Annotated in this window: 44 protein-coding genes, 1 tRNA gene, 2 rRNA genes, 1 other RNA gene and 2 pseudogenes; 6 read left to right on the top strand and 44 right to left on the bottom strand. The window is 39.7% G+C overall.

From position 1 onward, the window contains the following. The coding region (locus HMPREF1116_RS04605) for an IS3 family transposase (RefSeq protein ID WP_000322651.1) at positions 1–603 on the top strand (603 nt) is incomplete at its 5' end. Between the two features lie 55 nt (positions 604–658). Here the strand turns inward: HMPREF1116_RS04605 and purB are convergent. From purB to HMPREF1116_RS04485, 27 genes and pseudogenes are all read right to left on the bottom strand, one after another. Next, the gene (gene purB, locus HMPREF1116_RS04600; protein WP_000610750.1) at positions 659–1,957 is read right to left on the bottom strand and encodes an adenylosuccinate lyase; all 1,299 of its coding nucleotides are present in this window, start codon (positions 1,955–1,957) and stop codon (positions 659–661) included. Positions 1,958–2,012: 55 nt separating this feature from the next. Then, the gene (locus tag HMPREF1116_RS04595) at positions 2,013–2,240 is read right to left on the bottom strand and encodes a hypothetical protein (protein ID WP_000615431.1); all 228 of its coding nucleotides are present in this window, start codon (positions 2,238–2,240) and stop codon (positions 2,013–2,015) included. Between the two features lie 9 nt (positions 2,241–2,249). Further along, positions 2,250–3,200, bottom strand: coding sequence for a ketopantoate reductase family protein (locus tag HMPREF1116_RS04590; RefSeq protein ID WP_000684301.1), 951 nt, complete (start codon positions 3,198–3,200; stop codon positions 2,250–2,252). Beyond that, positions 3,201–4,292, bottom strand: a complete 1,092-nt coding sequence (purK, locus tag HMPREF1116_RS04585) for a 5-(carboxyamino)imidazole ribonucleotide synthase (protein ID WP_000099032.1) — start codon at positions 4,290–4,292, stop codon at positions 3,201–3,203. Continuing rightward, the gene (gene purE, locus HMPREF1116_RS04580; protein ID WP_000805603.1) at positions 4,279–4,767 is read right to left on the bottom strand and encodes a 5-(carboxyamino)imidazole ribonucleotide mutase; all 489 of its coding nucleotides are present in this window, start codon (positions 4,765–4,767) and stop codon (positions 4,279–4,281) included. Before purE ends, purK begins: the two co-directional genes overlap by 14 nt. Before the next feature lie 235 nt (positions 4,768–5,002). Next, positions 5,003–6,268, bottom strand: coding sequence for a phosphoribosylamine--glycine ligase (gene purD, locus HMPREF1116_RS04575; protein WP_000772235.1), 1,266 nt, complete (start codon positions 6,266–6,268; stop codon positions 5,003–5,005). A gap of 122 nt (positions 6,269–6,390) precedes the next feature. Then, positions 6,391–6,486: pseudogene (locus tag HMPREF1116_RS12220) on the bottom strand (IMP cyclohydrolase); the annotation flags it as partial. Between the two features lie 28 nt (positions 6,487–6,514). Further along, on the bottom strand, positions 6,515–7,441 hold the full coding sequence (locus HMPREF1116_RS04570; RefSeq protein ID WP_007554725.1) for a reverse transcriptase domain-containing protein: 927 nt from the start codon (positions 7,439–7,441) through the stop codon (positions 6,515–6,517). After that, a complete protein-coding gene (locus HMPREF1116_RS04565; RefSeq protein WP_000049672.1) occupies positions 7,435–8,484 on the bottom strand; it encodes a retron St85 family effector protein in 1,050 nt (349 codons plus the stop codon). The genes HMPREF1116_RS04570 and HMPREF1116_RS04565 overlap by 7 nt, the downstream gene beginning before the upstream one ends. Before the next feature lie 278 nt (positions 8,485–8,762). Further along, positions 8,763–9,497 (bottom strand): hypothetical protein, encoded by a 735-nt coding sequence (locus HMPREF1116_RS04560; RefSeq protein ID WP_001009220.1) that lies wholly within the window; start codon positions 9,495–9,497, stop codon positions 8,763–8,765. 100 nt (positions 9,498–9,597) lie between these two features. Next, a complete protein-coding gene (gene purH / locus HMPREF1116_RS04555; RefSeq protein WP_000166537.1) occupies positions 9,598–11,145 on the bottom strand; it encodes a bifunctional phosphoribosylaminoimidazolecarboxamide formyltransferase/IMP cyclohydrolase in 1,548 nt (515 codons plus the stop codon). A gap of 13 nt (positions 11,146–11,158) precedes the next feature. Next, positions 11,159–12,148, bottom strand: a complete 990-nt coding sequence (locus HMPREF1116_RS04550) for a hypothetical protein (protein WP_000345940.1) — start codon at positions 12,146–12,148, stop codon at positions 11,159–11,161. Between the two features lie 3 nt (positions 12,149–12,151). Next, positions 12,152–12,706: a phosphoribosylglycinamide formyltransferase gene (purN, locus tag HMPREF1116_RS04545; RefSeq protein WP_000166637.1), complete on the bottom strand. Its 555-nt coding sequence runs from the start codon at positions 12,704–12,706 to the stop codon at positions 12,152–12,154. Further along, positions 12,706–13,728 (bottom strand): phosphoribosylformylglycinamidine cyclo-ligase, encoded by a 1,023-nt coding sequence (purM, locus tag HMPREF1116_RS04540; RefSeq protein WP_000182562.1) that lies wholly within the window; start codon positions 13,726–13,728, stop codon positions 12,706–12,708. The genes purN and purM overlap by 1 nt, the downstream gene beginning before the upstream one ends. Positions 13,729–13,764: 36 nt before the next feature. After that, on the bottom strand, positions 13,765–15,207 hold the full coding sequence (gene purF / locus HMPREF1116_RS04535) for an amidophosphoribosyltransferase (protein ID WP_000220668.1): 1,443 nt from the start codon (positions 15,205–15,207) through the stop codon (positions 13,765–13,767). 12 nt (positions 15,208–15,219) lie between these two features. Next, a complete protein-coding gene (locus HMPREF1116_RS04530; protein ID WP_000361239.1) occupies positions 15,220–18,945 on the bottom strand; it encodes a phosphoribosylformylglycinamidine synthase in 3,726 nt (1,241 codons plus the stop codon). 63 nt (positions 18,946–19,008) lie between these two features. Next, positions 19,009–19,716, bottom strand: a complete 708-nt coding sequence (gene purC / locus HMPREF1116_RS04525; RefSeq protein WP_000093644.1) for a phosphoribosylaminoimidazolesuccinocarboxamide synthase — start codon at positions 19,714–19,716, stop codon at positions 19,009–19,011. 168 nt (positions 19,717–19,884) lie between these two features. After that, positions 19,885–21,225 carry a bacteriocin secretion accessory protein gene (locus tag HMPREF1116_RS04520; protein ID WP_001190313.1) on the bottom strand — a complete coding sequence of 447 codons (1,341 nt, stop codon included), beginning with the start codon at positions 21,223–21,225 and terminating at the stop codon, positions 19,885–19,887. Between the two features lie 12 nt (positions 21,226–21,237). Then, positions 21,238–23,391 (bottom strand): peptide cleavage/export ABC transporter ComA, encoded by a 2,154-nt coding sequence (gene comA, locus HMPREF1116_RS04515; RefSeq protein WP_000672671.1) that lies wholly within the window; start codon positions 23,389–23,391, stop codon positions 21,238–21,240. A gap of 223 nt (positions 23,392–23,614) precedes the next feature. Beyond that, positions 23,615–23,770, bottom strand: a complete 156-nt coding sequence (locus tag HMPREF1116_RS12215) for a hypothetical protein (RefSeq protein WP_000735877.1) — start codon at positions 23,768–23,770, stop codon at positions 23,615–23,617. 208 nt (positions 23,771–23,978) lie between these two features. Further along, positions 23,979–24,155, bottom strand: coding sequence for a hypothetical protein (locus HMPREF1116_RS12210; RefSeq protein ID WP_000793176.1), 177 nt, complete (start codon positions 24,153–24,155; stop codon positions 23,979–23,981). 12 nt (positions 24,156–24,167) lie between these two features. After that, the gene (locus tag HMPREF1116_RS04510; protein ID WP_001052545.1) at positions 24,168–24,317 is read right to left on the bottom strand and encodes a class IIb bacteriocin, lactobin A/cerein 7B family; all 150 of its coding nucleotides are present in this window, start codon (positions 24,315–24,317) and stop codon (positions 24,168–24,170) included. A 17-nt stretch (positions 24,318–24,334) separates the two neighbouring features. After that, positions 24,335–24,478 carry a class IIb bacteriocin, lactobin A/cerein 7B family gene (locus tag HMPREF1116_RS04505; protein WP_000180810.1) on the bottom strand — a complete coding sequence of 48 codons (144 nt, stop codon included), beginning with the start codon at positions 24,476–24,478 and terminating at the stop codon, positions 24,335–24,337. 457 nt (positions 24,479–24,935) lie between these two features. Beyond that, the gene (locus tag HMPREF1116_RS04500) at positions 24,936–25,172 is read right to left on the bottom strand and encodes an acyl carrier protein (protein WP_000130002.1); all 237 of its coding nucleotides are present in this window, start codon (positions 25,170–25,172) and stop codon (positions 24,936–24,938) included. Positions 25,173–25,177: 5 nt separating this feature from the next. Next, positions 25,178–26,170, bottom strand: coding sequence for a phosphate acyltransferase PlsX (gene plsX / locus HMPREF1116_RS04495; RefSeq protein ID WP_000717474.1), 993 nt, complete (start codon positions 26,168–26,170; stop codon positions 25,178–25,180). Further along, positions 26,167–26,937 carry a DNA repair protein RecO gene (gene recO, locus HMPREF1116_RS04490; RefSeq protein ID WP_000616168.1) on the bottom strand — a complete coding sequence of 257 codons (771 nt, stop codon included), beginning with the start codon at positions 26,935–26,937 and terminating at the stop codon, positions 26,167–26,169. Before recO ends, plsX begins: the two co-directional genes overlap by 4 nt. Further along, entirely contained in the window at positions 26,934–28,103 is a 1,170-nt protein-coding gene (locus tag HMPREF1116_RS04485; protein WP_000366368.1) for a pyridoxal phosphate-dependent aminotransferase, read from the bottom strand. Before HMPREF1116_RS04485 ends, recO begins: the two co-directional genes overlap by 4 nt. 690 nt (positions 28,104–28,793) lie before the next feature. On the opposite strand from HMPREF1116_RS04485, the gene relB reads away from it, so the two are divergent. The 3 genes from relB (at position 28,794) to HMPREF1116_RS04465 (ending at position 30,896) form a co-directional block, all read left to right on the top strand. Further along, entirely contained in the window at positions 28,794–29,078 is a 285-nt protein-coding gene (gene relB, locus HMPREF1116_RS04475) for a type II toxin-antitoxin system RelB/ParD family antitoxin (RefSeq protein WP_000213598.1), read from the top strand. Beyond that, positions 29,068–29,421 carry a type II toxin-antitoxin system RelE/ParE family toxin gene (locus HMPREF1116_RS04470; RefSeq protein ID WP_000323661.1) on the top strand — a complete coding sequence of 118 codons (354 nt, stop codon included), beginning with the start codon at positions 29,068–29,070 and terminating at the stop codon, positions 29,419–29,421. The genes relB and HMPREF1116_RS04470 overlap by 11 nt, the downstream gene beginning before the upstream one ends. A 464-nt stretch (positions 29,422–29,885) precedes the next feature. Beyond that, positions 29,886–30,896 carry a YeiH family protein gene (locus HMPREF1116_RS04465; protein ID WP_000009184.1) on the top strand — a complete coding sequence of 337 codons (1,011 nt, stop codon included), beginning with the start codon at positions 29,886–29,888 and terminating at the stop codon, positions 30,894–30,896. A gap of 134 nt (positions 30,897–31,030) precedes the next feature. On the opposite strand, the gene HMPREF1116_RS04460 is transcribed toward HMPREF1116_RS04465, so the two are convergent. From HMPREF1116_RS04460 to tadA, 12 genes are all read right to left on the bottom strand, one after another. Continuing rightward, positions 31,031–31,468 carry a CoA-binding protein gene (locus HMPREF1116_RS04460; RefSeq protein ID WP_000191085.1) on the bottom strand — a complete coding sequence of 146 codons (438 nt, stop codon included), beginning with the start codon at positions 31,466–31,468 and terminating at the stop codon, positions 31,031–31,033. A gap of 142 nt (positions 31,469–31,610) precedes the next feature. Then, positions 31,611–32,450: a class B sortase, LPKTxAVK-specific gene (gene srtB / locus HMPREF1116_RS04455; protein ID WP_000091241.1), complete on the bottom strand. Its 840-nt coding sequence runs from the start codon at positions 32,448–32,450 to the stop codon at positions 31,611–31,613. A gap of 74 nt (positions 32,451–32,524) precedes the next feature. Beyond that, positions 32,525–33,169, bottom strand: a complete 645-nt coding sequence (gene abpA, locus HMPREF1116_RS04450; protein WP_000756778.1) for an amylase-binding adhesin AbpA — start codon at positions 33,167–33,169, stop codon at positions 32,525–32,527. A 300-nt stretch (positions 33,170–33,469) separates the two neighbouring features. Further along, positions 33,470–34,438: a ribose-phosphate diphosphokinase gene (locus HMPREF1116_RS04445; protein WP_000010179.1), complete on the bottom strand. Its 969-nt coding sequence runs from the start codon at positions 34,436–34,438 to the stop codon at positions 33,470–33,472. Positions 34,439–34,654: 216 nt separating this feature from the next. Continuing rightward, positions 34,655–35,149 (bottom strand): beta-class carbonic anhydrase, encoded by a 495-nt coding sequence (locus tag HMPREF1116_RS04440; protein WP_025171246.1) that lies wholly within the window; start codon positions 35,147–35,149, stop codon positions 34,655–34,657. A 148-nt stretch (positions 35,150–35,297) separates the two neighbouring features. Further along, the gene (locus tag HMPREF1116_RS04435; RefSeq protein ID WP_000672723.1) at positions 35,298–35,993 is read right to left on the bottom strand and encodes a TIGR00266 family protein; all 696 of its coding nucleotides are present in this window, start codon (positions 35,991–35,993) and stop codon (positions 35,298–35,300) included. Positions 35,994–36,064: 71 nt separating this feature from the next. After that, positions 36,065–37,429: a DNA repair protein RadA gene (gene radA / locus HMPREF1116_RS04430; RefSeq protein ID WP_196793437.1), complete on the bottom strand. Its 1,365-nt coding sequence runs from the start codon at positions 37,427–37,429 to the stop codon at positions 36,065–36,067. Positions 37,430–37,470: 41 nt separating this feature from the next. Then, entirely contained in the window at positions 37,471–37,962 is a 492-nt protein-coding gene (locus tag HMPREF1116_RS04425) for a hypothetical protein (protein WP_000120552.1), read from the bottom strand. Positions 37,963–37,978: 16 nt separating this feature from the next. Further along, positions 37,979–38,536, bottom strand: a complete 558-nt coding sequence (locus HMPREF1116_RS04420) for a histidine phosphatase family protein (RefSeq protein ID WP_007554720.1) — start codon at positions 38,534–38,536, stop codon at positions 37,979–37,981. Continuing rightward, entirely contained in the window at positions 38,496–38,939 is a 444-nt protein-coding gene (locus tag HMPREF1116_RS04415) for a dUTP diphosphatase (protein WP_000701995.1), read from the bottom strand. Before HMPREF1116_RS04415 ends, HMPREF1116_RS04420 begins: the two co-directional genes overlap by 41 nt. A gap of 211 nt (positions 38,940–39,150) precedes the next feature. Continuing rightward, positions 39,151–39,248, bottom strand: an RNA gene (ffs, locus tag HMPREF1116_RS11785) — signal recognition particle sRNA small type. Between the two features lie 32 nt (positions 39,249–39,280). Then, positions 39,281–39,748 (bottom strand): tRNA adenosine(34) deaminase TadA, encoded by a 468-nt coding sequence (tadA, locus tag HMPREF1116_RS04410; RefSeq protein WP_000386760.1) that lies wholly within the window; start codon positions 39,746–39,748, stop codon positions 39,281–39,283. Between the two features lie 303 nt (positions 39,749–40,051). On the opposite strand from tadA, the gene HMPREF1116_RS04405 reads away from it, so the two are divergent. Beyond that, entirely contained in the window at positions 40,052–40,594 is a 543-nt protein-coding gene (locus tag HMPREF1116_RS04405) for a hypothetical protein (protein WP_000763023.1), read from the top strand. Between the two features lie 485 nt (positions 40,595–41,079). Here HMPREF1116_RS04405 and HMPREF1116_RS04400 read toward each other — a convergent pair whose 3' ends face one another. After that, positions 41,080–42,366: an adenylosuccinate synthase gene (locus HMPREF1116_RS04400; protein WP_025171244.1), complete on the bottom strand. Its 1,287-nt coding sequence runs from the start codon at positions 42,364–42,366 to the stop codon at positions 41,080–41,082. Positions 42,367–42,597: 231 nt separating this feature from the next. Further along, positions 42,598–42,834, bottom strand: coding sequence for a sigma(X)-activator ComW (comW, locus tag HMPREF1116_RS04395; protein WP_000572528.1), 237 nt, complete (start codon positions 42,832–42,834; stop codon positions 42,598–42,600). A gap of 307 nt (positions 42,835–43,141) precedes the next feature. Between comW and HMPREF1116_RS04390 the strand changes: the two are divergent. Beyond that, positions 43,142–44,051, top strand: a pseudogene (locus HMPREF1116_RS04390) (IS30 family transposase). A gap of 190 nt (positions 44,052–44,241) precedes the next feature. Here HMPREF1116_RS04390 and HMPREF1116_RS04385 read toward each other — a convergent pair. From HMPREF1116_RS04385 to HMPREF1116_RS0102040, 3 genes are all read right to left on the bottom strand, one after another. Next, positions 44,242–44,315, bottom strand: a tRNA-Asn gene (locus tag HMPREF1116_RS04385). Between the two features lie 5 nt (positions 44,316–44,320). After that, positions 44,321–44,436 (bottom strand): 5S ribosomal RNA (gene rrf / locus HMPREF1116_RS04380). Between the two features lie 77 nt (positions 44,437–44,513). Further along, positions 44,514–45,104 (bottom strand): 23S ribosomal RNA (locus HMPREF1116_RS0102040); the annotation flags it as partial.

Here is a 45,104-nt window from a genome sequence, read left to right as displayed (position 1 = left end):
GTCCTTGGTTTAAGTGCTCGAATTCGTCGTAAACGGAAGTATTCTTCTTACCAAGGAGAGATTGGTAAGAAAGCAGATAACCTTATTCAACGCCAATTTGAAGCAGCCAAACCAATGGAAAAGTGCTACACAGATGTGACAGAATTTGCCATTCCAGCAAGTACTCAAAAGCTTTACTTATCACCAGTTTTAGATGGCTTTAATAGCGAAATTATCGCCTATAATCTTTCAACTTCACCAAACTTAGAACAAGTGAAAGCTATGTTAAACCAGGCCTTCAGTGAGGAACATTACACAAATACTATTCTCCATAGTGATCAAGGATGGCAATATCAACACGATTTTTATCACAGGTTTTTAGAGAGTAAGGGAATTCGAGCATCTATGTCACGTAAGGGTAACAGTCCAGACAACGGTATTATGGAGTCCTTCTTTGGGATTCTGAAATCGGAAATGTTTTACGGTTATGAGAAGTCGTTTCAGTCGCTTAAGCAATTGGAACAAGCGATTGTAGACTATATTGATTACTACAACAACAAACGAATTAAGGTAAAACTAAAAGGACTCAGTCCTGTGCAATACAGAACTAAATCCTTTGGATAAATTAATTGTCTAACTTTTTGGGGTCAGTTCAAAGTCTCGCTTTTTTGTTTTATTGTTAGTCACCCAAACCGATGCGTTCGAAGATGTCATCCACACGTTTGGTATAGTAAGTTGGGTTAAAAATTTCGTCGATTTCTTCTTGAGTGAGGCGTGAAGTCACTTCTGGATCAGCTTCAAGAAGTGGTTTAAAGTCTACTTGGTTATCCCATGATTGGGCAGTCTTTGGTTGAACAAGGTCGTAAGCTTGCTCACGCGTCATACCTTTTTCAATCAAAGCAAGCATGGCACGTTGGCTGAAGATCAAACCAAATGTAGAGTTCATGTTGCGGATCATGTTTTCTGGAAAGACTGTCAAGTTCTTAACGATGTTTCCGAAACGGTTGAGCATGTAGTCAATCAAAATGGTTGTGTCTGGTGCGATGATACGCTCAGCTGATGAATGAGAGATATCACGTTCGTGCCAGAGTGACACATTTTCATAAGCTGTTACCATGTGACCACGGATAACACGTGCAAGACCAGTCATATTTTCAGAACCGATAGGGTTGCGTTTGTGAGGCATTGCTGAAGATCCTTTTTGACCTTTGGCAAAGAACTCTTCCACTTCACGTTGTTCTGATTTTTGAAGACCACGAATTTCAGTCGCCATACGCTCGATAGAAGTTGCGATGCTCGCAAGAACTGCAAAGTACTCAGCGTGAAGGTCACGAGGAAGAACCTGTGTAGAGATTTCTTGGGCACGGATACCCAATTTGTCGCAGACGTATTTTTCAACAAATGGTGGGATGTTAGCAAAGTTACCGACCGCACCAGAAATCTTACCAGCTTCCACACCAGCAGCCGCATGCTCGAAACGCTCGATGTTGCGCTTCATTTCGCTGTACCAAGTTGCCAATTTAAGACCAAAAGTTGTAGGCTCAGCGTGAACACCGTGGGTACGCCCCATCATGATGGTGAACTTGTGCTCTTTCGCTTTGTCAGCAATGATGTTGAGGAAGTTTTCAAGGTCCTTGCGGATGATGTCGTTGGCTTGTTTGTAGAGGTAACCGTAGGCAGTATCCACCACGTCGGTAGAAGTCAACCCATAGTGAACCCACTTGCGCTCTTCACCAAGAGTCTCAGAAACCGCACGCGTGAAAGCCACCACATCGTGGCGAGTCTCTTGCTCGATTTCCAAGATACGGTCGATGTCAAAGTCCGCTTTTTCACGAATCAAAGCTACATCTTCCTTAGGGATTTCCCCTAACTCAGCCCATGCTTCGTCAGCTAAGATTTCCACCTCAAGCCAAGCACGGTATTTATTTTCTTCAGTCCAAATGTTCGCCATCTCAGGGCGAGAGTAACGGTTGATCATTGTTTTATTTTCCTTTCTTTTGATGTTTCACATCAGTTAGCAAGCGGCAATCACTTTATTCAAATTCTTCTTTCCCAATCCACACAGATGGATAGTGATCGAGTGTATTCAAATCCGTATCTAACGGTATATCATAGATGGCTAAATAGTTTTCAGGATATTGAGCAAGCAACTCTTCATACTTAGCTTTCACCTTTTCGTGATCACTACTAGCATACAAGACTTCGACGACTGCTCCAGTCTTCTCTTTTTCGACAAATGCGTTGACAATGAGTTGTATCATAAAAAACTCCTAAATCGAAATGCCCTTCATATTTGCTTCCAGAATAGGCATCTTCACACCTAACACCTGACCGGTCTGATAAACACTTTGACAACAATAGAAGATGTCCTGTTTATCATTGTGCAAAGTCATAATTTTTCGGGTCAGCTCATTTTTCGCAAACATGACTTTCATGGCCTTGCCGGCTATCCAAGCGGGAATTTTGTATGGCAATAGTTCTGCTTGGTAAAGCTTCAAATTCACGCCACGCGCTTCTACGACTTTCAAAGCTTCTCGAATGGCCTTGATGGCCAATGATAATTCCGATGAACTATTCATCAAGTTCAAAGCCAGTTCTTCTGGATTTTCCAAATTTCCTGAGCGAGCAGCTGTCGAAGTGACACCTGCGTTAATCGCCATGTGAATCCAAATCCACTCGACCATATCATGAGGCACTTCCCACTTCAAATCTGCAGAAACTAGTAAAGCCGTCAGATCAGCATAGTTAGAAATGTGTGCTTTTTGCTCACCTTCTAGCATTAAATGGTCGAACAAGACACCATCCAAATGGTTCTCCTGTATATGACCACCCGCTGTCGGAAAGGCCAAAATATAGTCGTAATCCCCTGCCCACTCTTGGACCTCTTTTCGATTATCCCAGAAATTACAAAAGAAAACAAGGGTGCCTTTGATATTGTTTTTTCGCAAGGTTTCCACAGCTTCTTTGACAAGTCCATGACGCACACTGAGAAAAATAAAATCATATTCCGAATGAGCTTCTGCCACATGAACCTCATAAGTATCATGATTGTTCTCACCTTTGGAATGATAGCGACCATCTAGCAGATCAACTGACAACTCCTTCGGTGCATTGTTTTTCTTACTATCTCTCAGTACGTGTTCCACTTGATGGCCTGCTTTTTGAAAGGCGTAGGCATAAGTGGTCCCGATCACTCCGAGTCCTAGAATCGCTATTTTCACTTAAAAATCAATCCCTTTCCCAAATTCCTCTACCTCATCCGGTTCATCACTAAACAAAGTCACGTGTCCCATCTTGCGGTTGTGCTTCGCTTCTATTTTACCATATAAGTGGAGGTGAGCGCTTGGATTTTCTGTCACATATGTTTCAGCAGCCTCGACATGCTGGCCGAGAACATTGAGCATGACTGCTGGTGCATGTAGTTTGATGTCTGGCAATGGTGCTCCCAGAACGCCCAAGATATGAGTGTCAAACTGAGAAAAGTCGCAGGCTTCAATCGAGTAGTGGCCTGAGTTGTGTGGACGTGGTGCAATTTCATTGACAATGATGTCGTCAGCAGTCGCAAACATTTCCACGCAAAGAGTTCCGGAAAGGTTCAGTTGTTCAGCAATTCGCACTGCCATAGCTTTGGCTTTGTCTGCTAGACTTTCAGAAATGCGAGCTGGCACAATGGTTTTTGAAAGAATGTTGTTGCGATGAATATTTTCCTGAACTGGGAAAACTGTCACATCCTTTCCATTTCCTGACACGATGACAGAAATCTCAAGGTCAAAGTTGACAAATTCTTCCAAGACACAGTCTGCTGAATCAGCTAGTGCATAGGCTTCTTCCAAGTCTGCTTCCGAACGAATGACCTTCTGACCATGGCCATCGTAACCACCAGTCGCCGTCTTGAGGACATAGTTTTTCGATAGATCGATAACTGCCAAGTCTTGACTTGAGGTCACAACCTTGTAAGGTGCAACGGTGACTTTGGCCTTGTTTGAGAGAAAGTCCTTTTCAAAAATGCGATTTTGGGAGATGCGAAGCAGGTTTGTCCCTTGAGGGAGTTGCCCATCCTTGATAACAGCATCCAAACCGTCGGCATCCACATTTTCAAATTCGTAAGTGAGAACATCACAGCGATCTGCCAACTGACGTAGAGCATCCACATCGTTGTAAGGAGCCACGATAATTTCCGCCACACGGGAGGCTGGGCAATCAGCTGCTGGATCTAACGCGATAACCTTGTGACCCATGTAGATAGCAGAAATGGCCATCATCTGACCAAGCTGACCGCCACCAATAATTCCGATTGTTTTAGATGAGCTCATTTGTAGACTCCTCTGCGATTTTTCCTTGTTCTTCAGCAAAATTAGCAAGTGCAGTCGCGATGGTTTCGTCTTCTACTGAGAGGAGACGGAGGGCAAAGAGGGCAGCGTTAGTAGCACCCGCTTCACCGATAGCCATAGTTGCGACAGGTACGCCACCCGGCATCTGAACGATAGAGTAGAGAGAATCCACACCGCTAAGCGCACGTGATTTGACGGGCACACCAATGACTGGAAGTGTAGTCTTAGCAGCGACCATCCCTGGCAAGTGAGCTGCACCACCCGCACCTGCGATGATGACCTTGATGCCACGGCTACGTGCTTCTTCCGCATGTTTGAACATGAGGTCTGGTGTACGGTGTGCGGAAACAACTTTCTTTTCGTAGGCTACACCGAAGCGGTCTAGGACTTCTGCTGTTTTTTGCATGGTTGCCCAGTCGGACTTTGAGCCCATGATGATGGAAATTACTGGTTTCATTTCTTCTCCTTTTTTAATAATCGTCTATTGTAGTGCGGACGTAAGCGACCGCCTGTGGCGTTCCATTACTAAAACTGGAGCCCAAGTCTCCAGTTTTCCGCTCCTAGTAGCTCTGCTACTAGGAGTTCCACTACTGCGACGATTATCCTATACTAGCTCGCTAACGCTCGCAAATTAAACGACCATTATCTTACTTTGGCTCGCTTTCGCTCGCCATTGTCAAATATAGTATCTGTTAATCTTTTAACGCTTTGCTTCCAATGTCATTTCGGTAGAACAAGCCTTCTGTGTTTTGTTTGTTGAGTTGGTTATAGATGATATTTTGGCCGTCTTTGACGGTGTCTGCTGTGGCGACCAGCATATAGACACGTCCGCCGTTTGAGAGGAGGTCTTGGCTATTTTCAGCGAATTTAGCACCGGCATAGTAAGTGATAATATTGCCCTCTGTCTTGGCTGGAAGCTTGACACCCTTCTCATAAGCGAGTGGGTATCCGTTTGAGGCTACAACCACGCCTAGTGTCACACCCTTGTCCGTCCAAGTGATGGCTGGCTCTTTGCCTTCCAAAATATCAGTGATGTTTTGCGCAAAGTCAGATGTCAAACGAGGTAGGATGATTTGTGTTTCAGGATCGCCAAAGCGTGAGTTGAACTCGATGACTTTAGGGCCATCAGCTGTCAAGATAAGCCCCGCGTAAAGGACTCCAAGATACGGACGACCTTCTTTGATCATACCTTCAAGGACTGGCTTGACAATAGTGTCAACCGCTGTGTCAACCACACTCTGTGGCAAGTGAGGAACTGGCGCATAGGCCCCCATCCCACCAGTGTTAGGGCCTTTGTCGCCATCGTAGGCACGCTTGTGGTCCTGTGCCGTTGGCATAATGCAGAACTTATCCCCATTGACAAAGGCAAAGAGAGAGAACTCTTCCCCGTCAAGAAATTCCTCAATGACCACACGCGCACCTGAATCACCGAATTTATTGTCCAAGAGCATCTCATGAGCAGCTTCGACAGCTTGCTCAACTGTCTCAGCAACAACGACACCTTTCCCAAGGGCCAAGCCGTCTGCCTTGACGACGATTGGAGCGCCTTTTTCTTCGATGTAGGCCTTGGCTTCTTCGAAATCTGAAAAGGTCCCATAAGCTGCTGTCGGAACGTCGTATTTGACCATGATTTCCTTAGCAAAATCCTTAGACCACTCAAGCTCAGCCGCAGCCTTGGTCGGACCAAAGGCTTTGAGTCCTGCCGCATTGAAATCATCTACAATCCCAGCTGCAAGGGCATCATCTGGGCCGATAAAGGTCCAAGCAATATCGTTAGCTTTTGCGAAGTCAATCAACTTAGAATGTTCGGAAATAGAGATATTTACCAAATCAAGTCCATCTAAGGTCATCCCGTCATTCCCAGGAGCCACGAAAACTTGCTCAACGTCTTTAGACTCCAACAACTTTTTGGCAATCGCATGCTCACGGCCACCTGAGCCGACAACTAATAGTTTCATCTCTCAACCTCTTTTGCGAATTATTTACTAATATTATACCATAAACGTTCGTTTTAATCTTGTTTCGTTTCGCTTTTAAAGTAAAAAAAAGGAAAGAAACTGTTTTCTTCCCTTTTATTTTCTTAATGTCTAAAATGTCTCACGCCTGTAAAGATCATTGTCAAACCATGTTTATCAGCCGCTTCGATTGACTCTTGGTCACGTACTGAGCCAAGAGGATGATATTTTTTGTATGATAAAATTTAACTATAAAACTGAAAATAATTCATTAATGCTAGATATATTTTTTTCATTAAGTATCCTTCTCATGCATGGACTTAACATATTCTCGATACCTTCTTTTTCTATGGATAAAACAAATGAGTATCTCCCTTTTATTTGTTTAACTAAACTTTCATCTCTCTCTATATTATCTAAAGTTTGAATAGCATCCCATAGTAATTCTTTCTTAAATTTCCTTCCAACTGTTAAGCGTCGATAATTTTCTTGTTTATTTACGATGTACACACCTGTTACTTTTACATTGCCCGACTGTAATAAATTTGTTAATTTAGTTTTTTTATTATTAAGTTTAAGACTATATCTTTTTAATAAAGCACTTACTATTTTCTCTATTCTAATTTTTATATCTGAATAATCATTTTCGTCTGAAATACATCGAAAAGAGATCGTAATATCATCAGCATATCGTGTATAAATTACATTATCTAATCCTTGTCTCTTTAATCTACAATACAAAGTAGTATCAAATTTTTTTAAATAAATGTTTGATAATAACGGAGATGTTACAAAACCTAACGGTAGTCCTTGCAACCCTTGACTGGCTTTTTTTATAATTTCATAAGACTGACTTTTACTTATATTATAACCATTATATTTCACTTCCTTATATAAAAAATTAATTAACTTACGATGATTAATAGACGGAAAAAAGTTCTTGATATCGAATTGAATAAAGATGTCATTATACATATGCGCTTTAGCATTGTCAAAAATAGAAATTCCTTCTCTATAACCTTTAGTGAACTTAGAATAAATTACCCGTTCCTTTAAATGGTCATTAATTAGTTTATGAATATTTTTTAACTCGCTATTACTCGTATAAGCAACTATTTTCCTTATTTTTTTATTTTTTTTTAGTTTAAAAATTGCGAATCCACTATTATTTACCATATCTTCTCTTCCTCAATAACTTCAATCAAACTAGAGTATTTAGCGAAAAAGAACTTCCCATTTTTATCCTTTCCTTTATGTTCTAGAATAACTTTTTTATCTTCTTCATAAGTTTTATCTTTTCTTATACGCATAAATCCTGCCGCACTAAACAAATACAACGTCATACCAATCATCCTTTGTATTGTTACTTTTTTACTTTCAAAATGAATCTCAGGAACGTCAGTAAACTTATATGGTTTAATCTCTTCATAGGTAGAAATAAGGATCTTGTTCATTTCCTTATTTAAAATTTCTATAACACTCTCTAAAGTCATACTTTTCCCAAATATTTTATCAGCAATTTCGTCTACTGATAGCATTGCTGCTACATAATGTAGGACTCTATCTGGATCAATTCTTACTGTTAGTTTAACTTCTTCAAAGTTTAAACCAAATTCTTCTTTTCCAATCTCAAATGATCTTGATTTACCTTTAATAAAATCATTTATATTGTTGCTCAACGTTTTACCTATAGAATCATTCACAAAACTTGTATGTAGATTACGTAGATTGACAGATGTAATATTATTTCTCACACTTGGATAGTATATTATTCGTTTTACAGGATTCTCTCCTTTAAAAAAAGATAATTTCAAAAAATTGCCCAATTTATCTTCTTCAACCGCTTCTATATTAGGTAATATTAGACAAGTTTTTTCTCTATTAGAGGCCTCACCTAAAAACAAACCTGCTTCCGCACCCGTTGAAATACTTTCATGAAATATAAAAATAACATCTGATAACAGAGATACTAAAAATTCTACATCATATAAATTTCTCATATAAATATCGCCATAGTTAAGATACATTTTCGATTTACTAAATGTAAAATTTTCCTCTAATATTATGATTTTGTAAGATGAATTAATATTTTCCAGATGCTTTTTCAATACATTTCTTTTATCACTAACATCTGATTTCACATATTTTGAACCACATAAAAAAATAAATTTATATAGTTCATTTTTTTCTTCCTTATTCTTAAATATATATTTACTCATCATTGCTCCATATAAAAAGAGCCCTACCTAAAATTTGTAGAGACTTTCATTCAGAACGAAAGGCAATAGTACGTGGGTTCTTGACGACATGCGGCGAGTTCGCCGTATGTCTAAAGGTTCTACGTACGACCTTTCGTAATTCTATATTATATAGTAATTTATTACTATCCTCGACAAAGTCGAGTAACAAATTTTACTATTTTTAAAATACTCAACCTTTGGAACTACCAAAGGAAATAACAGGATATGTTATTTTTCTAGGGCTCTGCTCCATTATATCATAAAATATCCATATTTTCTATATCTTGAACATGTTTAAAAAATATCTTAGCTTTTATGTTTCTAGAATTTAACATAGTTTCCCACTCTAACTCTTCATTATTATATTTACAGAGTTCTTTTTCTTGTATAACTTGTAGTATCTTCTCATCTTTTAGAATCACCAATTTTAACATTATTATATATTTATATGCTGTTCTTTTTAAATAATCAGGAGTCTCTTCATCTCCTAATTCTTTAGATAGTATGTCTTTTGCAAGAATTAAATTGATTAATACTTTAAGATGATTCAAACTGAGATTATGAAGATCAAACTCATTGTCCAACTGAATAGAAGTATCCTCTAAATTTATACCCGTTATTAAATACTCTTGGTTTGAATTTTCATCAGATATTATTAGTTTATATTCTTCTCCAAAAGATCGGTTTTTTACTTTATTATTTAAAAAATCAATAAGTTGATTAATCATTTCTTCACTATCTGCTGAAAAATTATCAATCAGTAATTTTAGAACATCAAAATCACTTAAATAAATTTTAACATTATTCTCGTTTATAAGAAATCTAGTTTTTTTATCCTTTCTTATTAGAAACTTATATTTTTTATTTCCATAACTAACCTCTAAGTTTCTTTCTACACCAAAGTATTTATTGATACTAGTATCTCCAAATCGCGTTTTAACTTTTTCCTTTTCTTGATCTAAAAGACAATCTAAATCTTCAATGAAATTCATATTATTCTCCTCTTTATTATATATTATATCAAATCCAATTTTTCAGCTCAATATTATTATACAACAAAAACATCCAATTCCATGGATGCTTTGTAAGTTCCTAATGTCTAAAATGTCTCACGCCTGTAAAGATCATGGTCAAACCATATTTATCAGCGGCTTCGATAGACTCTTGGTCACGGACTGATCCACCTGGTTGGATGATAGCCTTGATACCTGCTTTGGCGATTTCTTCCACGTTATCCGCAAATGGGAAGAAGGCGTCTGAAGCAAGAACAGCGCCATCAAGACGGTCTTTAGCCTGGTCAATAGCGATGCGGACTGAAGCCACGCGATTGGTTTGACCTGGGCCAACACCAAGTGTCATGTGGTCATTGGTCACGATGATACCGTTAGATTTGACGTACTTGATAGCCTTCCAAGCAAACTCAAGAGCTGTCGCTTCTGTCTCAGTTGGTTGGCGTTTCGTCACCACTTGCCAGTCAGCTGGACTTTCTTTGACAACGTCTTGGTTTTGAACGAGGAGACCACCAACAACACCTGTGTATTCTGCTTCTGCTTCGCTGGCATCTTGTGCGTCAAATGGCAAGGCAAGAATGCGCAAGTTTTTCTTCTTAGTCGTCAAGATTTCAAGTGCTTCGTCAGAATAGCTTGGTGCAATGATGATTTCAAGGAAAACACCGTGCATTTTTTGAGCTGTCGCAGCATCTACTTCACGGTTTAGAACGACGATACCGCCGAAGATGGATACTGGGTCAGACTCATAAGCGTAGTCCCAAGCAGTTTCGATGTCGTCAGCTTGACCGATCCCACATGGGTTCATGTGTTTGAGAGCCACCACGGTTGGACGATCTTTGAAGTCACGGATGATACGGATAGCGGCATCAGCATCACGGATATTGTTGAAGGACAATTCTTTCCCATTCAGCTGTTTAGCGGATGCAATGGAGTAATCCGTTGGCAAAGCTTTTTGGTAGAAGTCTGCGTCTTGTTGAGGGTTTTCACCGTAACGCATTGGTTGCTTAAGGTCATACGTCAAAGTGAGTTTCTCAGGTTTACTTTCCCCTACTTGAGCTGTGAAGTATTCTGCGATTAAGGCATCATAGGCTGCTGTGTGGCGGAAGACTTTCGCTGCCAAACGTTGGCGAGTTTCGTAGCTTGTTTCGCCGTTCGCTGACAATTCGTCAAGAACAACAGCATAGTCAGCAGGATCTACCACAACTGTGACGCTAGCGTGGTTCTTCGCTGCAGAGCGAAGCATAGATGGCCCACCAATATCGATATTTTCAACCGCATCCGCGTAAGTCACATCTGGTTTAAGAATCGTTTCCTTGAATGGGTAAAGGTTGACCACAACAAGATCGATCAACTCAATCTTGTTGTCCTTAGCAGCCTCTAGGTGGCTATCAAGGTCACGACGAGCAAGAAGACCACCGTGAATATTTGGGTGGAGAGTCTTCACACGACCGTCCATCATTTCTGGGAAACCAGTCACATCATCGATGGCAATGGTCTCCACCCCAGCATTGTCAAGGGCAACTTTAGTACCACCAGTTGAGATGATGTCCCAACCGAGTTTTTTGAGTTCTTGGGCAAATTCAACGATGCCCGCTTTATCTGAGACTGAAATAAGTGCTCGTTTAGTCATTTGTTCTCCTTACTTATTTAAATAGACTGAGGAAACCTGAGTTAAATTCATCTTCTCTTATCTTTCGTCTAGCTTTTAGAATATTATTTCTTGATAAGACTGCACTTTGACTTGAAAACTCATAAAAATAATCTATTAATTCACTATTTTCAATATCAAAAGGCTCACTCATTCCAAATTCTGAATTAATAAACATATTAATCCTTTCAAACCATTCTTTTCTACTTCTAAAAACAAAAACTGGTTTTTTTCCACCATTCTTCAAATAATTTGAAATTCGTTTCAAAATAATACTCACTGTGAAGTTCGTAATTTTTTTATCAACATCCGATAATTTAATATCTTTTTTATTCAGCGAAGCAAAAGGAACCAATTCTAGATTACATATAGGTAATCCTTGATACTTTTCGAGATTATCCCATTCCTCCAATAAGCGATTAACCGCCTTATCTAACAGATTTTTTCCTTCCCCTTTTTCACCCAACAATGCTTTATAGTAACTTTTAATATAGTAACATTCACTCTTTATAAATTTTGTAAGCGATTGATGATCTGGTTTTTTAGAAAATTTCCCGAGTATCAGTTTGATTTCTTGGTAAAGAATATTGTCTTTTTGAATTATTTTGTTTCTAACATCTTCCACAGAAAAATTTTGATAGTCTTGAAACATCCTCTCTATGTAGTCTTCTTTATTTTTGGCTTGTTTAATAAATTCACGAATGCCAGTATCTCCTAATTTCCAAATACTATCAGCTACACCAGGATTGTAAAGACATTGATACAAAATTGCGTTTTCATAATCTCCTTGAACATGTGTAGGGATTATGTATCTTGTTGCAGGTTTGTATTTTTTTCTATTAGGTTCAATCCAAGAAAATTCATCATTCGGTTTTGTTAAACATTCAAGAAATTCATTAATCAACCTTATGCCTTTATCATTTTTCCATGGATTATAGTCACTGACATTTTTATCCCAGTTTTTCAACTTTTCTTTAAAATCCATATTTTATCTCCTCTCCACTCCCAAACTATCCAAGACTTCTGGATAAAGTTTGTACTCTGTTTCGTGGATGCGAGTTTCGAAAGTATCAAGGGTATCACCTTCAAGGCGTGGCACACGAACTTGTTTGATAACCTTACCAGTGTCCACACCAGAATCCACCCAGTGAATGGTCACACCAGACTGGTCAACGCCTGCATTCCAAGCATCCTCAATGCCATGAGTTCCTGGAAATTCAGGGAGATAAGCCGGATGAATATTGATGATACGGCCTTCATAAGCTGCCAGCAAGGTTGGACCGACGATTTTCATGTAGCCTGCGAGACAAACCAAGTCAATCTTGTGTTCATCCAAAAGTTCGACGATGGCACCTTCGTAGTCTGCCTTGTTCTCAAACTCTTTAAGTTCAAAGGCATAGGTTAAAATACCAAGATTCTCTGCACGCTCAAGTACATAGGCATCCCTATGATCTGAAAAGACAAATTCTACTGGAAATTGTTCCGCAATCACCTGAAAGTTTGAGCCGTTACCAGAGGCAAAAACAGCAATCCTTTTAGTCATTATTTAATCACCACACTTGCGCCATCTTTCTTCACAATACGACCAATTTCATAAACAGGTTCGCCAAGAAGTTCTTTGACACGTTCAACATTCTCTGGTTTCACCGCAAGCATGAGACCAATCCCCATGTTGAAGATTTCAAACATTTCTTCATGTTTGATTTGGCCATATTTTTCAAGAGCTTTGAAAATTGGAAGAACTGGGACTTTGCTTTCGTCAATTTCAGCAGCCAAGTCATCAGCGAACATACGTGGTACATTTTCAATAAAACCACCACCTGTGATATGGGCAATCCCATTGACCAATTCTTCTTTGATGAGTGGCAAAGCTGCTTTGACGTAGATACGAGTTGGTTCCAAAAGAACGTCTTTAAGTTTCTTGCCTTCTAACTCAGGCAATACTTCTTCCCCTGTGTAATCAGCAAAGACACGACGCACGAGTGAATAACCATTTGAGTGGATACCGCTTGAGGCAAGTCCAAGAATCACATCTCCTTCAGCTACTTTTGAACCGTCGATGATTTGAGATTTTTCTGCAACACCAACAGCAAAACCAGCCAAGTCATAGTCGTCTTCACCATACATACCAGGCATTTCAGCTGTTTCCCCACCGATGAGGGCTGCACCAGCTTGCACACAACCTTCAGCCACACCAGCAACGACTTGTTCTAGTTTAGCTGGTTCATTTTTACCTGTTGCAATATAGTCGAGGAAGTAGAGAGGCTCAGCACCTGCAGCGATGATATCGTTGACACACATGGCCACACAGTCTTGACCGATAGTATCGTGTTTGTCGTACTTGATAGCAAGCATGAGTTTAGTTCCGACACCATCTGTACCTGAGATCAAAACAGGTTCTTTAACACCTGTTTTTGAAAGGTCAAACATACCACCGAAACCACCAAGAGCTCCCATAACACCTGCACGCTCTGTACGGGCAACGTGTTTTTTGATACGTTCAACAACTTCATAACCCGCTTCAACGTCCACACCAGATTGAGCGTATGCATTCTTATTTGTCATTTATTTATTCCTTTTCCTTTCCTTCAATGGGGAATTTTATTTGTAAAAACTCGTTTTTTCTTCCAAACTTCTACGATATTCTTCTTCATAGTCATAGAGAGGAGTTGGATATTTCCCATCAAAGTAAGCCACACAGAGACCGCCATTTGGCGCATCTGTTTCAATCCCAATAGAGTCAATCAACCCATCAATCGAAAGATAAGTCAGGCTATCCGCACCAATGATTTGGCAAGTTTCCTCAACGGTATGATTAGCCGCAATCAACTCCTGACGTGTCTGGATATCAATCCCGTAGAAACATGGATAGGCAAGAGCAGGACTACCAATGGCAACATGCACTTCTGATGCCCCCGCTTCTTTCAAGAGTTGGACAATACGACGAGATGTTGTTCCTCGCACAATCGAGTCATCAATCATGACCACGCGTTTGCCTTTCACGACACCAGAAACGGCAGACAATTTCATTCGAACCCCTTGCTCACGCAATTCTTGAGTCGGCTGGATAAAGGTTCGCTGCGTGTATTGGTTCTTGATAAGACCCATTTCATTTGGCAGACCTGATTCTTCAGCAAATCCCATAGCTGCGCTGAGTGAGGAATTTGGTACCCCAACTACAATATCGGCTTCATGCTTGAACTCACGTGCTAATTGAGCTCCCATTCGCTTACGAGCTGTATGGACATTAACACCGTGGATGTTAGAGTCAGGACGGGCAAAGTAGATATACTCCATGGAACAAATTGCCAGCTGAGTATCGTTTGTATAGCTGTCATACTGGATGCCATTGTCATCAATAATGACAATCTCGCCTGGTTTCACGTCGCGAATCCACTCCGCACCGATTACTTCAAAGGCACAGGTCTCAGATGAAACCACTACTGCTCCATTGGCCATTTTTCCGATTGACAGAGGACGGAAGCCATTTGGATCAAGCGCTGCAATTAACTTATCTTCAAACATCAAGAGATAAGCAAAACCACCTTTAACTAGACTGAGCGCTTCCTTGATTTTACCCATCAGATTTGGATTGTGGCTACGACGAATCAAGTGAGCCAAGATTTCTGAATCAGAGGTTGAACTGAAGATTGCCCCTCTTTGTTCCAATTCTTTCTTGAGCGATTCTGCATTGGTCAGATTCCCATTGTGAGCCAAACCAAACTGCATATCGTGAAAGCGGAAGAGGAAAGGTTGGATATTGTCTACAGAAGCTTCTCCCGCAGTCGCATAACGCACGTGTCCAATCGCTCCAGTTCCCGTCAATTTATCCAAATTAGCAGGATTTTTGAAGACTTCTGATAAAAGCCCCATATCACGATGACGCTTCAATTGTCCATGGTCATTGGAGAGGATTCCTGCCCCCTCCTGACCACGGTGCTGAAGACTATGGAGTCCAAAATAGGTCATTTTGGCAGCATCTGGGTGGCCCCAGATGCCGAAAACACCACATTCTTCATTAAGAGATTTTACTTCGTATGTCATTTTTTATACCTTTTATTTTCCAGTAAAGTATTTCACCGCTGATGCAAAGAGGTGCTGGTCTTTATTTCCTGGAATATTTTGGAAGAGACCATCTTCGAAACGTTCTGAGTGACCCATCTTACCAATAATTTGACCGTTCTTACTTGTAATACCTTCGATAGCATTGACAGATCCGTTAGGATTGTATTTTGAATCCATGCTTGGTTTCCCTTCGAAGTCAACATATTGGGTAAAGATTTGACCATTGTCACGAAGCTCTGCAAATTCCTCAGCTGTCACGACAAATTTACCTTCACCATGTGATACTGGAATGGCATGGATGTCACCAACTTCTACTCCGGCAAGCCATGGTGAGTTGGTGTTGGCAATACGTGTCTCAACCATCTTGGCCACGTGTTGGTTAGCATCATTGTAGAAGAGGGTTGGACTCGTGCTGCTTGCATCTTCAAAGTTTCCATATGGAAGAAGACCTGATTTGACAAGAGCTTGGAATCCGTTACAGATACCGATAATCAAACCACCACCTTCGATGAAGCTATCAATGGCTGCACGCACTTTTTCATTGAGCAAGATGTTAACGATAAATTTAGCTGATCCATCTGGTTCATCGGCTGCTGAGAAGCCACCTGCAAAGAAGATAATATTTGCTTTTTCGATATTATCAACCATGGTGTCAACAGACTTGACAATCGCTTCTTCATTCAGTGTTACAAATGGTACCAAGTTGACTTTGGCACCTTCTTTTTCAAAGGCCTTAGCTGAATCATACTCAGAGTTAGTACCTGGGAATACCGGGATGTAAACCACAGGTGTCCCAACTGTTTCTTTAGCTTTGATCACAGCATCTGATGCCACTGCAGGTACTTCTTCCAACTCAGTTGCTTGTGCAAATTCCGTTGGGTAAACCTCTTCCAATTTACCTTGGAAGGCACTGTCAAGTTTGTGTCCATCAAGTGTTACACCATTGACAGTAAGTGTAAAGTCAGCTACTGTTCGTCCAATCTTGGCAACACCTGCAATGTCTTCAGGCGATGTGAAGACGAATCCACCCAATTGAGCTGTCAAGCTAGTGTCAAGGCCAGCTAATTCAACGTTTGCACCAATATGGTTACCAAATGTTGCAAGGGCAAGAGCTTCAACCACACCACCATATTTGACAGCTGATGCAGATGTGACTTTATGGTCAGCTTGAATTGCTTCAAATTGAGCAAAGTTAGACTTGATAAGATCAAAATCAATTTCTTGTGCCAAAGCTTGACCTGGAATATAGTAAATATTTTCACCAACAGCCTTAAATTCTGGAGATAGGACCTTACGGCTATCTGCTGTTGTCACACCAAAAGCAACCAAGGTTGGTGGTACGGTCAATTCTTCAAAGGTACCAGACATAGAGTCTTTACCACCGATAGATGGCAAACCAAGTTGAATCTGAGCTTCAATGGATCCAAGGAGAGCAGCCACTGGTTGACCAAAACGCTCTGCTTGTTTATCCATTCGCTCGAAGTATTCTTGATAAGAGAAACGAGCCTTAGACCATTTTGCACCAGCAGCAACCAAACGAGCAGTTGCTTCGATAACCGCATAAGCAGCGCCATGGTATGGAGACCATTCTGCTACATAAGGGTTGAATCCTTGCGCCATGACAGAAGCAGTTGTTGTCACACCATGTTGAACTGGCAATTTCTGTACAGAAGCTTCCGTTGGTGTGATTTGGTAGCGACCACCGAGTGGATGATTAACTGTTGAACGACCAACTGAGCTATCAAAGATGGTTTGTAAACCTTTTTGACTGGCATGGTTAAGGTCAGCCAAGACTTCAAGAGTATCAGCTTCAAGGGTTTCAGCAGATGTTTGACGTTCTTCTGGAAGCTTGACATCCTTGTCAACCACCTTAGCATCTACAACCACACGTACACCGTTTGTATCAAGGAAACGACGTTCCAAATCAACAATGGTTTCACCATTCCAGTGCATGACAAGGTTTGGTTTCTCAGTCACCGTCGCAACGACAACAGCATCAATATTTTCTTTGTTACATGCTGCAATAAAGGCAGCTACATCTTCTGGACGAACCACTACAGCCATACGCTCTTGAGATTCAGAGATAGCAATTTCTGTACCGTTCAATCCTTGGTATTTCAATGGTACTTTGTCTAGATCAATTTCAAGACCATCTGCCAATTCACCGATAGCCACACAGACACCACCAGCACCAAAGTCATTTGATTTCTTGATTAGACGTGTCACTTCTCCATTACGGAAAAGACGTTGAATCTTACGTTCTTCGATGGCATTCCCTTTTTGAACTTCAGCACCAGCTGTTTCAACAGATTCAACCGTTTGAACTTTAGAAGAACCTGTCGCACCACCGACACCGTCACGTCCAGTCTTACCACCAAGCAAGATAATCACATCACCTGCTTCAGGTTTTTCACGGACAACATTTTCCTTAGGAGCCGCACCGACAACTGCACCTAGCTCCATACGCTTAGCGACGAAACCTGGGTGGAAGTATTCACGAACATAAGTTGTTGCAAGACCAATTTGGTTACCGTATGAAGAATAACCGTGAGCCGCTGTTTTAGAAATCACCTGTTGTGGCAATTTACCAGCGCGAGTTTCTGAAATTGGAGCTGTGATATCACCAGCACCTGAGATACGCATGGCTTGATAAACGTATGAACGTCCTGACAATGGATCACGAATGGCACCACCGATACAAGTAGCTGCCCCACCAAATGGTTCAATTTCAGTTGGGTGGTTATGAGTTTCGTTTTTGAACATGAGGAGCCATGGTTCTTTGACACCATTAACATCCACTTCAATTTCAACAGAGCAGGCATTGATTTCATCAGACACTTCCATGTCGTCCAAACGATCATTGGCACGCTCATAGCGACCAAAAATAGTCGCCATATCCATCAAGGTTTGAGGTTTTTCTGTGCGTCCCAACTCATCACGCATGGCAATATACTTGTCATAAGTCGCCTGCAATTGTTTTTCAAATTTAGAAGCTGAGAAGTCGATGGTTTTCAACTCAGTTTCGAAAGTTGTGTGACGGCAGTGGTCAGACCAGTAAGTATCCAAAACCTTCAACTCAGTCTCAGTTGGCACACGTCCAATAGATTTGAAGTAATCTTGAATGAAGAGAAGGTCATCCACTTCCATTGCCAAGCCTTGCTCAGCCTTATACTTAGCAAAATCTTCTGCTGTATAGCTTTCAAAGAAATCCAAGTTTGGAATGGTCTTGTCAGACTCAGAGAAATCCTGCTTCGCAATGCCAACAGTGATATCTTTGAAACGAGAATCCACTGGATTCAAGAGGTAATTTTTGACAGCTTCCAACTCATTCGCATCAATATCCTTGTTAACCAAGTAAAGTTGCGCTGTATTAACTGTTACATCATTTGAACTACCAAGCAACAGCAAAGCTTCTTGTGAAGATGCCGCACGTTGGTCAAATTGACCCGGCAAACTTTCGATAGCAAAGAATGCATACTTCTCAAGATCAGCCTTAACCGCAGCCTCGTCCAAAACAGTATCGGTCACTTGTTCAGAGAAGATATGTTTTTCCGCACGCGCAAACAAGTCCTCTGCCAAATTAAAGACATCGTAAACCTGAACGATTCGAAGATCATTCAACGTTTTCAACTGAAGATTATGCTGCAATTCTTTTACTAATGAGTCCGATTTCACACGAAAATCAGCTTTTTTCTCAACGAAAATACGTTTATCCATTTTATTTCCTTTATTTCTATTCAAATAGGTTATCGAAGACGAAGGTTTTCCGTTTCAAACAAGTTACTTCAAGCCCTGCAATTTTTCTAAAACGACCTTGTAAACATCCGTTAAACTGCCCAAATCTCTACGAAAAACATCTTTATCCATGTGATGACCTTCCGCATCCCAAAGACGGCAGTTGTCTGGTGAGAATTCATCTGCCAAGATAATCTTACCGTCCTTATCAAAACCAAATTCCAATTTGAAGTCAATCAAGCGAAGACCAATTTGTGCAAACCAATCTTTCAGCAATTCATTGATACGACGCGTTTCTTCCTTGATATAAACAATTTGCTCATCATTGGCAATATCCAAGAACTTCACATGCTCATCATTGATGAATGGGTCATCCAAATCATCGTTCTTGTAGTAAAATTCAACGATTGGAGTTTCCAGATTCAAACCTTCTTCCACACCAAAACGTTTTGAGAAAGAACCCGCAGTCACGTTACGAAGAACAACCTCCAAAGGAATGATTGTCACTTTCTTGTTGAGTTGTTCTGTGTCAGAAATACGTTCGAGAAAGTGTGTCGCCACACCAGCCGCATTCAATTTTTCAAAAATAAGAGACGAAATCTGATTATTCAGCACACCTTTACCCTCAATGGTCTCTTTGCGAGCTCCATTCAGCATGGTTGCCTGGTCCTTGTAGACCGACTTAATCACATTTTCGTCTTCTGTAGTATAGATATCTTTAGCTTTTCCCGTATAAATAAGTTCACTGGACATTTTCTTGTTCGCCTTTCCTATTACTTTACATCATTCTAACACAACAGACACCAAAAATCAAATATTTCACGAACTATATTTGATATCATATCTGAAAAAGTACAGAAAAATCGCAAACGAATTTTCATTTGCGATTTTCTAAGATTGAATTGAGTTAAAATGAGAACTTTATTCTTGTTTCAAAAAACGATCAAGATAGTAGCGTAAAAAACTCTTCCTACCTGTAATCATAGTCAAACGACCTTCAAGTCCATAACGAAGTTTTTCTGCTTGTTCAGCATTCAAATCCGTCTCTGCCTCTAATTTAAAGAAATTGCCCTTTTCTGTCTGAGTCGCACTGGTATCGATATTCGTAATCTTGGATGTCAATACTAGCTGCTTATTGGCATCCGTTACCGTTGTAAATCGTACCTCATTTCCAGGCTTGAGACCAGCCACTTCCTTAGAACTGATATAAGCTGTCAGTTTTGCCTTCCTCTCTCTAGCCAACTGCGGAAAAAGGTGAGCGAGGATAGTTCCTTCTGGAATGATGGTAGATCGACTATGCTCAGGATTCAAATGTAGAACACCATCTTCTGTTGCTGTAATTTTCTCCTTCTCTAAAAGATTCCCTTGAATCTTTTTACCCGACTCCGCTTCAAGAATTTTCTGATCCAAGAGCGTTAATTCCTGGCCTACCTTGGCTAGTTGCTGAGATTTTAATGACTCCAACTGACTTCCCAATCCAGATGCATAAGCTTGCTGGGCTCCTGAACCTGCATACTGTACTCGATAACCTGCAAGAGTTGACTCCAACTGAGTGATTTGAGCATCTAGCTGAGATAAGGCCTGCTGTTTGGTTTCCGATCCTTGCTCCTTTGTCGACTGATAAATAGCATAAGCTGGATGATCACTCTCTAAGTGTCCATCACCCTGAATAGCAGACTTGGCTTGCTGATATTCTTTAATTTTGGACTGGGTTTCTCCGATGAGATTGCCTAATTCTGCCTGACTACCACTGGCTGCTGCATTTTGAGATGATATACTAGCATTTTGTTGCTCAACCTGACTCCGTAAACTAGCAACTTGATTTAGATAATCTAAAAAACTATGCTGATAGCCAAATTTATCTGCTTCTGGAAATTGATCACTTCCTGCTTGAAGGCTTGCTTTTAAATACTCCAGTTGAACCTTCTGATCCTTGAGCATTTCCAACTGACTGGCATAATTCTCAGCCTGAACTGCTTCTGCTCCCTCTTGGTATTGAACAAGAAGATCCCCTTGCTTGACAAACTTATTTTCAGCCAAATGATTCGCCACAATCTTACTATTACTACTAGACTGAATGGTAGCAATGATACGAGCAGGTTCTACCGTAGCTCCAGCTGTCAAGCTTATCTCCTTTTGTGCAAAGATTGAAAAAACGATCAGGAACAAAAACAAGATAAAACTTGGAAAAATCACATAACTAGAAAAATTATGGTAACGACGATTGTAAAACTCAGCACTTTCTAAAAATTCTGATTGCATCTTTTCTCCTCTCTAACTATTCACCAAGTGGGCGTAAAAGCCACCCTGAGCCAACAAATCTGCATGTGTTCCTTCTTCAACAATCTTGCCCTGATCCAAAACCACGACCTTCTCTGTCCGCTCAGCAATGGTCAAACGATGGGCGATGAAAATCAAAGTCTTATCCAAAGCCATCAGATTATCGACAATTCGCTTCTCGGTCAAAATATCCAGACTGCTGGTCGCCTCATCCAAGATCAAGACGGGCGCATCGGTCAAGAGAGCACGCGCCAGAGCGATTCTCTGACGTTGACCACCTGAAATGCCCGCTCCATCCGAAGTCAATTCTGTCTGGTAATTCAGTGGCATCCGCTCAATATCCTCCCGAATCTCTGCCAACTCCACTGCTCTCAAGATATCCTCCTGGGTCGTCCCCTCCTTAGCTCCAAGGAGAAGATTCTCCAAAATCGTCCCATTGAAAACATAGGGCTGCTGAGGCAGATAGTTGATATACTGGCGCAGAGCCTTTTTATCAATCTGATTGAGATTGACACCACCCAGACTAATCTCCCCCTGACTTGGATCGTAAAAATTAACTATCATCTTAGCCAAGGTCGTCTTACCCGATCCTGAAATTCCCACAAAAGCCACTTTAGAGCCTTGCGGAATGGTTAGATTGATGTCCGACAAGACATCTCGACCATAGCCATACTTGTAGTGAACCTGCTTGAAAGTCATATCTCCTTCTAGCAAGCTCAAATCTGAGACTGTTTTCTTTTCCTCAAACTCAGATGCAACCAGATAAACTTCATTGAGACGGTTATTGGCTACCTGCGCTGTCTGAAGTTTGGTTTGCAGATTGATGATATTCTCCAAAGGATTTGTAAAGTAAACAAGCAAGGTATTATAGGTAATCAACTGGCCCAAACTCATCTTATTGTCCATGACTAGGAGAGCCCCCATCCAGAGAATGCCAACATTGAGCAAGAGCTGGGCAAGCTTTTTCAGAGCCTTTTGCTGACTTTCTGCACGACTGTAGGTAAAAGATTTTTTCAGATAATCCACAAATTCCTTGTCAATCTTTTGATAACGGGAGCTTTCACTAGTTAAGGACTTGATGGTCTCAATGCCATTGATGTCCTCAATGATAGAAGAAGACAGAACTGCATTGGCTTCCATGGTATCCCGATTCATCTTTTCAAAGGGCTTCATAAAAGCAAAGATAATCACTGTGTATATAGGAAGGGCTAGTAAACTCATGAAAAAAAGATTGCTATTCTGCGAAAATAGAACTACTGAAATAATCAAGACAGTAGATACATCCAAAAAAATTGACAGAATAGTCGAAGCCAGGGCATCGATGATACTATTTGCATCCGTGAAACGAGAAACGATTTCCCCTGTACGACGTGTCGCAAAAAAGGACATAGGCAAATGAAAAACGTGCTTGATATAAGACAAAATCACATCAATGGACAAGCGTTGCCCCAAAACAAGTAAAAGATATTCCTGGGCATAAGATAAGATTTGCTGAAGAACATAAACGATGACTAGCCCTATTGAGATAATGCCCAAGGTTGAACGCATCTGATCTGGTACATAAGTGTCAATGATTGATTGAAGATAATAAGAACCCACAATGTTAATCAAGGTCACCAAGAGGGTCGCCAAAACGATATTAACAATCAAACCTCGCTGTTTCACTAATATAGGGATAAAGGAGAGAAGGCCATTTTTTTGTTCCTTATGAGGCTTATAAGTCGGAGATGGTGCCATAAAAATAGTGATTCCTGTCCACTCCCTAGCAAAGCGTTCACGAGAAATCTTGGTCAGCTTAACACTAGGATCTGGATCAGCTATATGAATGTTGTTCTTGTCCTGTCCAGTCACCACATAATAATGGAGCAATTTTCCTTCCTTAAGCACATGAGCCACAAAAGGAAAGGTTACATCCGGCAAATCAAACAAGCTCATGTCCGCCTTCATTGCTCGCGTCTCAAAACCAATTTCCTCTGCAACCTTGACTAAGCCTAAAGCCGTAGTCCCATCCATGGTCGTCTTGCCCAACTCTCGCAAGTGAGCCAGAGAATAATAACTACCATAGTAACCAAAGACCATGGCTAACGAAGCCACACCGCAGTCCATCTGGTCTACCTGAGGACGATAATGCCGTTTACTAAATTTCATATCCTACTCCTTTTCCTAACAATCTCCAAAGAAAACTTTGTAAGATTATTTTATCCAAACAAAGAAGCAAATAGAAAATTATTTCTAAAAAAACAATAACTGCACCTGAACAGCACTTTTTCCTAAATAAAAATAGGTAGAACAAACGTCCTACCTAGAAAATATAATGATTAATATTTCTTACCTTTTTCAATTTTTTTACGATTTGCCACAAATTTTTAAATTAACGTCTACTTCCCAGATAACGTCCAAACATATAAGAAGTTCCTCCTAAAACTCCCCAAGCTACTGCTGTAGAAGTAGTAACAATGAAACCTCCCTTAGTTACAGCCAAGTCTTCCTCTGTCATAATAGCAAATTTTTTATTCAGTTTTTTCATATTCCATCTACTCCTTTTTAAATAATACTAGCTAATCCAATAGCTACTCCAACCAAAAGTCCTACTATTCCTGAGGCTGATATAATTATAGCCGCAAATTCTTCTGAGATATTCATTTATTTCTCCATTTTTTTAGTTCTTATTTCATTGATAGTAACTAAATGATGATTATTCAATAGCATTTGCCACATACTAATAATAGTTCTCTTTAAACCTTGTCTTTACCTGAATCTAAATAACTCATCATCAAAATAAGCATCGGAACAAATAACTCTGTTTGGAAATATTTTTCAACATTAAAGGTGATTACATGTAAATCCCCCAATATACAAAGCACTCCAAAAATAATTAAAAAGGCTCCCATTACATTTTTTAGATTTTTCATACAAGTTCACTTCTATCCAAATTTACGTTTTAAATCTTGACCAATTAATCGACCACCAAGGAAAATTGCCAATCCTGCACCAACCGTGGCTATGGTAATTGATCCACCTGCTGTATTCATCAATTCTTCTTCTGTCAATTCCGTCCATTTATTTAAATTCATTTTTTCTCTCCTTATTATTACATAAAATAGCCCCAAGCAATACCACCAATTAGTAAGACACCTCCTACAACTACAGCGGTAACCGACCCCCCATCCACTTCCATCAGCTCTTCTTCCGTAAGAGCTGCAAAGTTCTGTTCCATTTTATCAAAGTTTGTCATTTATTTTCTCCTTTTTTATAGTTTTTTATTTGTGATTTTTAACCTTTAAACTATTTTAAAAGCCAAGTTGGATAAATAACTGAAATAATCATTTCTAATCTCCTTCCTCTTCTTCTCACTTATCTATTCGAGAAATCATTTTAAAATTAATGAATAAATTTATTTTATTTAAAATACAATTTGATAAACCATGGAAGTAAAATTGGTAAATACATTAATCAAACTCCTTTCCTTTTCTTCTTACTTATCTATTCGATAAAATAATTTCAAAATAAACAACTAAGTCAAATTTATTTTAAAAACCACTTGATCAACCACGGATAAAGACCTGTCACATACATCAGTAATCCTCCTTTTTTGTTCTCATCTCTTTATTCGTAAACTCAACTGTAAAATTTCAAAATCTTATCTTTTTTCGAGAAACAAAAAAACAACATGACTTGCATGTTGTTATATGTTAGATTTTATCTTTAATGGCTTTCAATACATCTGCCACACTTTGGAGGTGGTCGATTTCTTCATCACTAATTTCGATTCCAAATTCATCTTCAATGGTTAGTACGAATTCCATCAAATCTACCGAATCAGCATCCAAATCATCCTTCAAGCTCAAAGCCTCTGTGACTACAAAGTCTTCCCCCTGACGTTCTTGGATAATGGTCACGACACGGTCAAAAATTTCTTTATCTGTCATATATATTATTCTCCTGAAAATTCATGCGCAGTTTGAGCAACTACGTCTGTTTCTAGCATGGTACGAATCTGACGAATCGTACTATACACAGCCTTGGCATCACTTGAGCCATGAGTCTTAACAACCGGCGCCTTAACACCAAACAAGACCGCACCCCCAACATCTGAATAGTTGAGCTGCTTTTTCAAGCCTTTAAGGCTATCCTTAAGAAGAAGAGCACCTAATTTAGCTCGCAAACCGCCACCTGTAATAGCATTTTTAAGCAAGCCCATGATCCCCATGGCTGTTCCTTCGATGGATTTTAGCACAGCGTTTCCCGTGAAACCGTCTGCCACGACAACATCTGCAACACCCTCCATCAAATCACGCGCTTCCACATTACCGACAAAGTTCAAACTCTCATCAGCTGCTAGCAAGTCATAAGTTTCCTTGCGAAGCGGGTCGCCCTTACTACTCTCTGTCCCGTTATTAAGCAAACCAACTCGAGGTTTTGCAATTCCACGAACATTTTTAGCATAGAAAGAACCTAAGATGGCGTATTGATGTAAGTGATGGGCTGTGTTTTCTGCATTGGCACCGAGGTCTAGCATGTCAAAACCTTTCCCATCAACTGTTGGTAAGGTGGACATGAGACCAGGTCGGTCGATATTCTTGATGCGACCTACGATGAAAAATCCTGCCGCTAGCAAAGCACCTGTATTTCCTGCAGAGAGGACAGCATCTGCTTCTCCCTCTTTGACAGCCTTAGCAGCCAATACCATACTGGCATTTTTCTTCTTACGGATGGCTTTTGTTGGTTCATCTTCCGAATCAATTTTTTCATCTGTATGGATAATGCTGACGCGTTCTGTAGCTGTTAGATATTGCTTGATTTTGCTTTCGTCTCCGTAAAGTTGAATCTCAATATCTGAAAAGTCAGCAAGGGCTTGATTGACACCCTCAACGATGACTTGAGGTGCGTAATCGCCACCCATTGCATCTACTGCGATTTTTTTCATTTGTCTTCCTCTTTTAGTAATTGTCCCCAATCGGCTAGGGAATCAATAAATTTCTTTGATTTTAGGTGAATTCCGACGTATTCTTCATAAATTTGGTCCATGAACTGACGCAATTCTTGCTTGATTTCAGACTTGAGAGAAATAGTCTCCAAAGTCTCAAAGTTGATAGCTTGAAATTGATTGAGCAGATAGGGAATGTTTGGATTCAGATGACAACGTTTCTCGTCCTCATGGTAATGATCAGGACATAAGCAAGCGCCATATTTGAAAGAAAAATCAAAGGCCTGACCCACCCGATGGCAAAAAACACACTCATTAAAATTAAGACTAATCCCAAACCGGGTCAAGATCTGAATTTCAAAAATATTGGTCAAAACTTGATAATCCAGCCCCTCTTCCATCAACTCTAAAGTCTTTTGTAAAAAAGCAAACAAGGGAGCGTCCTGCTGATTATCCTGCAAACTCGCATCCGCCAAAGCTGCCACATAGGTCGCATAGGCCATGACAAAGAGATCACTATTGATTTTTGGAAAGGTCATCACCTCATGATAGTCTTCAATATAACTAAGTCCATCATCATTGATTCGCAAAAGAAAACGAGCCAGCACCAAAGGTTGAATAACTGGAGCCAGTTTGGACTGACCGGCATGTTTGACAAAAAACATCCGCTTGCCGACCTGCTCTGTAAAAATCTTGACTAGCTTGTCATCCTCACGAAAATTACGATTGTAGAGCACCAACCCCTGACTCGTAATAGACTGAATCATGCTTCTCTCATGTACTCCTCAAGACGTTTCATAGCTTCTCTGATGATTTCCATGCTAGCTGCATAAGACAAGCGCACATAACCTTCTCCATATTGACCAAAAGCTGCACCAGGGATAAAGGCAACAGCCTTCTTGTGAGCAAAATCTTTTAGAAAAGCAAACGAATCTTGATTGTAGCCTACTGGAATCTTAGCAAAGATATAAAAAGCACCATCTGGTTTGATTATCTCAAAACCAAGATTAGTCATTTTCTCGATAATGTAGTCCCGACGTTGGATATACTCCTTTTTCATCGGCTCTGCATCATCTTTACCAGCTGTTAAGGCTTCTACTGCAGCATGTTGCGCCATAGTATTTGCAGCAGTTACCAAGTACTGGTGACTCTTGATGAGTTGGGCTGTGAAATTTGCTGGTGCGAAGATAAAGCCTAAACGCCAACCTGTCATAGCATGGGATTTGGATAGACCGTTGATGATAATGGCCTGACCTCTCAGCATAGTTCCCAAAGAGACATGATTTTCCCCTGTATAAGTTAATTCTGAGTAGACCTCATCACAGACAACGAAAATCTCATACTTGCGTAAAACGTCAGCCAAGGCTTCCAACTGTTCGCGACTATAAGTAATTCCTGTAGGGTTGGCTGGATAGTTAAGAATAACAGCCTTGAGCTTGTCACCCTGCTCCAGAATTGCCTTCTCCAGCATTTCAGGAGTCAAGACAAAACCATTTTCAGTCGTATCAATCTCAACAATCTCTGCACCAACTAGATTTACAATTGGTTCATAACCTGGATAGGCAGGAGCTGGCAAGAGAACCTTGTCACCCTCTTCTAAAATAGCTGTCAAAGTAGCAGATAGGGCTTCTGTCGCACCAATTGTGACCAAGATTTCATTCTCTGGATTATAGTCTAGCTGGTATTTTTCTCTTACAAAATCACTAGCTGCCTGGCGTAAGGTCATCAAACCACTCATCCCTGTATAGTAGGATTGGTTTTGGTCAATGGCTCGCTTAGCTGCCTCCTTGACATGGTCTGGAGTTGTAAAGTCAGGCTCTCCCAATGTCAGACGTAGAACCCCAGGAATCTCAGAAATAGCCTGGTCAAACTGACGAATCAAGGAAACTTGAATCTTATCTAATTGTTTATTAAATCGCTTGGTTAAGTCCATAGATACCCTCCTTGCTTAAAGAACATATGTCTATTATACTACAAAAGCTCTCTGACCGCAAAATCACACTAGCATAAGCAACTGATGTATGTTCATTTAAATTCATTACAACACTATGTTTTTAGAATACTCAATGAAAATCTCATGAAACTAGGAATCGAGGTGAAAGCATAACTAAGGTTAGGTAAGCCGAAGATGACAACGTATTAGGAGATTTTCGACGAGTATTGAGGAGTTGCATAAGGAAATAAATCGGATAGGAGTCAATATAAATCAGGTCACAAAAAAAGTAAACGAAGATAATCAGGCTAACCTAAATGAATTTAGTCAGATTCTTGAATTTCAGAAACACTTAAAAGATACAGTCAGACAATTTATTCAAAAACAAGAAAATCAAACAAAGGTACAGGACAGATGGTTGTAATAAGAATTATTGTTGACATTCTCTCTTATTTGTCCTAAACGATAACTAATGATAGGATGAGGTCGGATGACTGGTAACAGTTTTCTCAAAGGTTGCTGATGATTCAGCTTCAGGTTTGGCACTACCTTCAGCTTTAGGCTGTAAAGAACCCGCTCCACCACTGGTTCTATTCGTTTCACTCTTGGATTATATTCAAGAGTTTTTTCTTGCAAAAAAAGTTTAAAAAATATATACTGGCTATACACGATATAGAACGGAGATATACCATGACTACATCACTTGTTAAGCAATATAATTTTAAAATCAATGAGTTAGCAATGGAACAAGCTAGAGCCATTATCAAGGAAAAAGGAATGACCATGACGGATGCTATCACTCTTTTTATAGAGCAGATTGTCCTCGAACAGGACTTGCCAATCAAGACTGCAGAAGATTTACACCGTGAACAGTTGATTGAGGAATTACAAGCTCAATCCGAACGAGCCTTAAGAGAATATGAAGCAGGAAAAGGGACTTCCCTAGACAGTATGAGGGCACGCTATGGCTTATAAAGTAATTATTTCTGATGAAGTGACCCAAGCTATTGACAGTATTCATGATTACATCACTACTGTTCTTTTATCACCTCAGTCTGCTAAAAATACTGTGAGTAAAATTTTAGATGGCTTAAAAAGTTTAGAAGTCTTTCCTGAGGCTGGTTTTGACGCCGATGAAAAAATTGGTGTAAAGATTAATAGTAAGTACCCTACACGAGGAAAAATTATCGGTCAGTATGTCTTACTCTACTTCATCGACCAAAAACAAAACACTATTTTTTTATCTCACCTATTCCACATAAAAAGCGACTATGTCACTTTGCTACAAAATGGTAATAAAAAAAGCTCAACTGATTGAGACATCTTTCTTTATTTTATAAGCTCCGAAACCTTAATTTTTGGTACCGTCTTGGTTTAACAGTACGCTGTATATATAATATTTTACAGCTACTTTTTCTTTAGAAACGTTGATTTAATAAGGATTTAAATATTACAGAGTATACCTTTGTAAAATACGGTTTTGCTAATCTTCGTTACAACTATTCTAGCACCATTATTGATTACTAGATCGGTAATGTCATTTCTGAGTGGATAGTCAGAAAGTGGTTAGATAAGTGCGACAAAAAAAATATAACCTGAGTTTAGTTTTAATATGACTAGACAAACAGAAATACCAGAGGTGGAGCTCTGGTATTTCTGTTTTTACCAAGACTTCGTTACAGTTCTAATCACATAATGAGAGAAACTTGTCAAATAATTATTAAACTTTACTTTTCTTCGAGATAAGATTATAATAAGGAGTATTTATTTTCGGAGGTTTTTATGTCATTTCTATCAAAAAATTGGGCTGGACTTTTGGTCTGTCTTATCATATCTATCATTTCTTGGATTTTAGGAGGCTTTCTGCCTGTTGTGGGAGCACCTGTCTTTGCCATCTTTATTGGCATGATTCTCCACCCATTTCTCACTTCCTATAAACAACTAGATGCTGGTTTGACTTACAGCTCCAAGAAATTACTTCAGTATGCTGTTATCTTGCTTGGGTTTGGACTCAATATCTCTCAAGTTTTTGCAGTAGGAAAATCTTCGCTCCCTGTCATTCTATCCACCATTTCTATAGCCTTGATTGTTGCCTATCTCTTCCAGCGCTTTTTTGACCTAGATACAAAGCTAGCTACCTTGATCGGTGTTGGTTCCTCTATCTGTGGCGGTTCTGCCATTGCAGCGACTGCTCCTGTCATCCATGCCAAGGAAAAAGAAGTCGCACAAGCCATTTCTGTTATCTTTTTCTTCAATGTCTTGGCAGCTCTTATCTTCCCAACTCTAGGTTCTTGGCTCCATCTTTCCAACGAAGGTTTTGCTCTCTTTGCAGGAACTGCGGTCAATGATACTTCCTCTGTAACAGCTACTGCTAGTGCCTGGGATAGTCTATACAATACAAACACTCTTGAGTCTGCCACCATTGTCAAATTGACCCGTACTCTAGCTATTATCCCTATCACTCTCTTCCTCTCTTACTGGCAAAGTCGTCAACAAGGAAACAACCAAGGGGTAAAACTTAAAAAAATCTTCCCTGTTTTCATTCTCTACTTCATCCTAGCTTCTCTGCTAACCACCATTCTCACTTCTTTCGGTGTCAGCAATAACTTCTTTGCACCTCTCAAGCAACTGTCTAAATTCCTCATCATCATGGCCATGAGCGCTATCGGCCTCAAAACCAATCTCATTGCTATGATTAAGTCCAGCGGTAAATCCATTCTTCTCGGAGCTCTCTGCTGGATTGCCATCATCCTGACTAGTCTCGGTATGCAAACGCTCATCGGTATTTTCTAATACTCTTCGAAAATCAAATTCAAACCACGTCAACGTCGCCTTGCCGTACTCAAGTACAGCCTGCGGCTAGTTTCCTAGTTTGCTCTTTGATTTTCATTGAGTATAACACAAAAGGTAGCCCGCAAGCTACCTTTTTATTGTTCAAGAATTAAGCGTGTATGTTCTCTCTTAATACAACGGTTCATCACGATATCATCGCAACCTCCAGTACGCAAGATTTCTTCCGCTTCTAGACTTTCAAGTCCTAGTTGCGCCCAGAAAATCTTAGCATCAGCCTTGAGAAAATCTCGTGCCACATCTGGTAGAAACTCACTACGACGATAGACATTAACGATATCTACAGGGAAAGGAATCTCAGCTAGACTGGCATAAGCCTTTTCTCCCAAGATTTCCCCACCTGTAGCCTTAGGGTTTACTGGTATGATTTTATAGCCACGAGCCTGCATTTCCTTTGTCACTCGATTGCTAGTTGTCTCCTCACGGTCAGACAAGCCCACTACTGCTAGAGTCTTACTGGTTTCTAGATACTGACGGATTACGCCATCACTTGGATTGATAAATTCTTGAGTCATAAAAACCCTCCTTTTTCATCTTTCATCAGTATAGCATATTTTGAAAGGGTTTGCAGAAATTTACTATAAAATCAAAAAATCCTCCCAAAATTAAACAATTTCATTCAATTTGAGGAGGATTCATAAAAATTTTATTTAAAGATTATTCTCTTGTTGGTTTATACTGAAGGCTTTCTCCATGTTGTTTGACAAAGTCACTCATCTCTGAGTCAGGAATTTGTCGAAGGTAGAGATTGGCACGAATCGTATCATCTTCTTCACGACAAGTAGAAAGAACAAGATATTTATCCTTAGCTGATACCTTGACATTTGGCTTCTTAACCTCTGCAGTATCATAAATAGTAGTTAGCTGTTTCTCAAAATCTGCATCATCATCAAAAGAAGTACGGTAAAAAGCTGTTTCTTCTGGAACAATGATCATAGCAACAGCTTCATAATAATACTTTCTCTCTGGAGTTTCAATGACAACATAAGGGTGTTCATCAAAATATTCTTGGCGACTGAAGTAATTCACATCTTTAAACATGCGGTGGTCAGGAACTTTACTACCACGAGCGTGACCAAATAACCAAGTCAATCGATCACTAAAGTCCTTCTTGTTATCAGCATCCATAAAGACTGCACCCATTAAAGGTTCGTTAACGCCATCAAAACGCTTATCCAAATAAGTCGCATTATCCGTTGTTTGAACGACTGGCTCATCTAACTGTGTACCAGGAATATATACATAACCAACCGTTTCAGAGTTTGTTGCGAGCAAGCCTTTAAACTTATTAGCGAGATATTCTTTTTCTTCTTGGCTAGCAGTATAGGTTTGCTTTGGAGCTTCCTGAGTAACCTTTGCATCATTTTGTTTATTCTCTGTCGGAGCCAGGAAGCTTTTATAGATAAAGAAGCCTCCCAAAGCAACGATAGCTACTGCAACGATAGAAGCAATTATTTTAGTAATTGGTGATTTCTTTGTCGTAGAACGTCTACTCATCTTTTCCTCCCTCATTTTTTACCAAAAAAATCACTGAAACCAAGTTTCAGTGATTGGCTACTTTTTAAATAAAATTATTTAGCAGCGTGTGTTTTTGGAAGAGCTTTTTGACCTGCTTTAGCATTTGCGCCAGCTTTTTTAGCTGCTTCGTCTGCTTTTTTAGCTTGGTCTACAGCACCTGGTTTACCATCTTCTGGTTTAGTTGCTGCTTGGTCAGCTGCTGCTTGATCAGCAGATGCAGCTTTACCTGTTTGGTTAGCTTGGTCTTCAGCGATACGAGTTGGGTTAGGTTTGTTATCTTCAACACCAGTTGGGTCGTTCCAGTAGTTACCTTGAGCTTTAGCTGCGTTACGGTATGTTTCTTGCAAGTATTGGATTGCACGGTTACGTTGTGAATTTGTTGCGTCAGCCAAAACTTCATCAAGGTTAGCTTTAGCAGTTGCTACAGCTTTTTCATGAGTGTGACCAACGATTGCTTGAGCTTTAGCAAGTTCTGCACGAGCTGCAATCACTGAAGGTTCTTTTTCAACAGCTGCTGCGATATCTTCTGGGTGAGCTTCTACGTATGCATAAGCTTGATCTGCAATATCACGTTCAGAAACATATTTCTTTTGGATCAATTGGTTAGAAGAAGCTGGGTTTTCTCCTTGTGCAAAAACTGGAGCTGCTGCTGAGAATACTGCAAGAGCTGCTACTGATGCCAATAAAACTTTTTTCATTGTTTTATCTCCTCTTTAAGTTTAATTTTAATTATAAGGATAATCCTTATTACCTCAAATTATATCACATATATTTAAGTTGTCAAGCTTTTTCTTAAACTATTTTTAAAATTTCTGGTAAAAAACGAGTAAAATTTATTATATTCTTAAAAAACAAGCAATATTCTCGAAAGATTAAGGAAAAAAATGGACTAAAAAACGAACAATTAGTGAAATTTTCACATTTTTCTGATCTAATTAAGAAAACTCCCAACAAGGTCTATCACTTTATTAGGAGTTTTGTCTGATCTAACGAATTCGTTAGATTTTTTTCTCAATACTAAATAATGGAGATAGAGGACGTTTTTCATGGATACGGATAATAGCATCTGCCAAGAGATGAGCGATAGAGATTTGCTCAATCTTATCAATTAAACGCTCTTCTGGTAGGTAGATAGTATCCAAAACAACTAATTTTTTAATAGCTGATTTTTGGATATTATCCATAGCAGGCCCTGAAAGAACTGGGTGCGTACAGCTTGCATAAACTTCGACAGCACCAGCTTCTGCAAGAGCATCCGCCGCATGGCAAATAGTTCCAGCTGTATCGATCATATCGTCAATCAAGATACAAGTCTTGCCTTCTACCTTACCAATGATGTTCATCACTTCACTGGTATTCATCTTGTCCACGCTACGACGTTTATCAATAATGGCAATCGGAGTTTTCAAAAACTCTGCCAATTTACGAGCACGAGTCACCCCACCATGGTCTGGACTGACAACCACATAGTCAGAACCAACCATGCCACGACGCTCAAAGTAGTCTGCAATTAAAGGAGCACCCATCAAGTGATCGACAGGAATATCAAAGAATCCCTGAATCTGTGCAGCATGCAAGTCAATCGTCAATAAACGATCCACTCCAGCCACTTCTAGCATATTTGCTACAAGTTTTGAAGTGATTGGCTCACGCGCTCTCGCCTTTCTATCCTGACGTGCATAGCCATAGTAAGGCATAACAACGTTGACAGATTCTGCACTGGCGCGTTTCAAAGCATCTACCATAATCAAAATTTCTAGCAGATTGTCATTTACAGGTGAGCTAGTTGATTGTAGGATAAAGACGTGTTTCCCACGGATCGATTCCTCGATATTAACTTGAATTTCTCCATCTGAAAATTGACGTACAGTCGATTTTCCCAACTCTATCCCAATCTCTTGCGCCACACGCTCTGCCAATTCTCTATTTGAAGAAAGGGCAAACAGCTTTAAATCAGAAAAAGACATGATTTCCTCCAGTATTTATGTATCACTTGTGTTTTTTCACAACATTTTTCCAACTACCATTGTAGCGCTTTTTTCTTGATTTTTCAATAAAAAATAAGACAAGAATGGACATTTATCCCCTTGTCTTGTGCTCATTTATATTCCTTATATTCAAGCTGAAATGTGACAACTTAGACATTCTATCTCATAGGAAGATAGGAACTCACAAATGAAAAGTTAGTATACCTCTCTCATACTACCTGTATCCACATCATAAACAGCCCCTGAAATAACCACATCATCTGGAATCAATGGGCATTCTCGAAGTAACTGCATATCCTCACGAACACTCTCCTCAACGTCTTGAAAAGGGAGAAAATCTTGACCCGAGACATCAACCCCTAATTCAGCTTTTAAATGTTCTTGAAACTCTTCGTTTTGAAATGTCTGAGCACCACAATCTGTATGATGAAGAACCACAATCTCTCTTGTTCCCATTTGTTGCTGAGAAATCACGAGTGAGCGAATCATATCGTCTGTCACTCGACCGCCCGCATTCCGTAAAATGTGGGCATCTCCCAGAGCTAACCCCAAAGCTTGTGCAACGTGCAGACGTGAGTCCATACAAGTCACAATGGCTACTCTTGTTTTCGGCTTGATTGGCAGATTTAACTGCCCATGCAGGGCAACATAAGCCTGGTTGGCTTGCATAAACTGTTCAAAATACGACACGATTTTCCCCTTTGAAAATTTGATAATCAAACATTTCTCCTATCTTATCATTTTTAAGAGTATTTGTCAGCTGTCAACCTCCCTATTAAAAAACCAGGACAGAGACATCCAGCTTCTAGCTTGAGTTTCTGCCCTAGTTTTTTTATTATTATGAACCTTTTTGAATATACTTGTTAAGAGAGCCTGCAAAGCTTTGAAGATTGAGACTTTGTACATAGACCTCACCGGTACCTCGGAAGGTATTCGCCACTCCTTCGCCTGTACCAATAGACTGCCAGAAGCCATTTTCTAAGTGGATATTATAGTCTAAAGATTGACTCCAAGCTACCACATGGGCATTGTCTATAGTTATTTCTTGGTTTTGTAGCTCAATTTTCTTAATAGAGCCAAAAGCATTGGCCAAAAGAGTTCCCTGACCTTGAGTAGTCATTACGAAAAGACCACCTTGACCTCCGAAAAGTGCTTTCCCAATAGATTGGTGCTCCATTGTATAGAAAGCCGTCCCATCAAGAGCCAGAAAAGCCCCATCATTCAATCGATACTGCTTTTCACCTAGTTCAAGAGCAATCACTTGACCAGGAGTATCTGGTGCTAAAGCAAGGTTGCCGTTGTCAGACTCAGCAATAGCTTGGGTGATAAAGGTACTTTCGCCAGAAACCATAGAACGCCCCACAGCTTTGACAAAACGTCCTAAACCAGAACCACTAGCATTGAGCTGAGTATTGAGGCTGACATTAGGTGTGTGGTAAACCATGCTACCGCGCTGGATATAGACGGTTTCTCCTTGATTGAGTGACAACTCTACCAAAGGAAATTGCATATGACTGTCCATAGAAAATTTCATCAGAAATTCCTCCTTGTTTTTAATAAATGTTAACAATAAAATATTTTACAATCTAAAACTGAGTAAGACTATTAGGCAAATACTTTTTTCAAGACTTCTCCGATAGTCGTCACTCCAATCACCTGAATTTCCTTAGGTGGCTTAATACCTGTCAAGGAATTCTTAGGTACATAGATTTTTGTAAATCCAAGTTTAGCAGCTTCATTGATGCGTTGCTCGATACGATTCACGCGCCGAATTTCTCCAGTCAAACCTAATTCTCCTACAAAACATTCCTGAGGATTGGTTGGCTTGTCCTTATAGCTCGAAGCTATAGCAACTGCAACCGCTAGGTCGATAGCTGGCTCATCTAATTTGACACCACCAGCTGATTTAAGATAAGCATCCTGATTTTGGAGAAGCAAACCTGCCCGTTTCTCCAAAACAGCCATAATCAGACTTGCACGATTGAAATCAAGGCCTGTTGTAGTCCTCTTGGCATTTCCAAACATAGTCGGTGTCACCAAGGCCTGTACCTCTGCTAAAATCGGACGCGTCCCTTCCATAGTCACCACGATGGACGAACCAGTTGCTCCATCTAAACGTTCTTCTAGGAAAACTTGACTAGGATTGAGCACCTCAACCAAGCCACCTGATTGCATCTCAAAAATCCCAATTTCATTTGTCGAGCCAAAACGGTTTTTGACTGCTCTTAGAATCCGGAAGGTATGGTGGCGTTCCCCTTCAAAGTAAAGAACCGTATCCACCATATGCTCCAACATACGAGGACCCGCCAAGGTTCCTTCCTTGGTCACATGCCCTACAATAAAGATGGCAATGTTATTGGTTTTGGCCAGCTGCATGAGTTCTGCAGTCACCTCACGCACCTGAGACACAGAACCTTGAACTCCAGAAATCTCAGGAGACATGATGGTCTGGATAGAGTCGATGATAAGAAAGTCTGGTTGGATTCGCTCCACCTCAGCTCTCACGCTCTGCATATTGGTCTCAGCATAGAGATAAAACTCACTATCAATATTCCCCAAGCGCTCTGCACGGAGTTTGATCTGTTGAGCAGACTCCTCACCACTGACATAGAGAACTGTCCCTACTTGAGACAGCTGGGTTGAGACTTGTAAGAGCAGAGTTGATTTCCCAATTCCTGGATCCCCGCCGATAAGAACGAGACTCCCTGGCACCACACCTCCACCAAGAACTCGGTTGAACTCCTCCATTTCAGTCTTTGTTCGATTGACATTGATGGAGGTCACTTCAGCCAGTTTCATAGGCTTGGTTTTCTCCCCTGTCAAGGACACACGCGCATTCTTGACCTCTGCAACCTCAACTTCCTCAACAAAAGAAGACCAAGACCCACAGTTAGGACAACGCCCCAGATATTTAGGGGAATTATACCCACAATTTTGACATACAAATGTCGCTTTTTTCTTTGCGATGATTCTAATCCTTTCATTTTAAAATCTCTTATTAATTTTCCAAATCAGTAACTATTTCTTTTCAGAACAATCAGTCCACCATCATCCGCATGGACATAATACTCCCCATCAGAACTAAATCCAAAAATATAGGGTAAATAACCTTTATAAATTTGAGTCCTAGTTTCTTTATTCTCTTCCCAATAAATGGTTAAAATCGGATATTCTTCAGATTGATCTTTAGCCATTGTCACTCGGATGTCTTTACCATTATACAAAGGAAGGATTCCACCATATTGTCCAGCGATAGGGATAGGAGAGTCATAACCATCACACATAGCTACTAACTCTATCTCATCGTAATCCCCATCTATTGGAGTGACTTGACCTTTTTCACTATCGATGATGGACATATATTCTGAAGAAATGCAAAGGATTTTTTGATAGTCTCCTGGAAGAAAAGCCAAGTAAAGAAAACCTCCAATACTAATCTCATACACCTTCTTATACCCTTGACAATTTTCTGCGGTAAAAGCTTGAAAATCCTTATAGCTCATTTAATTGTGCTTCTTTCTATATCTCTATCTCACACTCAATCACTTGGCAAAAATCAATCTTCTCGTCTGGTACAAATTGGCGCATGAGCATTCGATGGGTGACAACAACGACTGTCTGATAGTCTCGATACTTGCCCATAGATTCTAGAAACCGAGACCTCATTTCCTCAGTTGTCTCATATTGAATAGGACAATTAGGAGGTAAGGATCCATTATTTTCTAGAAAAAGAGTACGAGCTTTTTCAAAATTCTCTACGCCACTTTCATAGACTTGCCATTCATGCAATAATGGCTCCACTCTCAAAGGAAGGCCAGTAGCACAGGATACATAAAAAGCCGTTTCTAAAGCTCGCGTCACTGCAGAAGACACCAGGATATCAGCTGAGCCAAACAAAGGATTTTTGCAAAGTTCCTGAGCTTGTTGTCTTCCTTTCTCAGATAAGGGTGCCAAATCTATCCCGAATCCAGTATAGGAACGCTCCTCTAACTCACGGTAATCTGGCTCCCCATGACGTACAAAGATAATCTTCATCTTAGTGCCCAGTTGATCCAAATCCACCAGTCCGCACGCCATCTGCCGCATCGCCATCCGCAATCAAAAATGGAGCAAAGACAGCCTGAACCACACGTTCCCCAACTTCAAGAATCACTTCTTGGTCAGTAATGTTTTTCATCTGTGCAAAGATATGTCCTTCATTTCCTGGGTTACCATAATAATCTCCATCAATGACACCCACAGAGTTAATCAAAACCAAGCCCTTCTTACGAGGGTTTGAAGAACGATCATAGAGATAAAGCACTTCTGTCGGTTGCATATAGGCCTTAACCCCTGTTGGAACAAGGACAATCTCACCTGGAGCAATAACTGTGCGCACAGCAACCTTTAAGTCGTAACCAGCTGCATGTGCTGTCTCACGCTTGGGTAGCAAACTCTCATCTGTAAAACTAGAAACTAATTCAAAACCACGAATTTTCATATTTCCCTCTTTTTAATCTTTTATTCTAGGCTATTTTATCTTATTTATTCGAAAAAAGCACGAAAAATCTTCTATATAAAATAAAGAAAAGTGTCCTATCAAAAAGCAAACAATAAAATCATACAAAAAATTTAAAGATATTTAAAATGTCACTTATTTTCCCTTTTATTAACAAACTCATTCCTTTTTAGCCATACTTAAACTATTTTCTTTAAAGCACAAAAAAAGAGCACACAATTCACTTCGCTTAGGGCTGCTGGATTCCTCCCCTGACCCGCTTCACGCAGAACTGTTGCTCCATTAGTTATTATACCACATTCCCAAAGATTTTAAAAGAGAAATTATTTTTTCCGTCGATTTCTAAAAAATTCCTGCATAATGCTAGCACAGTCACTCTCTAAAATCCCCGTCTCAACATCCACACGATGATTAAGACGCTCGTCTGTCAAAATATCATACAGACTTCCAGCTGCACCAAATTTCTGATTTTTAGCCCCATAGACTACCTTTGGGATACGGGCAAGCCCAATCGCCCCGCTGCACATCACACAAGGCTCAATGGTCACAAAAAGTGTGCAGTCCAACAAACGCCAGCTCTCTTCCCTCAGATTCGCATTCTCGATGGCCATAATTTCCGCATGCATGACCGCACGTTGCAACTCCTCACGTGCATTGTGCCCCCGACCAATGATTTCTCCATCCTTTACAATTACGCAACCTATTGGGATTTCATCATTCTCTAAAGCAATCTCCGCCTCCTTTAAGGCCTCTCTCATAAATGCTTCTTTCTCTTCAACTGTATAATCCATAGCTTCTCTCTTTCCACGCCTATCAATTCTATCATTATAGCATGTTTTCCTAGACAAAAAAAGAGCTCTATAATATTTGCAGAAACCAACTTTAGATAGTATTCAATCTCTGGTTTGTAGAAATAATGTTTTAAAAAGAGTATAATAGTAGCAAAATTTAGAGAAACACTAGAAATCATGAACTGAGAGTAATGGGGACAACTGATACAGAATGTCCAGATCTGTCGGAAGATTTTTAACTATAAGTCTCCAAGAGATGATTATCCTGAGATTTAAATAATAAACAAGATGAAAGAGTAAATAATGAAATTAGAATTTTTACAGGATGAACCAAAACTTAACTTGATGTTTCCATATAAAGATACATTTAATAGAGTAGGGGGACCATCCATGATATCTATATCTGTTATGATTCTCTGGATTCTGAAGCATCTGATGACTTACAATACTGATTTTGCAGACAAGATTGTTATGGCGGTAGCGCTGATTTATGCTCCCCTCCTTATATGGTTTTTAGGCTATTCTCTCTTCATAAATGGAGTAAAATTAGAAGTTTATAAAAACAATATTGTTCAGTATTATACCTATAGCAATAGAGGCCACAGCCTATTACATTATCAATTTAAACTTCAAGATATTGAACAACTAACCATTAAAAGGCGTCCCTTTAACTGTGTAAAGTTAACCATAAAAATTAAAAATCCTATTTTTTTAGAAGGACATGAAAAAAAACTAAATAAGCTAGTCAGAGTCAGTATCATCACAGATAAACTAAAGGCAGATGCTTTTATGCATGAAATGAAGCTATTTCAAAGTGATAAATCAGGCAATCAATTTATCAAGTAAGCTGATTCAGAAAAAATTCAAGTTTGTCTAACTTACAAATTCTCAAGAAAATAGTTCACTGATGAGGCTGGGATCAGAAATCCCAACCTCATTTTTGCTTAAGTTATGAGACTTTGATGTGTTAGCCAACTGAACGATTTGTTGGTATTTTCCAATTCAAAAAGCTCCTTTTACCGAAACTTCTTTTCTGCATTCACAACCTTAACTAATTTACCAAAATGTTGAAAACTCGTAGAACTGGGGCTACCAAATCAAGACTTAATCTAGAGACTTAATGCCCAATGTTTTTTCTTCATATCCTACTTTCAAGAAGACACCCAGATAGGACTTAAAAACTGAAAAAAAAGCCACCGAATGCGGTGACTTTATAGGGAGATTATTATGAAAAAGAAAAGTTTAGGATATTTGTTACAACAAGTTAGGAGGTCTTCTTGTAACTGTCTATAGTATAGCTGAACTATCTTAAACAAATCTTAAAAAATCTCTTATGACCAAACACTTTCTAAAATATTTGTTTGTTCACGACCAGGACCTACTGAAAAAGTAGAGATACGAACACCAACCAATTCGCTAACACGGCGAACATAGTTACGTGCATTTTCAGGAAGATCTTCCAAAGTACGTACTCCAGTGATATCTTCTGACCAACCTGGTAATTCTTCATAAATAGGTTTACAACGTTTCAATTGTTCAAGACTAGCTGGATAGTAGTCAATGCGTTGACCGTCAAGATCATAAGCAACACAGATTTTAACTGTATCCAAACCACTCAAAACATCGATAGAGTTCAAAGATAAATTTGTAATGCCAGAAACACGGCGACTATGACGCATCACAACTGAGTCAAACCAACCTACACGACGTGGACGACCTGTTGTAGTACCATACTCATGACCTACTTCACGAATGCGTTCTCCCACTTCATCAAACAATTCAGTTGGGAATGGACCATCACCAACACGACTTGTATAAGCTTTACATACACCTACAACCTTGTCAATCTTGCTTGGACCAACACCAGAACCAATTGTCACACCACCAGCAACAGGGTTTGAAGAAGTAACAAACGGATAAGTTCCTTGGTCAATATCTAACATGACCCCTTGTGCACCTTCAAAAAGAACACGTTTGCCATTATCAAGTGCATCATTCAAGATAACAGAAGTATCTGTTACATATTGCTTGATTTGTTGGCCATACTCATAATATTCTTCAAAAATATCATCAAATGAAATAGGTTCGCTATCATACAATTTTACAAATTGACGATTTTTCTCAGCAAGATTGCGTTCTAAACGTTCACGGAAAATCTCTTTATCCAAAAGATCTGCAATACGGATTCCAACACGAGCAGCCTTATCCATATAAGCTGGTCCGATACCCTTGATAGTAGTACCAATTTTATTTTCACCCTTAGCTTCTTCTTGCAGACGGTCTAACTCGATGTGGTACGGCAAAATAACATGCGCACGATCAGAAATACGTAGATTATCTGTTGTAACACCTTCATCATGAAGATAGCTCAACTCTTTCACAAGTGACTTAGGATTTACAACCATCCCATTCCCAATGACAGAAATTTTTTCAGGGAAGAAAATTCCAGAAGGAATCAAGTGCAACTTAAATTTCTTTCCATCAATCACAATTGTGTGACCAGCATTATCACCACCTTGGTAACGTGCAATCACTTCTGCATTAGCTGAGAGGAAGTCTGTAATCTTCCCTTTACCTTCATCACCCCACTGGGTACCTACAACAACAACTGAAGTCATAATCTTGTCTGAGCCCTTAGGCTCTTCCTTTCTCACATACATGGCAGGAATCTCACCTGCAATTATATCTTACAATTTATTATAATAAAGATTCTCAATTTTTTCAAGACCAAAGACCAGAAACATTAGGGAATTAGAGAAAATTAGAAAATTAATATTTAAAAAATATTGTAAATTTATATTATGAAAAGAAAAAACTATAAAATCGTTCGGAAATATGAAAATTATAAATTATCCCCCAACACAGTCATTTGAAATCAATAGCTGTTCAATGTACAAACGGTAGCAGGCTCTATAGTGGAAAGAAAATAAAGGATGCATAATATCAATCTTGTACCAAACTAAATAATATAGTAAAAATCGAAGATGAAAAACTTCCCATTCTAAATCATTATCTACTAAATAACTATATTCCTTTTCAATAACATCATAAAAATCAAGATATTGTTTATAAATCTGTTCAATCATTTTATTTGACTCCATTTCTATTGATAAAATGAGTATAACAAAAAAATAGAAGAATCTGGGAAGATACTTCTATCATGTACTATAATGAATATCCAAATAAATAACAGATAAAAAAATTAACAGTTCAGGTCAACAATCCTACATTTCAAAAAAAAATCTAAAATTTCTGTAATGAAAGGAAATCACTGTAGGAATTATTCTAGTTTATTTTATTAGATAAATTGTAAAATATATTGCACAAAAAACTCATAGCGTATCATTGGTGTAAACTGTAGGTAACCACACAAACAGAACCCGAGGAAAAACTATGAGCTACTCCCATCCTACCATAACTAACCGAATAAAGATAGAAACTTACTTGGATTTAGGTTTGAAACCCTGCCAAATTGCAAGTAAACTTGGCGTCCATAAGTCTACCATTTTAAGAGGGTTAATACAATGCCAAAATGGTTATTCCGCAGTCTTAGCACAGAAACAGTACAACCACAGAGCTAAGCAAAAGGGCCGGAAGTCTTGTTTAACACCAAAATTGAAAAAGGAAATTGAGAACTGTTTAAAATCTTCCTGGTCGCCTGAACAGATTTATAACCCCTATCAACTTATACAAAAGCCAATAGTAGATTTTAAAACCATCTATAACTGGCTCGATTGATCTAGATATAAGAGTCCTTCGTCGTAAAGGAAAAACTTGACACCCCAAAGAAACACGTCAGACATTTAGGATTGGCACGCCGATTACTAAACGTCCTAAAGAGGTCCGAAATTGTGAGAATTTTGGTCACTGGGAGATCGACTTCCAGAGGCAAAAGCAAGGGCTGTTTAGCAACCTTCCTGGAGCTGTAAAATCGCTTTTACTTAACTTTCAATATAACAGATAGAAGAGCCAAAGCCATGTTTTCAGCCATCGAACAACTTTGTAGGCTATTTCCAAAAGAGGCTTTTAAAACCTTCACTTCAGACAGGGGAAAAAATTCGCCTGCTATCCTCTGGTAGAGAACTTAGGAATTTCCTTTTTCTTTGCGGACACCTATTCATCCTGGCAGAGAGGAGGCAATGAAAACGCAAATGGCTTACTAAGAGAATATTTCCCAAAGAAAACAAATTTAGCCGCTATCTCTGAGGAGGCTTTGAACATAGCCTTATATGATGTCAATCACCGACCACGAAAATGTTTAGCTTACAGAACTGCTTGTGAAGCTTTAGTAAATGAGTTCTAGTAAATGTTGCACTTATTCTAGCAATTTATCTCATTAAAAAAACTCATCTGAACTATGATTGCAACATAGCAAAATCCATTAATGAATTACTTATAAAAGATATTATATATTAATAAAGAGCTAAATAAAAAAAGGATCAAGATGACCCCTGAAAGATAAATAAAAAAACGTTCCTTAGAACGTTTACATACTCCGCCAGTAGGACTCGAACCTACGACATCATGATTAACAGTCATGCGCTACTACCAACTGAGCTATGGCGGATTAAAGCTAAGCGACTTCCTTATCTCACAGGGGGCAACCCCCAACTACTTCCGGCGTTCTAGGGCTTAACTTCTGTGTTCGGCATGGGTACAGGTGTATCTCCTAGGCTATCGTCACTTAACTTCGAGTAATACCTACTCAAAATTGAATATCTATCAAATTCCAAGAAAACCTTCACGCTTCGTATTCTCAGTTACTTTGGATAAGTCCTCGAGCTATTAGTATTAGTCCGCTACATGTGTCGCCACACTTCCACTTCTAACCTATCTACCTGATCATCTCTCAGGGCTCTTACTGATATAAAATCATGGGAAATCTCATCTTGAGGTGGGTTTCACACTTAGATGCTTTCAGCGTTTATCCCTTCCCTACATAGCTACCCAGCGATGCCTTTGGCAAGACAACTGGTACACCAGCGGTAAGTCCACTCTGGTCCTCTCGTACTAGGAGCAGATCCTCTCAAATTTCCTACGCCCGCGACGGATAGGGACCGAACTGTCTCACGACGTTCTGAACCCAGCTCGCGTGCCGCTTTAATGGGCGAACAGCCCAACCCTTGGGACCGACTACAGCCCCAGGATGCGACGAGCCGACATCGAGGTGCCAAACCTCCCCGTCGATGTGAACTCTTGGGGGAGATAAGCCTGTTATCCCCAGGGTAGCTTTTATCCGTTGAGCGATGGCCCTTCCATACGGAACCACCGGATCACTAAGCCCGACTTTCGTCCCTGCTCGAGTTGTAGCTCTCGCAGTCAAGCTCCCTTATACCTTTACACTCTGCGAATGATT

The sequence above is a fragment of the Streptococcus sp. SK140 genome, assembly GCF_000259525.1.
GTDB lineage: Bacteria > Bacillota > Bacilli > Lactobacillales > Streptococcaceae > Streptococcus.
This window is presented reverse-complemented; position numbering and strand designations above follow the sequence as displayed.

What these genes read in the sequence shown, in the direction of transcription:
- purB (WP_000610750.1), bottom strand. Translation starts at nt 1,957, where the DNA reads ATGATCAACCGTTACTCTCGCCCTGAGATGGCGAACATTTGGACTGAA.
- HMPREF1116_RS04595 (WP_000615431.1), bottom strand. Translation starts at nt 2,240, where the DNA reads ATGATACAACTCATTGTCAACGCATTTGTCGAAAAAGAGAAGACTGGA.
- purK (WP_000099032.1), bottom strand. Translation starts at nt 4,292, where the DNA reads ATGAGCTCATCTAAAACAATCGGAATTATTGGTGGCGGTCAGCTTGGT.
- purE (WP_000805603.1), bottom strand. Translation starts at nt 4,767, where the DNA reads ATGAAACCAGTAATTTCCATCATCATGGGCTCAAAGTCCGACTGGGCA.
- purD (WP_000772235.1), bottom strand. Translation starts at nt 6,268, where the DNA reads ATGAAACTATTAGTTGTCGGCTCAGGTGGCCGTGAGCATGCGATTGCC.
- HMPREF1116_RS04570 (WP_007554725.1), bottom strand. Translation starts at nt 7,441, where the DNA reads ATGGTAAATAATAGTGGATTCGCAATTTTTAAACTAAAAAAAAATAAA.
- HMPREF1116_RS04565 (WP_000049672.1), bottom strand. Translation starts at nt 8,484, where the DNA reads ATGAGTAAATATATATTTAAGAATAAGGAAGAAAAAAATGAACTATAT.
- HMPREF1116_RS04560 (WP_001009220.1), bottom strand. Translation starts at nt 9,497, where the DNA reads ATGAATTTCATTGAAGATTTAGATTGTCTTTTAGATCAAGAAAAGGAA.
- purH (WP_000166537.1), bottom strand. Translation starts at nt 11,145, where the DNA reads ATGACTAAACGAGCACTTATTTCAGTCTCAGATAAAGCGGGCATCGTT.
- HMPREF1116_RS04550 (WP_000345940.1), bottom strand. Translation starts at nt 12,148, where the DNA reads ATGGATTTTAAAGAAAAGTTGAAAAACTGGGATAAAAATGTCAGTGAC.
- purN (WP_000166637.1), bottom strand. Translation starts at nt 12,706, where the DNA reads ATGACTAAAAGGATTGCTGTTTTTGCCTCTGGTAACGGCTCAAACTTT.
- purM (WP_000182562.1), bottom strand. Translation starts at nt 13,728, where the DNA reads ATGACAAATAAGAATGCATACGCTCAATCTGGTGTGGACGTTGAAGCG.
- purF (WP_000220668.1), bottom strand. Translation starts at nt 15,207, where the DNA reads ATGACATACGAAGTAAAATCTCTTAATGAAGAATGTGGTGTTTTCGGC.
- HMPREF1116_RS04530 (WP_000361239.1), bottom strand. Translation starts at nt 18,945, where the DNA reads ATGGATAAACGTATTTTCGTTGAGAAAAAAGCTGATTTTCGTGTGAAA.
- purC (WP_000093644.1), bottom strand. Translation starts at nt 19,716, where the DNA reads ATGTCCAGTGAACTTATTTATACGGGAAAAGCTAAAGATATCTATACT.
- HMPREF1116_RS04520 (WP_001190313.1), bottom strand. Translation starts at nt 21,225, where the DNA reads ATGCAATCAGAATTTTTAGAAAGTGCTGAGTTTTACAATCGTCGTTAC.
- comA (WP_000672671.1), bottom strand. Translation starts at nt 23,391, where the DNA reads ATGAAATTTAGTAAACGGCATTATCGTCCTCAGGTAGACCAGATGGAC.
- HMPREF1116_RS12215 (WP_000735877.1), bottom strand. Translation starts at nt 23,770, where the DNA reads ATGAAAAAACTGAATAAAAAATTTGCTATTATGACAGAGGAAGACTTG.
- HMPREF1116_RS12210 (WP_000793176.1), bottom strand. Translation starts at nt 24,155, where the DNA reads ATGAAAAATCTAAAAAATGTAATGGGAGCCTTTTTAATTATTTTTGGA.
- HMPREF1116_RS04510 (WP_001052545.1), bottom strand. Translation starts at nt 24,317, where the DNA reads ATGAATTTAAATAAATGGACGGAATTGACAGAAGAAGAATTGATGAAT.
- HMPREF1116_RS04505 (WP_000180810.1), bottom strand. Translation starts at nt 24,478, where the DNA reads ATGACAAACTTTGATAAAATGGAACAGAACTTTGCAGCTCTTACGGAA.
- HMPREF1116_RS04500 (WP_000130002.1), bottom strand. Translation starts at nt 25,172, where the DNA reads ATGACAGATAAAGAAATTTTTGACCGTGTCGTGACCATTATCCAAGAA.
- plsX (WP_000717474.1), bottom strand. Translation starts at nt 26,170, where the DNA reads ATGAAAAAAATCGCAGTAGATGCAATGGGTGGCGATTACGCACCTCAA.
- recO (WP_000616168.1), bottom strand. Translation starts at nt 26,937, where the DNA reads ATGATTCAGTCTATTACGAGTCAGGGGTTGGTGCTCTACAATCGTAAT.
- HMPREF1116_RS04485 (WP_000366368.1), bottom strand. Translation starts at nt 28,103, where the DNA reads ATGGACTTAACCAAGCGATTTAATAAACAATTAGATAAGATTCAAGTT.
- relB (WP_000213598.1), top strand. Translation starts at nt 28,794, where the DNA reads ATGACTACATCACTTGTTAAGCAATATAATTTTAAAATCAATGAGTTA.
- HMPREF1116_RS04470 (WP_000323661.1), top strand. Translation starts at nt 29,068, where the DNA reads ATGGCTTATAAAGTAATTATTTCTGATGAAGTGACCCAAGCTATTGAC.
- HMPREF1116_RS04465 (WP_000009184.1), top strand. Translation starts at nt 29,886, where the DNA reads ATGTCATTTCTATCAAAAAATTGGGCTGGACTTTTGGTCTGTCTTATC.
- HMPREF1116_RS04460 (WP_000191085.1), bottom strand. Translation starts at nt 31,468, where the DNA reads ATGACTCAAGAATTTATCAATCCAAGTGATGGCGTAATCCGTCAGTAT.
- srtB (WP_000091241.1), bottom strand. Translation starts at nt 32,450, where the DNA reads ATGAGTAGACGTTCTACGACAAAGAAATCACCAATTACTAAAATAATT.
- abpA (WP_000756778.1), bottom strand. Translation starts at nt 33,169, where the DNA reads ATGAAAAAAGTTTTATTGGCATCAGTAGCAGCTCTTGCAGTATTCTCA.
- HMPREF1116_RS04445 (WP_000010179.1), bottom strand. Translation starts at nt 34,438, where the DNA reads ATGTCTTTTTCTGATTTAAAGCTGTTTGCCCTTTCTTCAAATAGAGAA.
- HMPREF1116_RS04435 (WP_000672723.1), bottom strand. Translation starts at nt 35,993, where the DNA reads ATGAAATTTTCTATGGACAGTCATATGCAATTTCCTTTGGTAGAGTTG.
- HMPREF1116_RS04425 (WP_000120552.1), bottom strand. Translation starts at nt 37,962, where the DNA reads ATGAGCTATAAGGATTTTCAAGCTTTTACCGCAGAAAATTGTCAAGGG.
- HMPREF1116_RS04420 (WP_007554720.1), bottom strand. Translation starts at nt 38,536, where the DNA reads ATGGCGTGCGGACTGGTGGATTTGGATCAACTGGGCACTAAGATGAAG.
- HMPREF1116_RS04415 (WP_000701995.1), bottom strand. Translation starts at nt 38,939, where the DNA reads ATGAAAATTCGTGGTTTTGAATTAGTTTCTAGTTTTACAGATGAGAGT.
- tadA (WP_000386760.1), bottom strand. Translation starts at nt 39,748, where the DNA reads ATGGATTATACAGTTGAAGAGAAAGAAGCATTTATGAGAGAGGCCTTA.
- HMPREF1116_RS04405 (WP_000763023.1), top strand. Translation starts at nt 40,052, where the DNA reads ATGAAATTAGAATTTTTACAGGATGAACCAAAACTTAACTTGATGTTT.
- HMPREF1116_RS04400 (WP_025171244.1), bottom strand. Translation starts at nt 42,366, where the DNA reads ATGACTTCAGTTGTTGTTGTAGGTACCCAGTGGGGTGATGAAGGTAAA.
- comW (WP_000572528.1), bottom strand. Translation starts at nt 42,834, where the DNA reads ATGATTGAACAGATTTATAAACAATATCTTGATTTTTATGATGTTATT.